This window comes from Vreelandella lionensis, from assembly GCF_044543515.1.
Classification (GTDB): domain Bacteria; phylum Pseudomonadota; class Gammaproteobacteria; order Pseudomonadales; family Halomonadaceae; genus Vreelandella; species Vreelandella lionensis.
Genome location: NZ_JBITWC010000028.1, coordinates 1 through 57671 on the forward strand (window position 1 = coordinate 1; position 57671 = coordinate 57671).

Below are 57671 nucleotides of genomic sequence, written 5' to 3' on the forward strand. Positions count from 1 at the left end.
GATTTTTTCTTCATTGATGTCGTCGATCTTGCCATGGTCCACCTCACTGCAGTGTATTACATTCTTGAGATGTCCATCGTTACTGGGCAAGATCAGACAACTTCGCCGCTGATGCTGTCGAAGGCTCTGCCACCCAAGTGGGCCATGGTGATAATGGTGGTGTTGTCCAGCAGCCAGTCGCGGAGCTTTTCGTAGCTGGAAAGAAACATCCACGACTGCATATTGATCTGGGCGTTGTAGCCCTGCGGTGCCAGTAAGCTGAAGGCGTGCTCCATAAAAATCGCGAACAGATCCGACTTGCTGTTGGGGTAGGCGCTTTTGGCGTAGTCCTTCAGTGCCTTATTCATCCCCTTACTGCCCATATACGGCGGATTGGCCACTACTGCTTCATAGCGCTTCGCCAGTACCCAAGCCTGCTGCACGATAGGCACCAACCGCTGAGCAGCGGCCTTTTGCATCATATCGCCGCTGTTGGTGAGTTCGCTTAGTTCTTCCAACAGTGCTTTCAGCGGCACTTCCCATTCATTGGGCACTTCAATCAGCGAGCCGAAGGTTTTGGTATCTTGAAAGCGCTCAATCAAGTCGGCCATCAGTTTGTAAGTGGTGTCGTTGCTGGAAAGATCTTGCTGTTCGCTATCAAACAGGCTTTGGGATTGGCCCTGGTGCCAGTCTCCGGTCAGGTTCAGGTCGCGCCATAGGGTATTGGCATCCAGGTGCTGGCTGCTTTGCATCGCCAGCACGTTTAGGCGCACGTTGCGGGTGAGAATGCGGCGGTCGTCTTCACGGGCCTTCATCAACAGCGCAAAACCGGCGAGCTGGGCGGCGCGGTCGTCGATATCTAGGCCGAACAGGTTGTTTTCCAGAATCAGCTTAGGGATATCGCGGGTGCGGTAGCCACGCTCCTCGTAGATCGCCTTCAGCACGTTGTAGGCCTCGACCAGGATATGGCCGGAGCCACAGGCAGGGTCGAGTACCTTGATGGTCTCGGGGTCAATGCTGGCCGGAGTGATGGCGTCCAGCTGGGCCTGTACTTCTGGCTCCTGCTCGGCGGGCTCGATGTAGTAGGGCATCTGGCCTTTGAGTGGCGAGCCTGGGTAGGTTTGCAGCCACTGGCGGCCTACCGAGTTCTGCACCAGGTATTGCACGATCCAGTTGGGGGTGAACAGCTGAGTGGCGGCGGGGATGTCTTCGCTTTTCACCACCTTACCGATCACCTGGTCTTTTTTCTCGCTGATGTAGAACTGGTAGAGCCAGCCGATCACTTCTACATCCTGCCAATCCTCTTCGGGAATCGCCTCGACCAGCTCGCGAATCAGCGAATCGGTTTTGGTCAGGTTGTTGGGCAGCAGCAGTTCGCTAGCGTCGTCCAGCGGTTCGAACAGGAACGGCATGGCCTCATGCAGGGCATGGCACTGGGCCAGCAGCAGCTCGCGGTAGAGGGTTTCATCCTGGGTGCCGTCGAGCTTAAGTTCGCGCACGCGGGCGGTGTCTAGCCCTGGCAGGTCTACCTCTAAGCATTCCTCCAGAATCTGGAACTGCCCGGCTTCGCCCCCTGCCCCACTCAGCACGCGGCGACCGTGGTCTAGGTAGCCGTGAATCTCCATATAGCGAATGGCGCACAGACGGTTGAACCAGCTGTAGGCGGCCTGCTCTATCGCTTGGGTAAACCCATCGCGCTGCACCCACACGGCCAGCGCTTCCCGTGCGCGCTTTAGGTGGGCGGGCACGGTGTGGGTTTGGCCATCCTGGGCGGTCATCACCAACACATCGCCCTTTAGCTCCAGGGGGGCAATCACAGCGCCACCTTTGCCATCCGGGCTAATGCCCACCCGGGCCGCCTGGCGCGTCATGGTGTCGATAAAGCGGGCGCGGGCCTTGGGGGCGTATTTTTTGATGTTGGCGGTGTTCATGTTAGATCCTTGAAAGTGTCTTGCAAAAAGCGCTGGCCTTTAGGCGTTAAACGGTATTGTTGAAGGCGGCTATTGGGCTTTTCGGGCAGCGTCATTTCGATTAATTCATCCTGAAGCGCAGGCGTTAGGTAGTGTTGGCGAAAATGAGCACGATGCTTGAGCTGCAAGTGTTGACGTAGCTCGCCTGATGATAGCGGGCCATCGCTTAATATTTTCAGCAGCGGGCGCAGTGGTTCTATATTCTCAGACTGGGTCACTGACTGGGTCACTGACTGGGTCACTGATATTGGATTTTCGATAGGAACCGGCGCTGCCAGCCGGATACTCAACCGCACGCGGTTGGCAATTTCTTCAATATGCGGCTCTGGCAGCCCCTGGGCGGCGGCCTCGGCAAAAATACGCTTTACGCCACTGCCCCACTGCTCAATCAGGCCAAGCTCACGAAATACGCGGGCAATCACTGGGTTGCGAATCATCGAAACGCCGCGTTTCATGTCTTCTATCGTCATGCCGGGCATCAATAGCCCAGGGCTTTCAATCTCGATACGGTCGTCATAAAACGCAATGCGTATGGGGCTGCCGCGTTGGGAGTAGTCGCTGTGTACCAAGGCGTTAATAATCGCTTCACGCAGGATGGTCAGCGGGATACTCCACACATCGCGGCGACGCATGGCGCCAAACTCTGCCTGCTTGAAAGCATGTTTTTTGAGAAACAGCTCGATGTCATCAACCGCTTGGGGTAACGGCGCGTGAATATCTGTCTGGTCGAAAATCTCGACCTTATCGTTACCGCGAAAACGCCCGCACTGAATCCAGGCATCTTCAAAGTGCCATTGGCGCTCACGGCCAAACAGCAAAATTCCGCCCACGCTGGGTACTAGGCGACCTTGATACGAGACGAGTAGCCGTAATGTTCTTAACTTGATGTCATCAAGCAGTTGTTCGCTGTTGAAGGCATGCTGCATGGCAGTGTGGTCAAGGTCGTCACGGCTCAGCTCAGGCATGGGCTGAACGTCAAAGGTGGTGCCGCTTGCCTGGCGCTGCATTTCTTGAATGAGGGCCAGCCCGGCCTGCCGATTGCTGGAACCAAGTCGCACCAGCACACCGTTTTCTTCGCCAAGCGCTTTGAAAAAGTGTGGGCGTGCGCTACTCAAAAACACCTCAATACACACCAGGGTATGCTCGCCCACGCTCACCAGTTCAATATTGGGTAATAGCCGAGGGTGAATGGCATCCGCGATCATGCTGGTCAGGCGCTCTTCCATATCCAGCGGATCATCCACGCCTAGCACGGTGCCATCATCGTCAACACCAATGATCAACTGGCCACCGGCCGTATTGGCAAAGGCGACCAGGGTTTTCATCAGCGGCTTGGGCGATGATAGGTCGCGCTTGAACTCAAGCTGCTTGCCTTCTGGCTCGCTTAGGCGCTGTTCAATGGTCGCGGTGGTCATAGGTGCCTCGTTGACTTTTCATGTTTCTTTCCGCTTCGCTGTCCCGCGTCCTAGGACACGGGACGGCAGTGAGCAATGCGCTCTGGCTGGCAAAAAATCATTCATCCATTCCCTCTTGCCGCTGAAGCAAATCTTGCTCAATTTCCTCTACGGTGGGCAGCGAGCCTTTGAGGTTGTCTGGCAAGGTCCCGACCAAGTTGTATTCACTGACGCCCATGGGCTTATTTAGGTCGCGTAGAGCGAACTCAACTTCGATGTTATTTTTATCCCGGCACAGCAGCAAACCAATGGTGGGTTGGTCATCGTCGCGTTTGAGCAGGCTGTCCACCGCCGACAGGTAAAAGTTTAACTTGCCCGCGTATTCCGGGATAAAACGCCGGTTCTTGAGTTCGATGACCACGTAGCACTTGAGAGTGACGTGATAGAACAGCAGGTCGAGATAGTAGCCGTTGCCAGCCACTTCGAGGGGGTACTGGCGACCGATAAACGCAAAGCCCTTGCCCAATTCCAGTAGAAACTGGGTGATATGCTGGGTGAGCTGACGCTCGACGTCACGCTCGTTATAAGGCGCGGTCAGGGACATAAAGTCGAAGGTATAGGGGTCTTTTAGCGTTTGCTGAGCGAGATCCGACTGGGGAGCCGGCAACGTGCGAGAAAAGTTGCTCACCGCGTTGCCGGTACGCTCATGCAGCCGCGACTTGAGGTGCAGGGCTAGCACGTCACGGCTCCAGCCATGTTCCAGGGTTTGGGTGAGGTAGAAGTCGGCTTCGTTTAGGTCAGCGCATTTGCTGAAAATCAGGATGTTATGCCCCCAGGGCGTTTGGGCCAGTAAGCCAGCGCGATCGGCATCTATACCGGCCCAGGGCGTGTCGGCTAATTTGGCAACAGCCTGTTGCCAAATTGCAGGGTCACAGTAAAAACGGAAGAAAGCTCGGCAGTAGCGCAGGTTTTTGGGAGAAAACCCACCGACCTCTGGAAACGCGTGACGTAGGTCGTTGCTGAAAGCGTTAATAAAGCCACTGCCCCACTGTGCCTGGGTTTCCCGTTCGACAATCTGAGCACCCAGCTCGTAGTAGAGTGCGATCAGTTCGCTGTTAGCCGCTAGTGCTGCCCGCATGCGAGCAGACTGCACACGCTGCTTAATGCTGCTCAGCCAAGCCTGATAGTCGGCGCGGGTAGAAAGGCGATGAGTCATACGGCACTCCTTTTGGTAACGCTGCTTTTTTGCCAACCAGCCTATCCAGTTGCTACCGCACCTGTACCCGTTTGCCTGCTGAAAGTGACCCTTCCAGCTCTTTTCTCAGCTCGTCCATAAATGCATCGACTTCCGCTTGGCTTTCCAGGTACACCCCGCTATGCACGCGGCTGAGTACGTCGCTTACACGCACTCTTGCCACGGGTTTGGGGGCATTTACCGCCGCCGGTGCTGTTTCGGTGTGCGGATCGTACGTTTTATCCCTGGGTGCCGTGTGTCCTGCGGGCGGTTGGCTGCCTGGGGTAGCCGCTGGCGCGTTGGCGCCGCCTCCAGCAGGCGTAGGCGCGGGCGTCTGCCGCTTGGCCGCCTCAGCCTGGGCGTTGTGAAGCGCATCCAGGCTGGCTTCTTCTAATTCAACGGCGGTTTCGGTTTGCAGCTGGTAGATTTGCGCGACGCTGACCGATTGATTGACCGAGGCTTTGAGCTGCTGTAGCGGGTGCAGCAAGCGGTTGCTAAGCTCGGCGGTGCCAATGCCGCTTTTGGCTATTTCAGCGCTCAGCTTGGCAATGCGCGTGTCGATACGGGCAATGGCGTGCTGGCGCTTTTCCTCTACCAGGCGGTTGTTCACCTCATCCAGCGTGCGTACCAAGCCATCCACCTGGTTCAGCATGGCGTAAGGTGCTTCGGCGCGGTAAATGCGCTCACACTCGGCCAGCGCTTGCTGGGCCTGAGTGTTTTTCTCAAGCTCTAGGCGGTTCACCGCAAACCGGTTGAGCGCTTGCTCCAGCTGTTGCCACGTGGTGAGCTGCTTAGTAAAGAAGTCGTTGAGATCGCGGTAGTCCTCTTCGACATCGAGCAGCGTGTCTTGCTGGCTGGCGACGGTTTTGAAGAAATCAAAGCTGTCGTCCAGGCGCAGCAGGCGCTCCACTTCGCGCAGTGAGTTGTCAATGGCGTTGCGACCGGGGAAGTTGCCCACGTCGGTTTTGCTTTTATACGCTTCTAGCTCCCGCCGCCAGTGGGATAAGCGGTCTACGTAATAGGTAAACAGCTCTTTTTCACTGGTGGGGCCTAGCTGGCCAAACAGCTCTTTGGTGAGGTTACGGGCTTTGTTGAGCACCGCATCTTCGGTTTGGCGTTTTTTCTGGAGGCGGACTTCACTGCGGCGGCGGGCGTTGTTGAGTAGCTCAAAGGCTTCTTTACCGCTGAGCGCGGGGCCAGCGGTGTGGAAGGTTAAGCGCCCTGCGGCATGCAGGCGGCCTAGTATCAGTAGCGTTTCACCTTCCGGCCAGCCAAAAGGCCGGTTGCTAAAGCGCTCAATCAGCGGGGTCAGTGGCACCGGCTCGCCACCGTGCAGGGTGATGTACTGCTCCACCTCTTTCACGGCCTGGGGGTTGCCCTCCTCGCCGTCTAAGTTCAGATTCTGGATGCCCAGGTCATCGGCGGTTAATACGGCCTGCAGCTCGCGCATCGGCTCGGGGCTAAGCGCCGTGAGCTGGCTCAGCTTGTTGTAGGTGTTTTCCAGCAGGTAGCGGCAGGCCTCATCCAAACGGGTGTTGAGCTGGCCGCGGTTGAGATCAAGCTTTTGGCCGAGTGCGTACACGTCCGCCTCCAGCAGCATCTCTTCTAAGCGCACCCGCAGGCGTTTTTTGCGCTCCTGGTTTTCACGGCCACGGTCGGCCAGAATGCGCTCCACGCTGTGGTCGTTGGCCGATAGGTTCAGGCGGATAAACTTATCGGTTTTCAGCAGGGTGCGTAGTTCATCGGTAAAGCGCTTGTCGTCGGGCAGCTTAATCAGCACCTGCCCACCGTTATCGCCACTTTTGTGAATGCAGCCCGCTTCGCTTAGCTGCACGTACTCCACGTCGAGCGGTGAGACCACCTCCACCCTTAGCTGGCTCTGGTAGCGGCCATCCAGGGTGTGGCCATCCAGGTAGCGGCCAATGCTGTAGTCGGTTTTGTTGACCGGGTAGCGGTACTTGGCGCGATCGCGCAGCAGGTCTTTGAAGATCAGGCTGGAGAGCTCTTTGTTCTCGTCGCTGCTGGTGACTTCGGTAGCTTTGATCTTGCGGGTGATGTCGCGCTCTTCATTGGTGAGGAACTGGTACTCATCGCCGTTGCGGGTAATCAGGCTCTCTTTTTCCAGTCGTGCCAGGGTCGCTTCCAGCTGCTCACGAATGGCAATACGGTCATCGTCGATTTGGGTCAGCGAGAGTGTCACCAGGTTATCGACCGTACCCTTCACCAAGTCCACGTAGCGGATCATAAACAGCGTGCGTAGGGTTTCGACATCAAACGCCTCTAACACGGGGTTTTCGCTGGCCTGATCAATGGTGCGCTTCACCGCCGTATCAAGAAAGCCCTCTACCGCTGTGTAGAAACAGTGCATCGGTACCAGCGCACCAATCGCTTTCTCTTGAACGGCCTTGGCGGCCATGTGGAACGCATCGAGCATGGAGCGCTCGCCGTAGGCCAAGTGGGCGCCCGTTGCCCCTACCTTGCGGATCTCTTCAAAGACTTTTTGCACCAGTTGGAAGTGGTACGGCACAAAGGGGTAATTGGCGATAAAGCTCTCGACGCCTTCGATGTTTTTCAGCGTGGGGCCGGAGCGGTCAAAGGTCAGCTGGTTACGCAGAATGGAGCCTTTGGCCTCAAACACGCCTTCCAGCTCCGCGCGTGCCGGGTCGGTTTTCACCAGCAGGCGCTTGCGGATCACTTCGTCGGAGTTGGAGCTTGAGAGCGATAAGCGGGTTTTAAAGCGTCCGGCAATCTTGGAGAAATCGTTGGCCTTCGAGGCGGTCATTTCCCCTAGCACGGCGTCCATATCCGCTTGGGAGGTGACCACGATCCAGGCGCGGCCCCCGCAAATCGTGCCCAGGTTTTCGGTGAGCGTTTGTAGGGTCAGCATCAAACGCGTGTCGCTGCCAATGAACTGGCCCACTTCATCGACCATGAACACCATGCGCTGGGTAGCTGACTGCGACTCCAAAAACTCTTTCACCCAGTGGCAGAAGTTCTCTACCGAAACGCTGAAGTTGGTTTCAGATTCCTCAAACCATTTATGCGCCGCTTCAGGAGAGAGATCGAGCGCCGCCCCAATCGCCTGCTCGATATCATCCTGGTAAAACTGATAGCCGTCTCGCTCGTCTTCCCACACCACGCCACTGGCCTCGTGAAAGGCCTGTTTAAAGCGCTCATACACACCGCGCTTTTCTAGGTGGCGCTCCATATGGGCAATATGCGGGTAATCGGAGCTAAAGCCTTGGTGCTCGTTAAATACGCGTAGGAAGACGTTCAGGATGGGGTTGCCATCGTCGTTAGAACTGGCCTTGCTGTCGATATTAAACAGCACCACATGGGCCGGTTCACGGACAGCCTTGGCGATGTCTGCCCGGATAGAGCTGTCTACCAGCTTCTGCTCATCAAAAAAGTCGGCGGCCCGCTTGGCATTACCGTTGGCATCAAACGCTTCCTTATTTTCCAGCAGGTAAGAGAGCGTTTTCAAAAAGTGAGATTTACCCGACCCAAAGAAGCCACTGATCCAAACACCCACGCGGTTGGCGATAGAGGGGTCATCCAAAGGGGTGGTGTAGGATTCAAAAAAAGCGCGAAAGTGCTTTTCTAACTCGTTGGTGACGACATACTCATCCAGCTCTTGGTAGATGGTTTCCTGGTCACGCTGGTCGGCCTTGACCACGCCGTTGATTGACCGGCTAAGCGGTTTGAGGAAGAGCTCTTGAATGTGCATATCAGTCCTATAAATATGTAAACCCTGGGTGTTTCAAGCTGAGAGGTACCGCGCTATCAAAGACCACGACTCACCAAGCGAACGTAGTACACGGAATGACGTCATTCGGTGCGCTAGGGCACAAGCGCAAACGCACGATAGTAGTTATTGCTTTCTATCCGCTTAAACAACGACATCGTCTGCCCGTCGTAACGGCCTGGATAGAACAACACCAGCGGCTTATGACCGAGTGGCCCTTGTAGCGCATTTAACAAGCTGTGCGCTCGCACCATGGGCCATAGGCTGCCCACACCGGTGAGCAGTACGATATCGGGGTCATGCGACAAGGAGTGTCGGAGCAGATAGGGAGCAAACTTATCCATGTGCAGCGGCCCACGCAGCGCCTTGAGCAGTGCCGCATCGCCTTTGCTTTTTTGCATGGCAATGGCTTTGTCTAGGAAGCCGCGCTCGGTCAGGTAATCCTTTAGCACTTCCAGCAGATTGACCTGCGCTATTTTAATGTCGGGGTGCTGGCGTGCCATTAACGAGGGGAGGAAATTCAGGTAGGCACGCACCTGGAGTTCATGTTCAGGGGCGTAATCAAAAATCCAAAAGCCGATTTCGTTACCCAGCCCCTGGCCCGCTAAAAAATCGGGCCGAGTGATTTTTTCAGCCACTTGATTCAATCGTGCCCGAAGTTGATCATCCTCGCGACTGCTTATACCGCTGGGGGATGGGTAGTGATTGCTCTGTGACATGCGGATGCGTCCCTGTGTCTAGCATGTTTGATGCAAGGCATTGTTAATGCAAAAGGCTTATTTTTGTTAAGACTATGCCGCTTGCCACCTGCGTTGCAAGGTCTACTTAGTCGCGTTTTGACGTCAGCAATGAGAGTAGAGGGGATAAAATTACCGCAACCGGCGACAACAGGCACTCAAGCGGACGTGCTGGTAGGTTTCAAGCAAGCTTTTTACTTCTGGACGCAGCAGCAAGGGCTGTAACTTGCGCGAGCGACTGGACGCCAATACGCCGACTTCCGTCAACATATGATACACCACCTGCCCCATTTTACGTTTGGAGCTTTCCGCCCACCCTGCTATTGCTTCATCGCGGTGGGCACGCTCGGCTAAAAACTCATCCCATTGGTAGGCCTGAAGCGCCTCCGCCTGCGTTAAAAACGCATCGGCGACGACACTTTCAAGAAACTCCACCAATAGCAGGTTACGTGCCATGGCCGCACAGAAAGACACCTGCGTGGCGAGCTGGTCGTCGCCATCGCGCAGCGCTTGCCAAAACGGTGGCTCCAACTTCTCTAAGCGCTTGCGAATCGCTTGCCCTGCACGCTTGGCCGTCGCTGGTCGGTTCTTCTGCAAGCGGTTATCAACGATGATTGCTTGGTGCCACTGCTCTTCATCGGCATCAGACAGCAGCAAATCGGCAACGGCACGGCTTTCGCGCACCATCAACCCACCGCCAATCAGGTCAGAATTGTAGCTGAAAGAAGTCAAAAGGTGCTCATCAAGGTCAATTACGTTGGAGTTGCAGGCGATTTATCAGCAATGAGATCAGCTTTCACTAGGTGCTCTGCCCTTCCTAAGCTGTTCCAGTAAGCTTTGGCGTTCCGCAGGATCTAGCTTATCCAGCTCAAGGATCAGCTCTGCCACGGTATCGTCTTCGCAGAAAAAATAGGGAATGGGCACCTCTAGTGCCTCTGAAAGCCTCTTCAGCAACTGGTAATTGGGCGCATGCTGCCCCTTTTCATACTGCGTCATACGCGCACTCGCCAAATTCGGCTCCATGCCGAGGTATTCACCCAACTGCCTTTGTGTCATACCCGCTGCTTGCCTGGCGGCTTTCAAGCGATCTGGAAGCGGACTGTCCATGAAAACACCATCGCTACTTGGAAAGCCGCTAGGCTAGCGCAAGATGACACAAAAATATGCTAAGAAATTCTTAGCAAAAATGCAATGGTGTTGTTTTGGAAGCGCCCTTATTGTTATTTACCGAAATGAGATATCTGAATAATTGCTTAATTCTTTGAAAATAATTCACGGGTTGAGATTTTACGAGTGAACTGTGTCGCAATAAATGTTTCAGATTCCACCGTTGAATAACGGTTATATGAAGAGTATTTCGAAACTTCACTAATCGGAACATCTTCTAACTCAAGCTCAAAAGGGTTATCCGATCCTAAAAAAAATTTATCGCATGCCTCTAAAAAGTGTTGCTTACGAACAGTGCTCTCATTTTTTGACAATGCCACACAAAGCGCGGCCTCTAATACTCTTTTCACTTGCCTTGTCTCGCCTCGTGTAACAGAAAACAAAGGAAACAAGATTTCATCAACATGAATACTAGGGGCTTTTTCAAAACCCATTTTGCACGCTAAGCCCTTAATAAAACGAGTAAACTCAATTCTATCTTCTAAATTTAAGAACTTAAAATAAGGCAATTCTATTGTGCACATCAAGCGTGAAGCCCACTGAGGCTCATTTGATATTTCAGCAGCCCAAGGCATACCGACAAGGACTATAGGAATACCTGCTTTTTCGTTTACCAACTTCAAAATATTAGCTATTCTTTGTTTTTCTTCAACGGACTTGAACTCTATTAACTCCTGAAATTCGTTAATTATTATCATCTCAGATTTGCATTTTTTTAACATCTTAACTAACGCTTCAGCAAGACCCGCCTCACGCCTCCTCTCTCGCCTAGCATCAGCCCCAAATTGCCCTAAATCCATCATGAGCTGTATCAACATACTTTCAACATCTGGCTTACTTGGAATTCTTGAAACAAGCACAGGCTTAATAACGGTGTCATTTTCAACATACTCTGGATATTGAGATTGGAACTCTTTAACCAATCTACTCTTTCCTGAACCAGGGTCTCCTATTATTAACATACACTGTTGCTCACCCCCTAGAGCATGATTAGCTTTCAGCATTTCTAAAGAACTTATGGCTCTTGCAACAGACGAATGCTTGATATAGCAATTCTTGAAATAAATTTGCTGCTCTAATTTTTCGTTACTCATTAACATATTCATGAGTACGGCTCCAAATCATCAGAAATTCTTTTCCATTCTTCGTCATTTGGATTTACACCACTGTATGGCTTACTTTCTTCCTCAATATCACTTATTTCCTTACTAGTAAAGCCATCTATAATAGAGCTAGGGTTTTCACTTGATATTCCAAAATAAGCCGCCGCCTTTTTAGTTCCTTTAATTTTTTTCTTTGAAGCGGACACTTCCTCTGCAATTTCACTAACTCTATCGTCAATCAATTTTTCAGCTTCCGCAATACCTACATAATCAGTTTTTGAGTTTATAAAATTACGACGTAATTTACGTCTTACTTTTAGCTGAAAAATACTCAGCCCATCATATAAGCGATCTGGGTCAACAGCAGGAACTCTGATATATTCTTTTCTTTCTACCAAATAAACATATATGTAAGAGACATCCTCTGGATCTCTCTTAACAACAACCTTCACTACTTTGCTACCAGATGGCGGTGGGGTACTCTTGCGATACTCCACCAATTCTTCATTAGTATAATCAATCCTATCAATGCTTATTCCTCCTCTTCGCAGAGTACACAACTCAGTAGGGAAGGCTTCAATTTTAAAAATTTCTTCTTCAAAACCACTATACAAAGGAGGAGGATATTTTTTACAACCAATTTCCCAAGATAATGCAGGTATTCTTGTCATTCTACTATCTGGCGACTGGTTATAAATATCAATTATCCAAATATGCATTAGCTCAATAAAATAGGAAAAAGGAAGGATTGCATCTTTCTCAGGTTTATAACCAGCTAACTGTTGAGCATTAGAAAAAGTAGTGCCAGGTATTTCTTTTACAAACCTAGAATTATAAATTGCAAACAACCTTTCAACTAAAGGTTTTTTCCAAGGCTTACCCACAGGATTAAACTCAATGTTTATACCGACTGAAGCGCAGAAAAATTCTAAATTTTTTGACCAGAACTCAGCTCCATTATCGACAACTAGCGTTTCAATTTTACCTTGACATGGCCAATCTTTTTTAATCATTGGATATTTTTTAGCAACACCTTCTTTACTTAAACATGCGCTCATTATGGCGCTTCTTACTGAGTTATAACTTGGCTCCTGAAAGCTAAGATAAAAACCAATTATACACCTACTAAGGCAATCTATTAAGATTGTTAAATATGGCCTTCCAATAGGAATTAGCAATGTATCGTCTAATAAAATCAAGTCGAGGGGTGTATGATCAATCTCAACGCGCTCCATCACACGTTCTGCCGCGGAAAACTTATTCACAACACGGTAATTTTTATCGGCCTCTGCTTTACCAAAACGTCCCACCTCTACTTCGTAGGGAGACATTTTCTTTACACGTTTGTAAAATGCAGATTTTGTTATAGGTTCAATAGCATTATTAGGGTGCGCCCTGTTATATAGTAGTATATTGTTAAAATAATGATAATAAGCAGTAGATACATGCGGCCTCTCTCTTTTGAGAAACTTTTCTTCCACAGCTCTTTTATAAAAATCCGCATCATCTCTTTTTGAGTTTCCAGGGTTTTTCACTAACCCTTTCGCAGAAACCAATGATTTTGGCCCAATGTCTTGATCGTAATTTTTATGCCATCTTGCAACACTTCTCCATGATGGCTTTTTTTCAATATGGCCTTGCTCAAACAACGAGTCTAAAATTGGATCAATATTCTTCTTCGTCCATCCACCCTGAAGATGCTCCTTAACTAGAACGATAACTTTATACTTATAATACGCCTCCTTTTGTACGCTTTTGCTTAAGGAATCAAATGAAATATAAGAAAGGCGCTCAGGCACATTTATATATTTTCCATCTACAACTGCGGATGCCTCCCCACTTTGGAAGCCTGGGAATTCATCAATAAAAAATTCGATACTCATTGCCCACTTCCAACCCAAATTAGAGATTCATATCCAAACGTTTCATCAATATTTATGAGAACTTTTCCCGAAGCAACTAACCACATAACGTCAACTAAGACTTCAGCTGAATCAGCACCACACAGTCCAGAAATATCAGCAATAGTTAAACCTTGAGACTTCTTTATCAGTTCGTAAATTTTTTCACGAGATACCACCTCAGTATAAAGCCCTGCATATCGGTTAATTAGTTTCAGATTTTTCAGTTTTGGCATTAAACTGATTTGATGATCAGTGACTAGAATTAGCTCTTTGCCAAGCATTTCAACCGCCTTTTTTTTAGCGGTAAAACGCTGGATAAAATCATGTTTCAAAGCTTCTGGAGGTGGCTTTATTTCAACAAACACCTTCTTGCCTGAGTGACAGAAAAGCTCAAAGTCGGGTGTGTAAGAGCAAGTCCTGTCTTCAAATTGATAATAAAAGCCTTCTGGCTGCGCAACGAAGGACTTTACTTCGTTGGCATATTCAAAATGAAAGCAGGCATTAAATTCGAGGGAGGACTCAACAGTCTGGACGTTGCCATTCTTGTGACTGGCAAATTTATAGATGTGCTTGACGGGAGAAGGACGCAAGGTACGGGTATACATGGCAGTACACCTATTTTTGTTTTATTACTACAAAAGTAGGTTATGCCACGAGAAAAGGCAAAAAATGACAGCAGCGGGACAATTTGTGCCACTTTGAAGGAGAAACGACAGAAATGGAGGCGGCCCCAAAAGCCACATCCCGGCACACGCAGCCACCACTACCGTTGCTCCCTTCCGGGCCTGGCGGGGTTCGCAGTTTAGCGTTGCGGGAGGACCTAAGGGGCCACCATAGTCGTATGCTTATGAACTACATACTTGCGCTGATTGGTGGCTACGCCCTGATTTGAACAGGGGACCCCATCATTATGAGTGATGTGCTCTAACCAGCTGAGCTACGTAGCCTTTTCGACATCAGCGGGTGCAGAGTATGCCTATATTAGCGCCAAAAGGCAAGCCGAAACGGCCTGCCTTTTTTCATCGTGCGACTCACTAAGCGCAAACGGGCTTACAGCGCTGCTTTGACAACAGGCAGTGCTTCTTCGCCTTCACGCGTGGTCACGCCTTCTAGCCAAGCCTCGAGTACTTCCGGGTGATCATTGAGATACGTACGCGCCGCTTCGCGAGGTTCGACACCCTCGTCCATGATGGCGCTCATCAGCTGGTTTTCCATTTCCAGCGTAAACGTCATATTGCTCAGCAACTCACCGACGTTCGGGCAGGACTCCACAAACCCTGCGCGGGTATTGGTGTAAACCGTCGCCCCACCTAAGTTAGGACCGAAATAATCATCCGCGTCAAAGAGATACGCCATCTCGAAGTTGCTGTTCATCGGGTGCGGCTCCCACCCCAGAAATACCATCCACTTCTCGTTGGGTACTCGTGCGTTTAACTCAGCCAGCATACCCGCCTCGCTGGAATCGACCACTTGCCAGTCACCCAACCCATAGGCGTCATCGTCGATCATTTGCTCAATGAGTTCGTTACCGTCGTTACCTGCTTCAATGCCGTGAATGCGCTGCTCAAACCGCTCTGCGTGCTCGGCTAAATCATTAACGGAGGTCACGCCAGCGTCATACACATACTGCGGCACGGCGAGAGTGTACTTAGCACCTTCAAGGTTGGCGGTCAGACGCTCAACCTCCCCTCGCTCAATGTACGGGTCGCTAATCGAAGCCATGGAAGGCATCCAGTTACCCAGGAACACATCAAAATCGTTATTACGCATACCTGCATAAGCGATAGGAACCGAGACAGTATCCACACGGGGCTCGTAGCCAAGCGCTTCGAGCACCTCGCTGGCCAGCGCCGTGGTTGCCGTTATGTCTGTCCAACCCACCTCAGCAAAACGAACGCTACTGCATTCATTGGCAAACGCCGTGACTGGTAAAAAAGCGGTGATGAATAAAGTGCCCAAACGACGCGTTGTTACTTGTTTCATAAAGCTCTTCCCTCATGATCTGTTTTATTGACACACGCTCTGCAAACAACAGATGCAGAGGTGAGAAGCGATCAGGCATACTTTTATTGATTGAACGTTCAATAAAAAAATGCCATCATACTCAGGTAACCATGCCTACTCCTGCTTTTCAAGGTTAGGAGCCAATGGGCATTCAACGTCATTAGGAGATAGCTGTGCCTAAGGTGGGAATGGAACCAATACGCCGCCAGCAGTTAATCAAGGCCACCATGGCGGCCATTGATGAGGTTGGCCTTGCCGAAGCGACGGTGATGCGCATCGCCCGTCACGCGGGGGTTTCCGCAGGCATTATTAGCCACTACTTTGGCGGTAAAGATGGCCTGCTTGAGGCCACTATGCGGCAAATTTTGACGGATCTAAGCGATGCCGTCGCCGCGCGGCGCCATGCTTTAGAAGACGATTCACCGCGTGCGCACATTGGCGCCATTATTGAAGGCAACTTTGATCGTACCCAGGTCACCGGCCCTGCGGCCAAAACCTGGTTAGCCTTCTGGGCCAGCAGCATGCATAAGCCAGTTTTACAGCGCTTGCAATATGTCAACGACCGCCGCCTATACGCCAACCTTTGCCACCAGTTCCATCGGGTCATGCCGAGAACCGATGCTCGCAACGCTGCTCGTGGCCTAGCCGCCATGATCGATGGTTTATGGCTTCGTGGTGCATTAACCCCCGAAGGCCTGGATGCCGAAGAAGCACGGCACCTAGCGCACACCTATCTCGACCAGTTACTGACTCATTACGGATGTTACCAAGACGCATCCACTGCCGACTTTTACTAAGGAGCTCAACATGGCCGTTCAAAACGTACAACCCCTCTATATTGGTGGTCGCCCGGTTGATGCCACCTCCGGCGAAACATTTACCGTTACCAATCCTTATGATGGCAGCCTGCTGGCCACGATTGGTCAGGCAAGCCAAGCCGATGTCGACAGCGCCGTTCAGGCAGCACAGCGTGGCCAGCGTGAATGGGCCGCCATGACTGGTATGGAGCGCTCACGTATCCTGCTGCGTGCCGTAGCACTTCTTCGCGAGCGTAATGACGAGCTTGCTGAGCTAGAAACCCGCAATACCGGCAAGCCGATCAGCGAAACCGCCAGCGTCGATATCGTGACCGGTGCCGATGCTCTGGAGTACTACGCAGGCCTTGCCCCCGCGATTGAGGGCAGCCAAATCCCCCTGCGCGATAGCTCGTTTGTTTACACCCGCCGCGAGCCGCTGGGTGTCATTGGTGCGATTGGTGCCTGGAACTACCCGATTCAAATCGCCTGCTGGAAAGCGGCTCCGGCGCTGGCAGCGGGTAACGCAATTGTGTTCAAGCCCAGTGAAGTCACACCGCTAACGGCGCTCAAGCTTGCCGAAATTTTCACCGAAGCAGGCCTGCCAGACGGTGTTTTTAACGTGGTACAGGGCGATGGCCGCGTAGGCGCCATGCTGACCGAACACGAGGGCATTGCCAAAGTCTCGTTCACCGGTGAAGTGGGCACAGGCAAAAAAGTCATGGCCGCTGCCGGTGGTTCCACGCTGAAAGACGTAACGATGGAGCTGGGCGGCAAGTCACCGCTAATCGTGTTTGCGGATGCCGACCTCGACCGCGCAGCCGATGCCGCCATGATGGCGAACTTCTACTCCAGCGGCCAAATCTGTACTAACGGCACTCGCGTGTTCGTTGAGCGCAGCGTCAAAGAGGCGTTCGAAGCCAAGCTAGTAGAGCGCGTGGCACGCATCAAAGCTGGCGACCCGATGGACCCAAGCGTCAACTTTGGCCCGCTGGTGAGCTTTGAGCATCAGGAAAAAGTGCTCTCCTACATCGCGCTTGGCAAAGAGCAAGGAGCACGAGTACTGGCCGGTGGCGACGCGTGGAACAGCGGCGAATGGACCAAAGGCGCCTGGGCAGCCCCCACCGTATTCACCGACTGCACCGATGAGATGCGCGTTGTTAAAGAAGAGATCTTTGGCCCGGTGATGTCAGTACTCGCCTTTGATGACGAAGAGGAAGTGATCCGCCGCGCCAACGACACCAAGTACGGCCTAGCTGCTGGCGTCTTCAGCGAGAGCCTGAACCGCGCGCACCGCGTGATTCACCAGTTGGAAGCAGGCATCTGCTGGATTAACACCTGGGGCGAATCTCCCTCTGAAATGCCGGTCGGCGGCTATAAAGAGTCCGGCATTGGTCGTGAAAACGGTGTGGAAACGCTAAATCACTACACCCAGACCAAGTCCGTACAGATCGAGATGGGCCCGTTTGAGTCAGTGTTTTAACGACTGAATCAACACTCTCAAACACGGCGGCACAGATAGGCATCTGTACATCTTGCCTACCTGTGCCCGCTGACTACCCTCTTGATGAGAGAAACATTGATGTCTCAACCACGTGAATTTGATTACATTATTATCGGCGCTGGCTCTGCGGGTAACGTACTCGCCACTCGCTTGACCGAAGATAGCGATGTCAGCGTGCTGCTGTTGGAAGCCGGTGGCCCTGACTTCCGTTTCGATTTTCGTACCCAAATGCCCGCAGCCCTGGCCTACCCACTGCAAGGCAAGCGCTATAACTGGGCGTTTGAAACCGACCCCGAACCGTACATGGACAACCGTCGCATGGAGTGTGGCCGTGGCAAGGGACTCGGCGGCTCATCGCTGATCAACGGCATGTGCTATATCCGCGGCAATGCCCTGGATTACGACAACTGGGCCAAACAGCCCGGTTTGGAAGAGTGGGACTACCAAAGCTGCCTGCCCTACTTCAAAAAGTGTGAAACCCGCGATATCGGCCCGAACGACTACCACGGCGGCGATGGCCCGGTCAGCGTGACGACGCCCAAAGCAGGCAACAACCCGCTTTACCGCGTCTTTATAGAAGCGGGCAAACAGGCTGGCTACCCGGAAACCGACGACGTCAACGGCTACCAGCAGGAAGGCTTCGGCCCCATGGACCGCTTTGTGACGCCGAAGGGCCGCCGCGCCTCCACCGCCCGTGGTTACCTGGACACTGCCAAACAGCGCAGCAACCTGACCATCGAAACTCACGCCGTCACAGATGTCATTGAGTTCGATGGTAAGCGCGCTGTTGGCGTACGCTACGAGCAGAAAGGCCAGCCCCAGCAGGCACGCGCACGCCGTGAAGTACTGCTGTGTGGCGGCGCAATTGCCTCACCGCAGATTCTCCAGCGCTCAGGCGTCGGTAATTCGGAGTGGCTGAAAGAGCTGGGCATTCCCGTGGTGCACGACCTACCCGGCGTCGGCGAAAACCTGCAAGACCATCTGGAAATGTACATTCAGTACGAGTGCAAAGAGCCTATTTCGCTCTACCCGGCGCTGAAGTGGTACAACCAACCGAAAATTGGTGCCGAATGGCTGTTTAACGGCACCGGTGTGGGTGCCAGCAACCAGTTTGAGTCCTGTGGCTTTATTCGCAGCCGTGATGAAGAGGAGTGGCCGAACCTGCAGTACCACTTCCTGCCTATCGCCATTAGCTATAACGGCAAGAGTGCCGTTCAAGCGCATGGCTTCCAGGCACACGTCGGTTCCATGCGCTCAGAAAGCCGCGGCCGTATTCGTCTGACATCTAAAGACCCCCACGCGGCACCGAGCATTCTGTTCAATTACATGGCCAAAGAGAAAGATTGGGAAGAGTTTCGCGATGCGATTCGTTTGACCCGCGAGATCATCGCCCAACCTGCGTTTGATCAATACCGAGGCAGGGAAATCGCCCCCGGCCCAGACGTGCAGAGCGACGAAGAGCTTGATAGCTTCGTCAAGCAGCACGCCGAAACCGCCTACCACCCCTGCGGTAGCTGCCGCATGGGCGAAGGCGAGATGGCCGTCACCGACGCCCAAGGCCGCGTGCATGGGCTTGAAGGGCTGCGCGTGGTGGATGCCTCACTGTTCCCGGTCATTCCTACCGGCAACCTGAACGCGCCAACCATCATGCTGGCAGAAAAAATCGCCGACCGTATTCGGGGTCGCGAGCCGCTGCCCCGCGCTAACGTTGAGTACTACGTTGCTAACGGAGCACCGGCAAAGCAGGCGTAAGTGACACACTCGCCTTTGATAAAACGCCATGACCTAGCGCCATGGCGTTTTTTTATGCCTCAACTGCGCTACAGTAAAGCGTATATAGCGAACGTATAACGGTGAAATGCTTGCACTTAGACAGGCGTCTCTGCGAATATTCAAACATACGTTTAAATACGTTCATTAATAACCATCCACGGAGATCCCCCCATGCTCACCTTACTACTCATCGTGCTGGCCGTTGCGGGCTTGCTCGTGGTGATGCGCCGCGAGGCAGGTGCTACCACTGCCCTTGCCCTACTAGGCGTACTGGGCTTAATTGGCGTTGTGTTAGGCGCACCGATCATAGGCACGTTGCTACTCATTGCCGCCGCCGCAGTAGCCGTGGCGGGCCTTCCTGCACTGCGCAGCAAATGGCTAACCCCGCGTATTTTTGCCACCTTCAAAAAGGTAGCGCCGAAAGTATCGGCTACCGAGCGCACCGCGCTGGAAGCGGGCAGCGTTTCCTGGGATGGCGAGCTTTTCTCAGGTAAGCCCCAGTGGCAATCGCTGCTCGACTTCAAAGACGACGGCCTAAGTGACGAAGAGCAGGCGTTTTTAGACAACCAGTGCTCAAAAGCCGCTGGCATGTGCAACGCCTGGGATATCGCCCGTGAGCGCGCCGACCTGCCCCAAGAGCTGTGGGACTACCTGAAAAAAGAAGGCTTCTTCGGCATGATTATTCCGAAGGAGTACGGAGGTTTGGGATTTTCTGCCAAGGCGCAATCCATGGTGCTGCAGAAGCTCTCCGCCAACGAAACCCTGATGGTGACCGTAGGCGTACCCAACTCTCTCGGCCCAGGAGAACTGCTGCTGAAGTACGGCACCCAAGAGCAGAAAGACCACTACCTGCCACGCTTGGCAGATGGCCGCGAAATTCCCTGCTTCGGCCTCACCGGCCCCCGCGCGGGTTCTGACGCGACCTCACTGCCGGATACCGGTGTGGTATGCAAACAAGTCATTGACGGTGAAGAAGTGGTGGGCGTGCGACTCAACTTTGAGAAGCGCTGGATTACCCTTTCCCCCATCGCTACGGTTGTTGGCCTAGCATTCCGCCTTTTCGACCCGGAAAAGCTGCTGGGCGATGAAGAAGATCGCGGCATTACCCTGGCGCTGATCCCCCGGGATACTCAGGGTATGGATATTGGCCGTCGCCACCACCCGATTGGTAGCCCGTTTATGAACGGCCCGATTAAGGGTAAAGACGTGTTCGTACCGCTGGATACCATTATCGGTGGCCCGGGTATGATCGGCCAAGGCTGGCGTATGCTGGTGGAGTGTCTCTCGATTGGCCGCTGCATCACGCTGCCTTCTGGCGCCACCGGTACCGCGCGTTACGCGCTGGGCTGGAGCGGCGGTTTTACCCGCGTGCGTCGTCAGTTCAACGTACCGGTCGCAGAGATGGAAGGCGTGCAAGAGCCTCTGGCTCGCATGGCGTCACTGGCCTACATTTCGGCGGCCACGGTGTACCAAACCGCTAACCTGATCGACCATGGCGAAAAGCCAGCGGTACCCTCTGCCATCCTGAAAAGCCAGCTGACCGAATTCCAGCGCGTGCTGCTTAGCGATGCAATGGACGTGCACGGCGGTAAAGCAGTAACGCTTGGCCCGCGAAACTATCTGGGCATTGGCTATAGCGCTAACCCGGTGGCCATTACCGTTGAAGGCGCGAACATCATGACCCGCAACCTGATGATCTTTGGTCAGGGCGCGATTCGTTGCCATCCTTACGTGCTGGAAGAGCTGGCTGCCAAAGATGCCAACGATGTGAAAGCCTTCGATAAGGCCTTCTTCGGCCATGCAGGCTTAATCTTTGGCAACGCGGCGCGCGCCTTTACGCTAGGGTTAGGCATGGGTAAGCCGAGCGTTCCGTTTAGCGGCCCCGCTGCTAGCTACGCGCAGGATATCGCTCGCCTCTCGGCTGGTTTCGGCCTGTGCGCTGATGCCGCCATGGCTAGCTTGGGCTCTACGCTGAAAAAACGCGAAATGCTCTCGGCGCGTCTGGGCGATGTACTTTCTAACCTCTACCTCGCCTCCATGGTGCTCAAGCAGTGGCATAACGGCAATAAAGTAGAAGGCGAGGAAGCGCTGCTTCACTACAGCCTGCAGTTCCTACTCAATCGTGCTGAGCAGGCGTTTGTGGAGATTTTCGACAACCTGCCAAACCGCGCGCTAGGTAACGTATTGAAAGTTGTGGTGATGCCCACCGGCCGCCGCTGGAACAAACCCCACGATGACTTGGCCCGCGACATTGCCCAGCGGGTGTCTACCCATAGCGCGCTGCGTAGCAAGCTGCTTGCCAACACCTGGGACAAAGATGACGGCACCGTTAGCAATCCGCTGGCCCGCTATAACGCTCTGCTAGGGGATTATGAACGCGCGGAAGTGATTTACCGCACGGTGAACAAGGCCTATGCCAAAGGGGAACTGCCGCAAACGGCACTCCACCCCGAAGCACGGGTAGAGGCAGCGCTTGAAAAAGGCTTGATCAATGAAGAAGACGCCGCCTTTATGCGCACGTTTGAAGCCGAAGTGCTGGAAATGCTGACCGTCGATGACTTTGCCTACGACGCCTTTGCCAACGATAAGTCGACGCTGATTGACCATAACGCGGCACCGGCCAAGGCCGCTTCGCCAACAGAAACCAGCATCAAATAACGTATCCCTCTAATCAGATCACTAACCGGCCCTCCCAGGGCCGGTTTTTTTTGGCCTGATGTCATGTTCCAAAACGAATCAAACGAACATGGCTGCTATCCACTCTTAATACAGAAGATGCAGTGTCGTTTCCTCAAACACCTTAACAACGCATTTTTGGCTTTTTATACGCCTAAAAGCGAATACAAACGGCCATCAAAAGCGTTGCAAGTTCGTAAGTGATCAACTAGCCTTTCGTTAATGAAAATATCGCATGGGTTGGTTGCCACACAATAATCGGCAAATAAGTACGGCCAACCACCCTCCCTCGCGATCAGCGCATTACACATTTATCGATACCACCTATCAATAACAACGACGCTAGCGAGATCGGCATGTCCTTACATTTGCAAAATATCGACCACGTCGTCGGGGGTCAGACCCATATCAGTGGGGTTGATCTCGAACTGGAACCCGGTTCCTTTAACGTATTGCTCGGGCGCACGTTGGCGGGCAAAACCACGCTCATGCGTCTAATGGCAGGCTTAGAGGAGCCCACCCGCGGACGTATCTTCATGGACGGCAAAGATGTCACCGGCGTTTCGGTTCGCAAACGCAACGTTTCCATGGTGTACCAGCAGTTCATCAACTACCCAAGCATGACGGTTCGCGACAATATCGCCTCTCCTTTAAAGCTGGCCAACACGCCTCAACAGGAAATTGATCGGCGTGTAGGCAGTATTGCTGAAATGCTGCATATCGAACATCTGCTCGACCGCTACCCCCAAGAGCTCTCAGGGGGGCAGCAGCAGCGCACCGCCATGGGCCGGGCGCTAGTCAAAGATGCCGACCTGATTCTGTTCGACGAACCGCTAGTGAACCTGGATTACAAACTGCGCGAAGAGCTACGCGATGAGCTACGCGAACTGTTTAAAGCGCGCAACTGTATTGCCGTTTACGCCACCACCGAGCCCAACGAAGCGCTGGCCCTAGGCGGCAATACGGCAGTACTGCATGAAGGCAAGCTACTGCAGTACGGCCCCACCGAACAGGTGTACCGTGAACCCAATGGTCGTCACAGCGCCGAAATGTTCTCCGAACCGCCGATTAATATCGTGCCAGGCAAGCTGACCGCGACGGAAATCACTTTTGACCAATCGCTACACTTCCCCTGCGACCCCGGCCTCCAGCGGCTCGCCCCTGGCGATTACGACTTTGGCGTCCGCGCCTCGCATATCACCCTTAAACCTCAGTCTGCCGATGATCTAGAACTGCCGGTACTGGTCGATGTTGCTGAAATCAGCGGTTCCGAAACGTTTTTGCACGTGCGTCATGAACGCTTCCCGCTGGTGCTTCACTTGGCAGGTATCCATGAGTTTCACGTGAACGACGCGATTAACGTCTACTTCCCTTCGCATCAGCTGTACGCCTTTGATAAACAGGGCAGCACCGTGCATATCCCCTCTTCTGCTCAAGGGAGCGTTGCCCATGGCTGAGATTACCTTAAAAGGCTTGGCACACAGCTACAGCAAAACCCCTAGCAGCCATAGCGATTACGCGATTCGTCAGATGGACCACGTGTGGCACCAGGGCGGCGCTTATGCACTGCTCGGCCCGTCGGGCTGCGGTAAATCAACTCTGTTGAACATCATTTCCGGTCTGCTGGAGCCTTCAGAAGGCGACGTGCTGTTCGATGGCCACCGCGTGAACGAGCTGCCGCCGGAAGAGCGTAATATTGCCCAGGTGTTCCAGTTCCCGGTGATCTACGACACCATGACGGTGTACGACAACCTCGCTTTCCCGCTGCGTAATATGAACACCCCAGAGTACAAGGTCGACCCTAAAGTTCGGGAAATTGCCGATATCCTCGATCTCACGCCGCTCCTCTCTCGGAAAGCCAAAAACCTCACTGCCGATGAGAAGCAGAAGGTCTCCATGGGCCGCGGGCTAGTCCGCGATGATGTCTCCGCCATCCTGTTTGACGAACCCCTGACGGTGATTGACCCACAGCTCAAGTGGAAGCTGCGCCGTAAGCTCAAAGAGATCCATGAGCGTTTCAATATCACCATGATCTACGTCACCCACGACCAGCTCGAAGCCTCTACCTTCGCTGACAAAATCGCGGTGATGTATGACGGTCAGGTGGTGCAGTTCGGCACGCCACGGGAGCTTTTTGAAAAACCGGCGCATACCTTCGTGGGTTACTTTATTGGCAGCCCGGGCATGAACTTTATGAGCGTGTCTCACCAAGCGGGCAAAGTGATGTTTGGCGAGCTGCCGCTACCGGTGAATGAGGCCGTTAGCCGCAGCGTGGCCGCCGCAGGCTCCAGCAATATCAAGCTTGGCATTCGTCCGGAGTTCATTACGGTCAGCAACTCGCCGGAGCCAAACAGCGTACCGATTGAAGTGGTCAACCTGCAGGACTTGGGGACCTACTCGCTGCTGAGCTTTACCTTGAACGGCCAGTTGTTCAAAGCGCGCCTGCCTGAAGGTCACGCGCCGGTAGGTGACGCTGCCCATGCATTGTTTTCCGATCAGCACATCGCGCTCTACGTCGATGAATACCTAGTGGAGATCGGCCATGAATAATAAAGTACTCAATAACCGCGCATGGCTGCTGGTACTTCCCATGCTGGTACTGGTGGCTTTTTCGGCCATCATCCCCTTGATGACCGTGGTCAACTACTCGGTTCAGGACGTGCTGGGCCCTAATGCCCGCTTCTTCACCGGCACCGAGTGGTTCCACAGCATTCTGAACGACTCTGCACTACGTGACGCGTTCGTGCGCCAGATTCTGTTTTCCCTGACCATTCTCGCCATCCAAGTGCCTTTGGGCATTGGCATTGCGCTGATTATGCCTAAACGCGGCTGGCAGGCCTCTGCTGTACTGATCTTGATTACCCTGCCGCTTCTGATCCCATGGAACGTGGTAGGCAGTATTTGGCAAATCTTCACCCGTGGCGATATCGGCCTCATGGGCTACGGTCTGCGGGAGCTAGGGATCAACTACAACATTACCCGTAATTCGGGCGATGCCTGGGCAACCATTATCTTGATGGACGTTTGGCACTGGACGCCGCTAGTGGCCATGCTCTGCTACAGCGGCCTGCGTTCTATCCCCGAAGCTTACTACCAAGCGGCGCGTATTGATCGTGCCTCTAAGTGGGCGATCTTCCGCTATATCCAACTGCCCAAACTCACTAACGTACTGGTGATTGCGGTGCTGCTGCGCTTTATGCACTCGTTCATGATTTACGCCGAGCCCTTTGTACTGACCGGCGGCGGCCCGGGTAGCTCCACCACCTTCCTGAGCCAGTCACTCGCAACTATGGCGATCGGCCAGCAGGATCTGGGGCCTTCTGCCGCGTTCTCGATCATTTACTTCCTGGTTATTTTGCTCGTGAGCTGGGTGTTCTACACCACCATCATGCACATGCAAAAAGATAAGAACCCGAACGGGGGAGCATGATATGTACCGCTTAGATAACGCCCAGCAGGGCGAGAAGTACAACACCATATTTAGCCGGACAACGCCTGCACAGCGGCGCAAACGTAACGCGCGCAGCCGCTTTCGCTCGCGGTTTCTGCTGGGGCTGTACCTGTTCCTTATGATCCTGCCGATTTACTGGCTGATCAATATGTCGCTGCAGACCAACAGCGAGATTTTGGGCTCCATGACGCTATGGCCCAAAAACATGACGTTTGATAACTACATCGGCATTTTCACTAACTCCAGCTGGTACATGGGCTATGTGAATTCAATGCTGTATGTGGCGCTCAACATGCTGATCACGATTTGCGTGGCGCTGCCTGCCGCCTATGCGTTCAGCCGCTACCGTTTCATTGGCGATAAGCACCTGTTCTTCTGGCTGCTCACCAACTTGATGGCACCGCCTGCGGTGTTTCTGCTGCCCTACTTCCAGCTCTACTACTCGGTAGGTTTGTTCGATACCCATATCGCCGTGGCCCTGGCCCACTGTCTGTTCAATATTCCGCTGGCGATCTGGATTCTGGAAGGCTTTATGAGCAGCGTGCCAAAAGAAATTGATGAGACTGCGTATATCGACGGTTACAGCTTTCCGCGCTTCTTTATCAAGATTTTCATTCCTATGATCCGCTCCGGTATCGGCGTCACGCTGTTCTTCCTGTTTATGTTCTCTTGGGTAGAGCTGCTGCTGGCACGCACGCTGACCGCCACCGACGCTCAACCGATCGGCATGATCATGACACGGACCTCCACCGCTTCGGGCATTGATTGGGGCACGCTTGCTGCCGCTGGTGTACTCACCATCGTGCCAGGCATTTTGGTGGTCTACTTCGTTCGTAACCATATCGCCAAGGGCTTCGCCCTGGGCCGCACCTAAGGAGCACCGCCATGACTTGGATGGTATGGACTACCCCGACTGCCATTTTCTTTTCATCCATTGCAGCGATGCTAGCAGGGATGACGCTGTGGGAAATTCTCTCGCCCACCATCGAACGTAAAGGCTTTTTACCGATTAGCACCACCCGCGGCGACCGGCTGTTTATCGGCCTGCTTTCCGCCGCGTTTATTCACCTGGGTGTTATTGGCTTCACTACGCTATCCATCTGGATAGCACTGGCACTATCAGCGGTATGGCTGCTGGTGTTGATGCGCTGGGGTTAGGCCAACGGCCCACTCAGCGGATGTACGGCGGTATCAAGGACGCTCACGTTATCAAGGAAGAGCACAACAAAACGAGGTCAACATGCGTAATAATAAGTTCAAACTCACTACCCTCGCCGCTAGCCTTATGCTCGCATCGGGGAGCCTAATGGCAGACGACCACGACGCACGGGCAATCGCTGAGCGCTTGGTGGATGAACACTTCCAGGACTCGACGCTCAGCCGTGAAGAGCAGATCGAAGAGCTTCTTTGGTTTGCCAAGGCTGCCGAACCCTTCCGCGGAATGGATATTCAGACCGTGGCCGAGGGCTTGACCACCCACGTGTACGAAAGCGAAGTGCTCGCCCCTGCGTTTAGCGAGCTGACCGGCATCAACCTGACCCACAACATCATTGGCGAAGGCGATGTGGTTGATACCATGCAGAACCAGATGCAGTCCGGCAACAGCATCTACGACGGTTTTGTAAACGACACCGACTCCATCGGCACCCATATTCGCTACGGCACCACCATCAACCTAAGCCAAGCGATGGAAAACGAGTGGGCGGATTACACCCTACCCACTCTGGACCTAGACGACTTCATCGGCCTGCAGTACGGCACCGGCCCGGATGGCAGCCTCTATCAACTGCCTACCCAGCAGTTCGCCAACCTGTACTGGTTCCGCTATGACTGGTTCCAACGTGAAGACCTGCAAGAGCAGTTCCGTGAAATTTACGGCTATGACCTAGGCGTGCCCACCAACTGGACCGCCTATGAAGATATCGCCGAGTTCTTTACCGAGCATGTCGGTGAAATCGACGGTACCAAGATATACGGACACATGGACTACGGCCGTCGCGACCCATCGTTGGGTTGGCGCTTCCATGACTCCTGGCTCTCCATGGCAGGTATGGGCAGCCCCGGCGTACCTTCCGGTAACCCGGTGGATGACTGGGGTATTCGTGTCAACGAGGATAGCCAGCCGGTTGGCGCAAGCGTAAGCCGCGGTGGTGCGACCAACTCCCCCGCCTCGGTGTTTGCGATGCAGAAAGCCGTGGATTGGCTGCGTGACTTCGCACCGCCTGAAGCTCAAGGCATGACCTTTGGTGAAGCTGGCCCCGTACCCGCCCAGGGCCATATCGCTCAGCAAATCTTCTGGTACACCGCCTTTACCGCTGACATGACAGACCCGTCTGTTGCGGTGACCGACGATGAAGGCAACCCGCTTTGGCGCATGGCACCTTCTCCCACCGGCCCGTACTGGGAAGAAGGCATGAAAGTAGGTTATCAGGACGTAGGCGCTTGGACGTTCTTCGACTCCACTCCTGAAGACCGCCGCACCGCTGCTTGGCTATTTGCCCAGTTCACCGTAGCGAAAACCACCTCGTTGGAAAAACTCATGCACGGTTTAACGCCGATTCGTGAATCTGACATCTTCTCAGATCAGATGACCGAAATGGCACCCAAGCTAGGCGGTTTGGTGGAGTTCTACCGCAGCCCGAACGAGTCTAACTGGACGCCTACCGGTACCAACGTACCTGACTACCCCCGGATGGCCCCGCTGTGGTGGCAGAACTTGGCACCGGTTATGAGTGGCGAAGTAACTCCCCAGGAGGGCCTGGATAAGCTGGCGGCCGATTTGGATAACACCATGAACCGTTTGGCCCGCGCCAACGTCTTCGACAGCTACGCCCCGGTGCTGAACGAAGAGCGCGACCCGCAGTACTGGCTTGACCAGGAAGGCGCACCGAAGCCGAAGCTTGACGATGAAATGCCGCAGGGAACCACCGTTCCTTACGATGAAATGATGGAAGCATGGATGGCGGCCGGTACCCGCTAATACCTGCTGGGCGGGCGCAAGCCCGCCCTTTATCAGTGGTGTTACCAGCGGCAGGCAGCATGCCTTAACCACAGGTTGATACCGCATACCAACACGGGGCTTTTTCTTTATTAATTGGAACCGCTATGAAACTGCGTAACCGTAATGTCGAGAAATTGCACACTGATGACTTTGACGCACTGATTATCGGTGGCGGCATCAATGGTGCAGCAACCGCCGCCGCCTTAGCAGGCAAAGGTGCCAAAGTGGCCCTGATCGACCGTGGCGACTTTGCTGGCAGTACCAGCATGCACTCCTCAAATCTGGTTTGGGGCGGCATCAAATATATGGAAAGCAAAGACTTTGCACTGGTACGCAAGCTGTGCAAAAGCCGCAACCACTTAATTAAAAGCTACCCGTCGACGGTTCAAGAGATTCGCTTCCTCACCACGATTACTAAAGGTTTCCGCCACTCTCCTCGCTACTTATGGGCGGGCACCTGGCTCTACTGGCTAATGGGCAATGGCTTTACCAAACTGCCACGCTTGCTCTCGCCTAAAAAAATTAAGCAAGAAGAACCCATTATTGATATCAACGGCGCCGTAGGCGGGTTCGAGTATTCCGATGCCTACCTCCACGATAACGACGCCCGTTTTGTGTTTAATTTTGTACGTCATGCGCTGAACTACGGCGCGGTGGCCACTAATTACGTTGAGTCAATGGGTGCTGAGCGCGAGGGTGACACCTGGATCACCAAAGCGCGTAATGTGATGGATGGCAGCACGTTTAATATCCGCTCTAAAGTGCTGATCAACGCTGCAGGCCCCTGGGTCGACCAACACAATGCGCTCACCGGGCAAAAAACCACCCACCAGCATCTTTACTCCAAAGGCATTCACCTCATCGTGCCGCAACTGACCGATACCAAGCGGGTGCTGGCTTTTTTTGCGGATGATGGGCGGCTATTCTTTGTGATTCCAATGGGCAACCGTACCTGTATCGGTACTACAGATACCCATATGGAGCATCCAGAAGTCGACGTAACGGCCGACGATATCGCGTTCGTTTTGGAAAACATCAACAAACGCCTAACGCTCGACAAACCGCTGACCCAAGACGATATTATCTCTACACGCTGCGGCGTACGCCCCTTGGCCATTAAAGCCGATCAGGGCAGCGACCGGGATTTCTTGCAGCTATCGCGCAAACACGTGATCGATACCAACCCAGAGAGCGCGCATATCAGCATCTTTGGCGGCAAACTGACGGATTGCCTCAACGTAGGTGATGAAATTGCAGAAGACGTCAAACGGCTTGGCGTGCCGTTAAGCGATCCTAACTTCCACTGGTACGGCGAACCACCCGAGCCGGTAAAGCAGCAGTTTATGGATCAAGCGAAACGCATGAACCTGGATGCCATGACGGCGGCGACATCTTCAGAGCCACTCTCTTCGCGGTTGTGGCGGCGCTATGCGGAACAGGCGATGCCCATGCTCGAAAAAATCCGCCAAGATCCTTCTGAAGCCGACATTTTGATCGAAGGCACCGAGTATATTCGCTGTGAGTTAGAGCATGCGCGGGACCATGAGATGATCACCCAGCTGGAAGACTTCCTACGCCGCCGCGCTAAGGTGTCTCTGGTGGTGCACCATGAACAGCTGCGCCAGTCGCCTGGGCTTAAAGAGGCCTGTCGGGTGCTATTTGGCGAAGAGGCCGAAGAGCGGTTCACCACTTACTTTAAAGAGAACCGCGATACCTCTCGCCCACCGGTAGAAACACTCTCTTAAACCTGAATTCAGGAAACAAGGACGTTAACCGGCATCCGTTATAAATGGCATAAAAAATCCCCCTGCTAACTCAATAGCAGGGGGTATTAAAATTGTGAGTAAGCTAGTTAAGAAATTACTCTTCGTGTTCAACGAGCAATTGAGAATCGCCCGCTAACACCTCATCCCATGCTTCTTCCAGTGTGCAGCCTGCACGACTATCGATGGTGTCGATAACTTCAACAGCATGTTGGAGCGACTCACGGTTGCCTTTCAGCGCCAGTACTAGCTTGGCTAAATCTTGCTTGCTGAAAGAGCTAGCGATACGGTCGGCTTGTTGGCTCAGTTCGATGCAGTTCATGTTAAGTTCCTCATGGTATGGTCAGCCGCTGCTTGTTATTGCTTGAAGTTCATTTATTAAATAATCAAGCAGCCATCTTAATTAACGACGAATGGTGACATTGCTACTCATGCTGGGCCGGGTAAGTGCCCAGTTCGGTAACTGCGAAACGGTCACAAGCGTTACAAGACCTTCGCCTTAAGCGCCCTGGTAATGCGGCAGCGCCTCGGTGTGTAGCAAGGAGCGGTTCGGTGTATCGGGATAACAAAACACCGCCCTGATCCATGACTTCACTATGGTTCACGCAAGCAATGCTCACAATGCATCATTGGCAGCAGGCGGGGTTGTAGCTTGACTACATACGCACCATAACACCATGTTTGGTGATGGTTACTTTCAGGAAGGGAGTTAAACGACTGTTTTAACAGACAAGGCGGAAAAGAAGCGAGTCAGCTAACGATCCTTAAAAACAAGAAACTCGCGAATAAATTAAAAAGCGAGTGAAGTTTACACTTAAATAACGACACATCTATACGACCAAGGGCGATAGCGACGCTAGAAAACAACCATAAAAAAACGCCGCTGAAAGCTTAGCGGCGTTATATCACTTATTTCCAAGCAGTGTGTTTAGCTGGAGCGCACCCGAGAAACCGCATCTAGCCAGCCTTGATAGAGCTTTTCACGGGTTGCCTCTTCCATGGTGGGTGTAAAGCTACGCTCGCAGCGCCAGAGCTGCTCAATCTCTTCTAAGGTGTCATACCAGCCCAAGCGTAACCCCGCTAGGTAAGCTGCCCCCAGTGCCGTAGTTTCTAGAATCGTCGGGCGATCTACCTGAACATTGAGCATATCGGCCAAGAACTGCATGACCCAGCTGTTTTTCACCATGCCACCATCGACACGCAGGTTGCCCGGTGCGGCTTCCATGTCATCGTTCATACAGTGCTGCAGGTCGCGGGTTTGATAACACACCGCCTGAAGCCCCGCTGCAACGATTTCGGCAATGCCGGTATCGCGGGTGAGACCGAAAATAGCGCCACGGGCTTTGGGGTCCCAGTGGGGCGCACCTAGCCCGGTAAAGGCTGGCACCAAATAAACGCTGTGGCCGCTGCGGGTTTTCTGGGCCAGCGCTTCGGTTTCCGAGGCATCGGCAAACAGGTTCAACCCATCCCGGAGCCATTGCACTGTTGCCCCTGCGACAAAGATGCTGCCCTCCATGGCATAGGTGGGCTTGCCGTTAATGCGGTAGCCAATGGTCGTTAACAGGCGATTACGCGATACCGAGGCCGTTTCCCCGGTATTCACAATCATAAAACAGCCTGTACCGTAAGTGCTTTTGCCCATGCCGGGTTTAAAGCACGCCTGCCCTACCAGCGCCGCCTGCTGGTCGCCTGCAACACCCGCAATCGGCAATGGCGCACCCAGCCAGTGGGCTTCTACGGTGCCAAAATCGTCGCTTGAATCTTTCACCTCGGGGAGCATATTGGCGGGCACATTAAACAGTGCCAGCAGTTCGTCATCCCAAGTTTGGTGATGAATATTAAACAACGCCGTGCGCGAAGCGTTGGTGGCATCGGTCACGTGTCTTTTACCGTCGGTTAAACGCCACATCAGAAAGCTATCGACGGTACCGAAAGCCAGTTCACCGCGGGCAGCGCGCTCGCGGGCACCCTCGACATTATCGAGAATCCAGGCGAGTTTGGTGGCGGAAAAATAAGGGTCGATCAACAAGCCGGTTTTCGCCTGCACGACCTCGGTGTGGCCTTCGTCACGTAGTGCCTGACAGCGCTCGGAGGTGCGCCGATCTTGCCACACAATGGCGTTGTAAAGCGGCTTACCGGTGGCACGGTCCCACACCACGGTGGTTTCACGTTGGTTGGTAATGCCTACGCCATCCACTTGTTCTGGCGTTATTTTGGCTTTGCCTAACACCTCGCGGCAGGTGGCAATCACTGAATCCCAAATGTCTTCAGGATCGTGCTCGATCCACCCATCTTGCGGAAAGTGTTGAGGAAACTCTTGCTGGGCAACTGCCGCTATTTGGCCTTGGCGGTCAAACAGAATCGCGCGGGAGCTGGTCGTACCTTGATCGATGGCGAGAATAAAGGTGGACATATCGCGTTCACTTTGTTGTAGGATCTTTCGATTTTGTCTGTTTTGTTTCGTTTTATTATCATTCAAGGCTACTCCAGGCGTCTGGAATGCTCAAGTATGAAACTCTCCCACCTTAGCCAAAGCACACCTAAGCGCTGTTGTAGCAGGCGCTAAGCAATGTGCAGCGCTACATCGTGTTGGGTGAGCAGCCGTTGAATCGCCTCGGGGGGCTTACGGTCGGTAAACAGCGCATCCAACTGGGAGATATTGCCCTGACGCACCACCGGGTTACGGTGGAATTTCGAGTAGTCGGCGGCTAGATACACCCGGCGGGAGTTGGCAATGATCGCCTGGGCAACGCGCACCTCTTGGTAGTCGAACTCCAGCAGCGAGCCATCCTCGTCGATGCCGCTGATCCCGATGATGCCGTAGTCCACTTTGAACTGATTGATGAAGTCGATGGTGGCCTCACCAATGATTCCTCCATCTCGAGAGCGTACCTGCCCCCCCGCGATGATCACGGTGAAGTCCTCTTTATGCTGCAGAATCGCCGCCACGTTCAAGTTATTGGTAATGATCTCCAGCCCTTGATGCTCTAAAAGCGCCTGGGCGATCATCTCGTTACTGGTACCGATATTAATGAACAGCGATGCGTGGTGAGGAATGTGTTGCGCTAAGCACCGGGCAATGCGCTCTTTCTCTTCGAGATGCAGGGTTTTACGGGTGCTATAAGCAGTATTCACCGTGCTGGACTCTACCCCAACGCCGCCGTGAACCCGACGCACGCGGCCGTCGTTGGCCAACGTGTTCAAGTCCCGACGAATGGTTTGGGGCGTGACCGCGAAGTGTTCGGTGAGCTGTTCGATGCTCATATAGCCGTGCTGGCGAACCAGTTCGACGATGGCATCCTGGCGGTACTGTTGGTTCATAAGCCCGGCCTGTTCGATATTTGTTGGTCTATGTGCGTTATAGATTAGCAAAATTTTCGGAATCTAATAGCGCGAACATTCGAACAGGCCGATGTTTGGCGTGGCCTTACAGCTAGGTTATAGCGGCCACACCCACAGAATGGCGGGAATGGCCGCCGCCATGACCACCAGCGATAGCGGCAACCCCAGCTTCCAATAATCACCAAACCGGTAGCCACCGGGGCCTAACACCAGGGTATTCGACTGATGCCCAATCGGGGTTAAAAACGCACAGGAAGCACTCACGGCCACCACCATCAAGAACGGGTCCAACGAAGCATCGAAGCCGTTGGCGAGGCTGGCCGCAATGGGCGCCATCAGCAAAGCGGCGGCTGCGTTGTTTACCACGTTGGAGAGCAGCATGGAGAGCAGAAACAGTCCCACCAAGGAGACGATAATCGGCCACTCCACGCCAAAGCGCAGCAGCGCGTCGGCTATGATATCCGCACCGCCGCTGGTTTCCAGCGCTTCGCCCACGGGCAGCATGGCGGCAAGCAAGACGATCACCGGGCCATCGATGGCTTGATAGCCATCCCTCAACGGCAGTACGCCAATCAGCAGCGACACCAGCGCGGCGGTGCTCATGGCGACGGCAGCGGGCAGCAGATCGAACAGCATCGCGACGATCGCCAAGGCGAAAATACCCACCGACACGGCCAATTTTCGCGGCTGCCCCAGATGCAGCTCACGGTTGGCCAGCGGCAGGCAGCCGAGGGTCGATAGGCTATCGGCGATTTCGTTCTCACTGCCCTGAAGCAGCAACACGTCACCGGTTTGAAAACGAATGTCTCGCAGTCGCTGCTTCAAGCGGCCACCGTCACGGGCCACGGCCACTAAATGCAAGCCAAACTGATGGTTGAGGCGCAGCTGCCGCACGCTACGATTGATCATCATCGAATCGTTACGCACGACGGCTTCGATGAGCTGTAACCCTTCGGTATCGACCGGCTGACGTTCATCGCCCTTCTCCGCGTCCTCGCGCTGCTCCTGTCCATCCTCTGGCTCTTCGGGTTCGGCAATGGCGCTAAGACCCACTTTGTCCTCCAGCAGCTTCAGCTCGTCGGGGCCGGCTTCCAGCAGCAGGATGTCGCCCTCACGAAGCACGCCATGAAACTGGTAGCCCGCTCGACGGTTGTCTTCACGAACCACCGCCAAAACGGGAATGGTTTCCTCGAGCTCATCGCGCAACTGCTGCAGGGTCAACCCGTTGGCCTTGGAGTCCTCGGTCACTTTCAACTCGACCAGGTAGTTAGCCGTATCGAACATGTCATCCGCTGCCGCTTGGCTACTGCGCTTGGGCGTCAATCGCCAGCCCACCAGCACGATAAATGCCAAGCCAACGAGTGCCACCACTATGCCTACTGGTGAGAAACTAAACATGCCAAAGTTGTCGCCGGTAATATTGCCCCGGTAAGTGGAAATAATGATGTTAGGCGGCGTCCCGATCAGCGTGGTCAATCCACCCAGGAGCGACCCAAACGCTAGCGGCATCAACAGCAGCGAAGGAGAGGTATTGTGTTCACGGGCAAGCCGCATGGCCACCGGCAGCAGCAGCGCCAGCGCCCCTACGTTATTCATCACGCCAGACAGCACAACGACCGTACCCACCAGTACGAGCAGTTGCAGCATTAAGCGCTCACCCACTTTGAGCACCTGATTGGCGATGACATCCACCAAGCCAGAGCGCTCAAAGCCACGGCTTAACACTAGCACCGCTGCCACGGTAATCACCGCCGGATGGCCAAAGCCTGCAAAGGCTTCATCCGCTGGCACCAGCCCGAGCATTACGGAACCTAGCAGGGCCGCCAAAGCAACCAAATCATAACGAAACCGGCCCCAGATAAAGGCCACTAGCGTAAGCCCCAGCACGATAAACACCAGCGTGCTGGGGGTCAGCCCTAAACTTTCCAGAGTCATTCGCGTGTCATCTCCCTATGTTGTCGCTCCTCTTCCCTAACACGGAAAGTTCGGAGTGTTCAGCATCACATTAGGCGATGACTATACAGCCGTACAAGCACTGAAAAATAGGAAAAAATAGCGCGCGGGTTAGCGTTTCATTCGTGCCAGTAACCGCTCAACGGCTTCTAGATGTTCCGGTTCGTTGTGGCACATGCCTTGGAACACGGCGCACACATCCAGAAACGGTTTCAGCTCCATATCCGGGGCCATTTTCATGAGCCGCTTGGTGAGGCGCGTTGCTCTCGGCGGCTGGGCCGCCATGCGGTTAGCATGGGCCAGAGCGGCTTCCATCAGTTGCTCCGGCTCCACGACTTCCAGCACTACACCATAGGCAAGCGCTTCATCAGCGCTGATCACTCGGCCTGAAAGGGTTAGCTCAAAGGCACGCTGGTAGCCAATTTGGCGCTGCATAAACCACGCCCCGCCATCGCCGGGGATGATGCCTAAATTAAGAAACGTCTCACCAAAACTCGCCTTGCGGGATGCAATACGCAAGTCGGCCATATTGGCCAAATCAAACCCGGCACCAATCGCTGCCCCGTTCACGGCGGCGATGATGGGCACTTCTACTTGATTGAGTGCCAGCGGCATTCGCTGAATCCCTTGCCGATAGCGCTCAGCGACTTCGGCTACGTCCCCCGCAAAGTCGCCGCCGCGTTCGGCCATGTCTTTTACATTACCCCCGGCACAGAAAGCGCTCCCCGCCCCTGTGATCACCAGCACCGAGACGTCCTGGCAACGGTTCACCCATGCGGCAGTGGCGACGATATCATCCACCAGCGCCGTGCCGGTAAGCGCATTGCGCACGTCGTGGCGGTTAAGAGTGAGCGTTGCCACACGGTTTTCCAGCGTTAGGGTAGCGTCGGTTAATTCAGGTAGTGTTCGGCTCATAAGTGGCGCTCCACAATAATTCGGGCATCGACGATGGCATAGTTAGCGGCAGAATGACCTTTCGGATAGGCAATCACCGGGTTCAAGTCTAGCTCGCAAATCTCCGGGTAGGCGTCCACCAATTGGGATACCTGCATCAGCAGTGACACCAGCGCCTGCTTATCGACACCCGCCGCCCCGCGCACCCCAGCCAGCACTTTTTGCGCTTTAAGTTGATCGACCATGGACTGCGCGTCGCGCAGGGTCAGCGGCAGCGAGCGGAAGGCCACGTCCTCTAGCACCTCCACAAAGATACCGCCCAAGCCAAACATCAGCACCGGGCCGAAAATCGGGTCGCGGAGCATGCCGATAATCACCTCAACGCCCTTCTCCGCCATTGGCGTGACCAGCACACCTTCTATCTGGGCGTTCGGGTCGTAAGCCTGGGCGTTTGAGTGAATGGCCTGAAAGGCATCGCGCAGTGCGGTGTCACCCACCAGGTTGAGCTTGACGCCGCCCGCGTCGGATTTATGCAGAATATCTTTCGAAACCACCTTCATCGCCAGCGGCCTGCTCTGCGTGCGCTGGGGTATCTCGGCGAGTTCGTCCTCACGACGCACCAGCCACTCCTCGGGCACCGCGATACCATGCTCCGCCAGCAGTGCCTTCGCTTCAAACTCCAGTAAATCGCGCCCTTCTGCCTTGGCCGCTTTTAGCATGGCCTTGCCTGTTTCCGATGGCGCGGCGGGCGCTATCGTCTCCTGCACTTGTTGGTTGGCTAGGTACTCTCCTCGCTCACCTAAAGCAGCAAGCACGCACACCGCATGCTCAATCGAGGAATACACCGGCAAACCGGCTTCGTGTAAACGGCGCAGCGCAGGCGGTTTGATGGGTGCGTAGAGGCTGTAAATCACCAGCGGCTTCTCGGAGGCTTGAGCAAGCTCTACCATGCGCTCCGCGCCACGCATCTCGTCGCCCATCAGTGACTCCGCAAAGCGCAGGCTATACCCGCCGAACATGCCGACCAGGAAGACGCTATCGACGCCTTCATCCGCCATCACCAGCTCAATGCAGCTTGCCAGCAGCGAGGGGTTCGCATCCGAGGAGCCCGCCACGTCCACCGGGTTAAGGGTAGACGCCTGAGGCAGTAACACCTCGCGCAGTGCAGAACGAGTGGCGTCGGAAAGCTCAGCCAGCGTCAGGCCCGCTTCAGCTAAACGATCGGCGGCAATGGTGGCTTGGCCGCCGCCGTCAGAAATCACCGCCACGCGCTTACCGGGGGCTTTTTGCAGCCTTCCCAAACCTTCCGCCACGGGCAGAATTTCATCGGAATACTGCACCACGCTAACGCCTGCCTGACGCAACAAATCGACGGTCATTTGATAACTACCGGCCAACGCACCGGTATGGGAGCTGGCAGCCTTTTGGCCCTGCTCGGTGGCACCGGATTTATACACCACCACCGGCTTCATGGCGGTCACGTCACGGGCAACTTTCAGAAACTGCTGCCCGTCACGGAAGCCTTCCACGTAGAGCGTCGCCACACGGGTATGCTCGTCTTCGCCTAGGTAGCGCAGGTAATCGTTAAAGCCGATATCACTCTGGTTGCCCGGGCCAACGTAGGTGCTAAACCCCACCTGCCCGTTGTGCTGGGCCTCCAGCGCCAAGGAGAGCAGCATATTGCCGGATTGAGAAACAATACCGATATCGCCCGGTTTGACGTTCTCCAGCGCCAGTAAGTTGATCTGATGGTGCAGGTTAAACATGCCGGAGGTATTCGGGCCGATAATACGCACACCGTGGGCACGGGCGGCCTCCATCATTTGCGCCTCCAATGCCGCCCCCGCTTCACCGATTTCGCCAAACCCGCTGGCAAGAATCACCGCCCCCTTCACGCCACGGCGGCCACACTCGGCAATCAGCGCAGGCACGGTGGCGGCAGGCGTACACAGCAGCGCAAGCTCGGGGCTGCCCGGCATCTCGGCAATAGAGGGCCACGCCTTCACACCTAGAATATGATCGGCTTTTGGGTTGATCGGGTAGATGCTCCCCCGGTAGCCGCCGTTGATCAGCCCTACCATGGCTTTATAGCCCCGCTTGGTCGGGTCCGCAGAGGCTCCAACGATGGCAATCCCGGTGGGGGCTAAGATGTCATGCAGCGGACTGCGGACTGGAAGATGACCTTCAATAGTGTTCATGGCGTAACCTGTTTGACAAAGAAGTGCGCGACGGCTTGATTCAGAACTCGTTTTTAAGGGTTAAGCCCATACTCATTGGCCCTGAAAATTAGGCGGGCGCCGCTCGGCAAAGGCATCGACCCCCTCTTGCCAGTCCTCGGTGGTGGAGCAGGTAAACACCGCATCCAGCTCCTGCTGCAGCTGGCTCTCCATGCTGGTATGGGCGCTGCGATTGACCAGCGGCTTGAGCATCGCCATAGAAACCGGTGCCTGCTTGGCAAGCCGCTCGGCGAGTGTTTGCGCTTCGGCCATCAGCTGCGCTTGGGGGTAGCTGGCCAGCGCCAAGCTGATCTTGGCGGCTTCTTGCCCATGAATTTTGTCGCCTAAATAGAGCAAGCGCCGGGCTTGGGTGAGCCCCACCAGTTGAGGCAGCAATTTTGAAACACCGCCGCCCACGCAAGTGCCAATACTGGTTTCTGGAAAACCAATCTGCGCCTCGTCAGCCATCACGATAAAATCGCAGGAGACCGCCATCTCCGCGCCAGCCCCCAGCGCATAGCCGTTCACAGCTGCTACCACCGGCTTACTGAGTTTGGCGATGGCTTCGCATACGTCGTTGCCCAGCTGCAAATACGCCCGGCGCTGAAACAGCGTGCGCTTAGCGCTGCCGTGGGCCTTCATATCGGCACCGACACAAAACGCGCGCCCTTCACCGGTCAGCACCACCGCCCTGACCTGAGGCGACTGCTGTGCCATTCGCAGCACATCCAGCAGTTCTTGGTAGAGCATTTCAACGACCGCGTTGAGGCGCTGCGGGCGATTCAGTCGTACGGTCAATACGCGAGCATTCAAACTCACCAGCAGCGTTTCATAATTGGGCAGCGCAGTAGCGTCAGCAGGCATGGTGCTTTTTCTAACCTCCTCGGATTAGTCGTCAAAACTTAACGAAACGTTTGTTTCTTTATTTTAAGTAAAAAGAAACGTATGTGTTTTTTTCGAACGATAGAGTAGTCGCTGGGACGACGTCAATACATCTGTAGCAAAAACATTTATCATTGGCACAAATGTTTTATTTTCATAAAAGAGGGTGCCATGCCAGACAACGCCACTCACGCCACCAGCCTGGACAGCATTCACCAGCAGCTAGCCGAGAGCTACGCGGCGCTTAGCCCACAGCTCAAGCGCGCTGCCAGCTATGTGCTGGAACATCCTGCAGAGATGGCGTTTCAGTCGATCCGCAAAACGGCTCAGGCAGCATCCGTCACTCCCTCCACCCTGGTCAGGCTAGCCAAGCGGCTTGGGTTCGAGAGCTACGAGCCGTTTCGGGAAGTGTTTCAATCGGCGGTACAGGCAGCGCCGGTGGAGCTATCCGGCCGCGCCAGCCAGTTGAAGCAGCAGCACAGAAACCCAGAAGCGGCGCTGTTTGCGGAGGTAGGCGACGCTGCTTTCGATAATATTGGCAGGCTGTTTACGGCGGATAACCAAACGCGAGTCAAAGAGGCCGCCGAGCGAATCTTGGCCGCGCGGCGAGTCGCCGTGGTCGGGTTTCGCGACACCTTCGCCTGCGCGTACCACTTTGCCTACGTGGGGCGCATTGCGATGCCGGAAGTGACGCTCATTCGCGGACAGGAGGGAGGCTTGCTCACCGAGTTGGCCCCGTTCAACGAGCAGGATGTGGTGGTGGCGTTTGGCTTTGAACCCTACTGCGCCGAGACGGTGAAGGCGCTGGAGATTACTCGCGCCAACGGCGTGCAGGCGATTGTAATTACCGACACGCTGCGCTCACCGTTAGTGCCGGGGGCCAGCGTAACGTTTACCGTTGCCAACGCTACGCCGCACTTTTTCCCGTCGATATTAGCGGCAATTACGCTCAGCGAAGCGATTCTGGCGGAGTGCGTGGCATTCGGCCCCGACCAACTGGTCGATAACGTGACCCGCTTTGAGAGCCGAATGCGTCAGTTGGGAGCGTATATAGAAATTGCCTAAACAGTCGCTTAGTAATGTCATCAGACCGGAACAACCCTAGGCGGGGGCGCTGTGAATCCCTCCATGGACGCTACTTTCGCCATCCATGGCCAAAGACCCCCGCTACGGGATGGTTCCGATCATCTCTAGTACCATTATCACGGCAATAAAATAGTAGAACCGGTGGTTTTACGGCTCTGTAGCGCATCCTGAGCCTTACCAGCGTCTTGCAGCGGGTAGCGGTTGGCCACGTCAATTTTGATTTTGCCGCTCTCGATCATGGCGAAAAACTCGTCGCACATCATCTCCAGGCGCTCACGGGTGTCGGCGTAGCCGTTCAGGCTTGGGCGAGTCACAAAAAGCGCGCCTTTTTGATTCAAAATACCAATATTCACGCCATCCACAGGGCCAGAAGAGTTGCCGAAACTCACCATCAGCGAGCGGGGCTTCAAGCAGTCCAGCGACATTTCCCAGGTGTCTTTACCCACCGAGTCATACACCACGTCACACATCTCGCCGTTGGTCAGCTCGCGCACCCGCTCTACCACGTTCTCTTCGGTGTAGTTGATGGTCGCCCATGCACCGTTGGCCATGGCTAGGTCAGCTTTTTCCTGAGAGCTCACCGTACCAATCAGCTTCACTCCTAGCGCTTTAGCCCACTGGCAGGCAATAGAGCCAACGCCCCCGGCCGCCGCGTGGAACAGAATGGTCTCACCGCCTTTAAGCTCATAGGTTTGACGCAGCAGATACTGCACCGTTAAACCTTTCAGCATGCTGGCGGCAGCGGTGTCGAAATCGATAAAATCCGGCAGTTTGACGACTTTGGACGCAGGCAGCGTGTGCAGTTCGGCGTATGCGCCCAGCGGGCCTTGGGCGTAAGCCACCCGGTCACCCACTTTGACATGCGTGACGCCCTCACCGACCGCATCCACAATGCCCGCGCCTTCGGTGCCTAGCCCTGTTGGCATGGCGGGCGCAGGGTAAAGTCCCGTACGGAAGTAGATATCGATAAAATTCAGCCCCACCGCTTTGTTAGCGATGCGCACTTCACCGGCAGCGGGAGCGGCAGGTTCGACATCGACCCACTCCAATACCTCTGACCCACCAGTGTTAGCAAGTTGTATACGCTTAGACATCAATGACACTCCTGTTGTTAATTATTGGACATACCCTGCGCGCTATCCAACCGCGTTGAGCGTCATTAATCAAGCCATTAGCTCACTAGGCCGACACGTCGTCGTCATGCACCCATGCTAAACTTGGCAACATTGTGCTTCATGACGCTCAATTGGCGACCACTACACGGAGTGGCTATGACCCATCCCGCAATTTCTGTCCCCACGCTCATCGCCCACCGCGGCTACTCCGCTGCCGCGCCCGAAAACACCCTCGCAGCCGTACGCGCCGCCCACCAAGCAGGCGCAACCTGGGTGGAATTGGATGTACAGCTACTGAAGGATGATACACCGGTCATCTGGCACGATGGCGACGTTCGCCGCTGCTCGGATGGCCGTGGCGAGCTCGCCAACCTGACATGGCAACAGGCACAGCAGTTAAATGTGGGCAGTTGGTTTGGTGATCGGTTTGCGGGGGAAAAGATGGCCAGCCTGGAGGCTATGCTCGCCCTGCTCAACGAGCTGGAGATGGGCGTTAACTTAGAAATCAAGGTCAACAAAGGGCGTGACCCCATCCGCTTGGTGGACGTGGTACTGCCTGCTGTTCTCACTGCCCTCCCCCCTGAGCGCCTAGTGATCTCGTCGTTTGACCCCGTCGCCTTAGCCCACTGTCGCCATCATGCCCCCAAAGAGGCCCTGGCGTTAGGCGCGCTGTTTGGCAGTGTGCCCAAAAATTGGCGCGAACAGTGCGAAGCGGTCGAGGCGTTTAGTATTCACCCTCATTGGCCGCGGCTCAAACAGACCCAGGCCGCCGCCATGTGCCGCGACGGTTACCAAATTCTTTGCTACACCGCCAACGACCCCAGCGCGTTTGATAGCCGCTGGGCCTGGGGCATTGCCAGCGCCATTACCGATGAACCTGCTGCCTTTAAACGCTACCTAGACAACCGACAGCGCGCAGGCCAGCCCGCTTAACCTGTTTAACCTGTTTACATTCAGGCAATGAGACTGGGGCAACGTCACTGGGACAACGTAATAAGGAGAACGATGAACTATCTTGGTGCGCACGTTAGCGCGGCGGGCGGCGCGGATCAGGCCGTCCTTCGTGCTGTTGACATTGGTGCAACGGCGTTTGCGCTGTTCACCAAAAACCAGCGTCAGTGGAAGGGGAAACCGCTAACGGACGAGGCCATCGCGGCCTTCAAGCAGGCCTGCAAAACCTACGGCTTTGGCCCTGAGCAGATTCTGCCCCACGACAGCTATCTGATTAACCTGGGCCACCCAGAAGCCGAGGGGCTGACCAAGTCCCGCGCGGCGTTTTTGGATGAGATGCAGCGCTGCGAGCAGCTAGGGCTGACGCTGCTCAACTTTCATCCCGGCAGCCACCTGAACAAGATCAGCGAAGCCGAGTGCCTGGCGCGTATTGCCGACTCGATCAATGAAGCGCTGGCTGACACCCAGGGCGTGACCGCCGTGATCGAAAACACCGCGGGCCAAGGCACCAACCTCGGCTGGCGTTTTGAGCACTTGGCCGAGATTATCGATCAGGTGGAGGATAAATCCCGGGTGGGTGTGTGTATCGATACCTGCCACGCTTTCGCTGCCGGGTACGATCTCCGCACCCGCGACGCGACACAGGCCACCCTGGATGAGCTTGGCAAGGTCGTAGGTTTTGAGTACTTGCGCGGCATGCATTTGAACGATGCCAAAAGCGCCTTTGCCAGCCGCGTTGACCGCCACCACAGCCTGGGTAAGGGCAATATTGGGTTCGATGCCTTTAGCACCATTATGCAAGACGAGCGCATCCACGGCATTCCGATGATTTTAGAGACCATCGAACCCGAGATCTGGGCCGACGAGCTCAACTGGCTGCGCGCTCAAGTGCCAGAGGCCGCGCCGGGTAAGTAGTGAATCACGTCGTGAAAGCGTAATCGCGTCGCGGTGTTATTGCGCATGGCGTGGGGCCGGTCAGCAAAAAAGCGCAGCCCCTCGCCTGCCCGCAGCGTTTGCCAGCGCTCGTCAATGCGTAGCTCCATCTCTCCTTCCACCACCACGATGTGCTCCACCACCCCGCTAGCGTGCGCCGACGATTCACTGAGCGCCCCAGGGGCGAGCTCGATCATGAACATCTCGAAACCCAGCAGCGGGTCGTAAGAAAACAGCAGCCGCGCCTGCATACCGGCGCTGTCGTCGCCCCATACCGATTCCCAACCATCCCGGTGCAGTTCTCCTAATGCGGGCTTGTCGCTATCGAACAGCGTCGAAAACGACACCCGAAAGCCGCTGGCAATCTTCCAGAGCGTCGAGACCGTCGGACTGGACTCGCCCCGCTCGATCTGGCCGAGCATGGCTTTGCTCACCCCGGTTTCACCGGCAGCACGATCCAGGCTCCAGCCACGCTCTTTGCGCAGTTGCCGCACCGTTCCCGCAATATGTTCCGCAATGGTGTGTGGCTCACTGGCCATTGGCTTCTCCTGACTACCGCTTTGAACATTGTGACGCAGCCTGCTGCCACTATTGTGCGCTATAACGCACAGTGGTAACGTGAAAGACGTGCGCTATAACGCACATCTTGCCATCACCGCTTGGGAGAGGCCACCCATGGAAGCACCATGCACCTGCCACGACTCCGCTGCGCCCAGTCTTTGGCGCGATATTAGTTTGTCTACGGTCATTGCGGGCTTCGTCGCCGTGGTGATTGGCTATACCAGCTCAGCGGCGATTATTTTCCAAGCGGCGGCGGCCGCAGGGGCCAGCACGGCGCAAATCAGCTCATGGCTGTGGGCTCTAGGCATTGGGATGGGCTTGACCTCTCTAGGGCTGTCGCTGCGCTACCGGATGCCGCTATTAACGGCGTGGTCGACACCGGGAGCGGCGTTTCTGGCGACGAGTCTTCCCGGCATTCCTATCGAAGAAGCTATCGGCGCGTTTCTGTTCTCAGCGCTACTGATCACCTTATGCGGGGTCACGGGGCTGTTCGAGCGCTTGATGCGCCACATTCCCAGCACCATTGCCTCCGCCATGCTGGCCGGTATTCTGCTGCGCTTTGGACTTGAGCTTTTTAACGTGATGGAGCGTCAGTGGCTGCTGCCGCTAGCCATGCTGGCCGCCTGGGTCGCAGGCAGGCGTTTATGGCCCACGCTGGCAGTGCCGGGGGTGCTACTCACCGGCGTGGCGATTGCACTGTTACAAGGCCAAATAAGCACGCAAGGTATTCCGCTCACGCCCACGCTCCCAGTTTTTACCGCCCCCGCGTTCAACCCAATGACACTGCTGAGTATTGGCGTACCGCTATTCGTGATTACCATGGCGACTCAAAATCTGCCCGGCGTGGCGGTACTGCGGGCGGCAGGCTACCACCCCAACAGCTCGCCGCTGATCGCCTGGACAGGCGGCGCTACGCTACTGCTCGCACCGTTTGGTGGTTACGCGCTGAACATGGCTGCCATTAGCGCCGCCGTGTGCATGGGGCCGGATGCTCATCCCAACCCCAAACGGCGCTATACCGCAGGTGTTGCCGCAGGCGTTTTCTATATAACCATGGGTATTTTTGGGGCAACGGTGACCGGCATTTTTAACGCCCTGCCCAGCGCTCTCGTCTTGGCACTGGCAGGTATTGCGCTGCTGGGTACTCTAAGCGGCGGTTTATCAGGCGCATTTGAAAAAAGCGAACAGCGCGATGCGGCCATCGTGACGTTTTTGCTGACCGGTTCGGGCATTACGTTGCTGGGGATCGGAGGAGCCTTTTGGGGCTTGGTGGCTGGCTTAGCGGTATTGAAAATCACCACAGCGAAAGCAGCATCCTAAAAAGCTGTGCGGCAATACATAAACGCCCCTGGCAGGTTAACCTACCAGGGGCGTTTAAGACATCCGTTCAGATAAAGACGCCAACCCTCTACATCGTGGCCAGCCGCTCTTCATCCAGCACGCCCGACATCCGAACCATGGCTAGCGCTTCATCCAAGCTGCCCATCTCTTCAATCACCAGCAGCTCGTTCTCCAAGCTAACCGGCTGGCCCGCTTTATCTGACAGCAGCTTCTCTAATGAAGCCATATCCATAGCGTCGTCTAAATGGTGAATATCCACCGATGCGCTACTCGCGCTGGGCAGGTAGATAGTGCCATTAGAGAAATCCACGGCATAGGCAATCACCCCTGGAACGATGAAAAACAGCAAACCCACGCCATTGGCAATCGCCACCACCGGGTCAACATCACCGCTCAACTGCCCCTTACGTTCAGGGTAAAACATGGTACCGCAACCGCTTAATGTCACAATGGAGACACCTACAACGGCCCCCGTTAACCAACGGCGAACTGCTTGCTGCATGGAGGTTCCCTCGAAATCTTAACGTACCGATAGCCAATATCGTCGCGCTTATTATGTTCAAATCAAGGGCTATCGCATCAAAAGCAGCTTGATTCTAGCACACTTCAAGATCAGCACACGCTTGGCAGCCTAGTAAGGATTTTGCCGCCTTACCCGCTTAGCCGTACAATGCCGAATTCAACGCTCAATTAAGCGCTACGTTCGACACAACGATTCAGCATCACCGCTACCAACCAAGGAATGCTCACGCCCATGCGCGCCAGCCAATTATTGATTGCGACATTAAAAGAAACCCCGGCCGACGCTGAAGTTATCAGCCACCAGTTAATGCTGCGCGCCGGGATGATCCGCCGTCTCACCTCGGGCCTGTACACCTGGCTGCCCCTGGGGCTGCGCACCCTGCGCAAAGTAGAAGCCATTGTGCGTGAAGAGATGAACCGCGCCGGTGCCCAAGAAGTATTGATGCCCGCCGTTCAACCCGCCGACCTGTGGCAGGAGTCTGGCCGCTGGGAACAGTACGGCCCTGAGCTGCTGCGTTTAAAAGATCGCCATGACCGCGATTACTGCGTGGGCCCGACTCATGAAGAAGTCATCACTGACCTGGTGCGCAAAGAGATCGCCAGCTACAAGCAGCTGCCGGTGAACTTCTACCAGATTCAAACCAAATTCCGTGATGAGATTCGCCCGCGCTTTGGCGTGATGCGCTCGCGTGAGTTCATCATGAAAGATGCCTACTCCTTCCACCTGGACGAAGCCTCGCTCAAAGAGACTTACCAAGGCATGTACGACGCCTATTCGCGTATTTTCACGCGCCTGGGCCTCGACTTCCGCCCGGTAATTGCTGACAACGGCTCCATTGGCGGCACGGGCTCTCACGAATTCCACGTGCTGGCCGACTCCGGCGAAGACGATATCGTGTTCTCCAACGCATCTGATTACGCTGCTAACATCGAAAAAGCCGAAGCGCTGCCCGCACCGTTGGGCAGCAACGTTGAGCGCGCGGCCCCCAGCGAAGAGATGCGTTTGGTTGATACACCGGATGCCAAAACCATCGCCACGCTGGTAGAGCAGTTCAAGCTGCCCATTGAGAAAACCGTCAAAACGCTGATGGTTCACGCGGCGGAAGGTGGTCTCATTGCGCTGCTGGTACGCGGCGACCACGAACTCAACGAAGTCAAAGCGGAAAACCTGCCTCAGGTAAAAGCCCCGCTGACCATGGCCAGCGAAGAAGAAATTCGTGCCGCTGTGGGTGCAGGACCGGGCTCTTTAGGCCCAGTCGGTTTAGAAATGCCAATCATCATCGACCGCAGCGTTGCCTTAATGAGCGACTTCGGCGCGGGTGCCAACGTCGATGGCAAGCACTACTTCGGCATCAACTGGGAGCGTGATGCGGCCCTGCCTCAAGTCGCTGACCTACGTAACGTCGTAGAAGGCGACCCGTCACCCGATGGTCAAGGCACGCTCTCAATCAAGCGCGGCATCGAAGTCGGCCACGTGTTCCAGCTTGGACAGAAGTACTCCGAAGCGATGAATGCCAGCGTGCTGGGCGACAACGGCAAAACCAGCCACCCGTGGATGGGCTGCTACGGCGTTGGCGTGACCCGCGTGGTCGCGGCAGCCATTGAACAGAACCACGATGAGTCTGGCATTATCTGGCCCAATGCGATTGCGCCGTTCCAGGTCGCGCTAGTACCGATGAACGCGCATAAGTCACAGCGCGTGCGTGAAGAGTCCGAGCGCCTCTACCAAACGCTGACCGCCGCTGGTTTAGACGTACTGCTGGACGACCGCGATACGCGCCCTGGCGTGAAGTTTGCCGACCTGGAACTGATGGGCGTCCCACACCGTTTGGTGATTGGCGACCGTGGCCTGGACAACAGCGAGCTGGAGTACAAAGGCCGTCGCGATAGTGAAGCCACCATGATTCCTGCCGACAAGATTGTCGACTTCCTGCGTGAACAAGCGGGCCTTGTTAGCGCAGAGTAATCGGCAGGTATGTCACTGAGCACTCCTTGGCGGCGTTTGTCGCCTCGGTACGTGAAGTGGGTGCTGATGGGCAGCCTGATGGTGGCTGCCCACCCCGCGCCAAGCGTAGCGGAGCCTGCGCTACGCCCCACGCTGGAAGCAGCCGACCCACAAACGCCCTACGTTCAGTGGCAGTTACAACAGTGGCGCAGCCGTATGGATGCGCCGCTTTCCCGCTTTGTCGCCTCGCCCGAACAACGCCACACCTTACTCACTCGACTCTACCAAGAGGCCCGGCTGGCCGGGTTACCGCCTGAGCTGGTGCTGGCGTTAATCCAGGTAGAAAGCGCCTTTAATGCCGATGCGGTCTCCTCGGCGGGCGCGGTAGGTCTCATGCAGATCATGCCTTTTTGGGTCGATGAGCTTGGCCTGCCCATGGACGACCTTACCGAACCCAACCGCAACCTACGCTATGGGTGCACGATTTTAGCCCACTACCTTGCCATCGAACGGGGTGACTTTACCCGCGCTCTCGCTCGCTACAACGGCAGCCTGGGGAAGACGTGGTACCCGGAGCGAGTACTCAAAGCATGGCGAGATCACTGGCGCTAAGCGTTAACGTCTTTAATTAATCCAGCGTGATAGAACTGCGCGAGTAGCTGCGCCACGTCTTGGCGTACCTGCTCAAATTTTGCGCCTGCAAAAAAGCCTGTGAGCGTGTCACTCACGGAGTCAAGATCCAGCGGTTCGTGATTCAACAGCGCCCACACAGCCCGGCTGGTGGTGTTCAGCCGATGAATCGCGCCGCCCTCCTCGGCAATCACAAATAGCTCGTCGCCTAGCGGAAACTCAAACGCTGCCTCACTGGCCTGCCACTGGCGCGCATCCGTTGGCTCAAGGGCAGGTATCACGTCAGGAGTATCGCAACGGGGCTGGCTGGTCAATGCCAAGCTCTCTAGGGTGTCACTACCCCAGCGTTTCGTGAGCCACTGGGCTGCATCAAAGGCATCACGGTAGCGCAGCAGAAAACAGGGTAAGCCCTGAAGCAGTGGCAAGAAGCGCTCGATCAGCGCCTGGTCAGATTCGTGCTCGGCAAAATTTTGCTGTAACAGCTGCCATAACCCATCGCCTGGCTGAAGGCGGGTAAGCTGGGGCTCGTTTAGCGATTCATCGCGGTCAATCAGTAATATCGCCCCCAGCGGGCAGCGCTGGCCGTTGCTAGCTAACTGCGTATTGTCCAAACGAAGATAACCATAGCGGGCATCCTGAGGGCCAAGGTGCGTTTGTACAAACTGACGAAACTCCAGAGACATCGCGTCAGGAAGCGGTAGCCGCAAGCGAGGTGCCACGCCCAGCGCAATCCCTTCCCCTTGCTTGTTGAGCGCCAGCACATCATCACCAAACACACGCTGCCCAGCCGCTGCAAAGGCGGCGGTTAAGGTGCTTTTGCCCGCCCGGTATGTATCGGGAAAAATCACTAGCTGGCCATTGATTTCCACTGATCCGCAGTGCAAACCCACTAACTCCGGGTGACGATAAAAATACGCGCCGGCCGCATCCGCGATAACGCTACAAGCGGTTCCTACCGCGCTGTCCAGCAGCGCCCCTTCAGGAAGCGCGGGCGCCTCTTGCCAATACCCCTGCGGGTGCCGCCATACGCAGATCTCCGGCGATTGGGTTTGCGCGGCGCAAGGCGTCAAGGGCCAGCCTGGCATGGCGGCTGTTAGGACGGGCAGCAACTCGTCGGCATTCACTAACCGAAGGCAAGGCCCAACGCCTTCTAGCGTATAATCTTGATGATGGCTCGGCATAGCCGTACCCCTACCAGCGCGGCAGTACCCGGCTTAGGCGAATTTCAATGACGCCGTCACGCTCCCAACGTGAGCGCTGGGGCCGAGAATAGTAACGCTCAGGATAGCCATGGCCATGGCGTGAATGATGCTGATGAGAATGGCGCGCTCTGGAATAATCAGGGCGGGAGTAACGGGGGCGCGAATAGTGCGGTCGAGAATAATGAGGGCGAGAGTAGCTAGGACGCGAATAGCTAGGCCGTGAGCGACTTGGGCGCGAATGGCGATGCTCGCGGGCTTCGGCCTGCCCCATTGATAACAAGGTAGGCGCAACGTAAAGGGCAGCTGCACCTAAACCCAGACTAGCCAGTACCTGACGGCGCGAATGGCGCTTATTTAACAAGTCTTTGGTGTTATCGGTATCTTTACTCATCACACGTCTCCTGGTCGATAAGGCAAACAGGTTAACGAACACTGTTTCTGAAATTACCCTAGCCTTGCCAACCAAGCGACACCATAGTTTGCGCTTGTCTTCCCTATTGTTTACTCTTTTTTACTTTCTGTGAGTATATCGTTAGTGCGAAAGCATGACTTTTCAACACAATAGTTACATGATTAGCCACTTCGATTGCCCTTATTTAGGTACCTCCCCATGCTCTTATCGCGTAATGGCTCATGCTTTTCTCCATCTGCCTGGCCATTAGGCTGTTTGGCCGCATTATTCAGCTTACACGCTCATGCGGCAAACGTTAGCGTAACGGATGTGGAGGGAACGCCTTTAGAAAACGCTGTCGTTGAAGTTTATTTTGAAAAAGCGATGCCCTCTGAAGTGCAAACTAACAATATTATCCAACGGGATGCCACGTTTAACCCCCACGTAACAACGGTACCCACCGGTAGCTATGTGGCATTTCCAAATGAAGACACTACTCGCCATCATGTTTTCTCTTTCTCGCCTGCAAAAACATTTGATCTTGAGCTATTTCTGAGCGAAACACCGCCGCCTGTTCATTTTGAACAAGCAGGTGTCGTGGTGCTCGGCTGCAATATCCACGACCAAATGCAAGCGTTTATTGTAGTAAGCGATGCCCCCTACGCGGCCCTCACCAATAGCACAGGCACGCTCGAACTACCTGAACTTCCCGAAGGTCGCCACCGTATGCGGATATGGCATAGCCGTGTGGATGATAGCCAAAACGTCTGGTGGGAAGGCGAGATTAGCGACACCGATAACATTACCGTGGCACTAGAGCTAAACGCCCTCCCGCCGCAACCTCCTAAGCTCTCACCCTTGCAGCAACGTTTCCGTGATGCGACGCACAACCATTGATGACAGGCGCTGACAACTGCGCCTTTTAATTTCAGAGGTGACTATGCGCTTTCGCACGCGCTTGACACTAGTGCTACTGACGGTAGTAATCATTTCGCAGCTCGCCACAGGTGTGGCGTTTTTGCGTGCCACCCAAAACGATGCGCTAGCTAAGGGTAACCAGCGCCTAGAGGTAGGAGCACGTGTATTTCAACAGCTGCTCGATATTCGAGGCGAGCAGTTGCGCAATAACGTAGCGATTTTGGCTGACGATTTTGGTTTTAAAAGCGCCGTCGCCACCGAGGATACAGCCACTCTCTTTTCAGTGCTGGCGAATCATGGGGATCGTGCAAGCGCTGATATGGTAATGCTCAGTGATTTAAGCGGCAATGTGCTAGCCAGCAGCCATCACCCGGAAGACAGCCGGATGCCTTTCCCCGAGCTGTTTGAGCGCGCCCAGCAAACGGGCAGCGGCGTGGGTGTGGTCATTGCCGCAGGCGAACCCTACGAATTTGTGCTCATGCCTGTACGTGCGCCTAATCTGATTGGCTGGGTCGGTATGGGCTTTCTGATTGACGAAGGGGTAACCGAAGAGATCAATGCACTAACCGGCCTGGAAATCAGCATTGTTACCTATGATGCCAGCGGCAATATCAGCTATCTCGCCAGTTCGCACCAGGCGCAACTGGCGATGGGCCTAATGAGCGGCCATAGCGATAAACTGATGGAAGGCGCCTACACAGCCCGCAGCCAAATGTCGGAAGATGACAATTACCTGTCTTATGCTTCCACACTGCTAGCAGACCAACAGCATCAATCCTTTGCCTTAATTCAGCTATCCCGTGAAGAGCTACTAGGTGCCTATAGCCATTTACAGTGGCAGCTATTAAGTATTGTCGCTTTGATGCTACTGCTGACCCTGGCAGCGGCCATGTGGAGCGCCCGCAGCATTAGTCAACCGCTGATTGCCCTGGCACAGGCCGCGAAGCGCATTGGCCAAGGCGAGCGTATTGAACACATTTCAAGCGGCAGCTCGGTCACAGAAACTAACCAGTTGGCCACTACCCTGCTCTCCATGCAGGAAGATATCGCCAAGCGCGAAGCCACGCTGTTGCACCAATCGCGCCATGATCTTTTGACCAACCTGCCTAACCGAGTCAGCGCTTTTGAAGATATTCAGCGGTTAACTCAGCGGGGGCAACCTTTCACACTGCTGCGCTTTTCGATCAACGATTTTCGCAGCATTAACGACACCTTCGGCTACGAATTGGGCGACCATCTGCTAGTGACGCTCGCCAAGCGCATGCAAGACCTGCCTTCTCCGGTCATGAAGTCTTACCGCCTAGACGGTGACGAGCTGATGCTGGTGCTTGAGCAGGCAGATGTTAACCGGCACAAACGCGAAGAGATCATGGAGTTGATCAGCGAACCCATCAGCCTGGATAAATCGCTGATTATGCCTTCGCTCTCCGCCGGGGAAGTCAACTATCCCGCACATGGCGACAACGCCCAGCTGCTGCTGCGCCGCTCGGATATTGCGCTCGACAAAGCCCGGCGTCATCGCCATAGCCACGAGCGCTATGAAGAAGGCCAGGATGAGCAGCATCTACGTCAGCTGATGCTCATCCGCGACCTTCAGGAGGCCGTCGATAATGGCGAGCTGTGGATGGCCTACCAGCCGAAGGTGGATACCACCACGGGCCGTGTTTGCCAATTTGAAGCGCTGATGCGCTGGCGTCACCCCACCCTCGGGTTTGTGCCCCCGGATGAGTTTATCGGCTTGGCCGAGCGTTCGGGCAATATTGGGCTACTGTCAGACTGGATGTTAGCCCACGTCTGCGAACAACTTCATCACTGGAAACGCCAAGGCCACCACCTCTCTGTGGCGATCAACCTTTCCGCCAGCGATGTCATTGACCCTGGCCTACCCATGCATATCACCGAGCTTTTTGAGAGCTACGATTTAACGCCTGACCAGTTGGCGCTGGAAGTCACCGAAAGTGCCGTGATGCAGGATGTAGAAGCTGCTACAGAAACGCTGATGGCGCTCAGCCAGATGGGCCTAAAGATCGCCATAGATGATTACGGCACCGGTTACTCATCACTTGCACAAATTAAGCGCCTACCGGTGGATGAGCTGAAAATCGATAAATCTTTTGTCTTGAAAATCGACACTCAGCAAGAAGACCTCACCATCGTCCGTTCGACGATCGAGATGGGCCATCACTTGGGGCTAAAAATTGTTGCGGAGGGGGTAGAGAACAGCGCCAGTGCGGAGATTTTGAGCCAGCTGCGCTGCGACTACCTGCAGGGCTACTGGATTTCCAAACCCATGCCTGCCGATGCCATTACCGGCTGGCTAGATGAGTTTAAGCCATTGCACCTCTCGACCGCGGCAATAAATTAACGAAAAAAGGGAATACTATGCGCAAAAATGGCTCATCAAAGCAGCGCACCATCGTAGCGGCAGCAGCGCTCAGCGCTCTGTTAGCAGCAACGCCCAGCGTGGCGGGTAGCCGCATTTTAGGTACAGGCGCGGTAAGTGCCATTGAAGGAGCGGCAGGGGGTGGCCTTTCTCCCTGGGCGGTACTTTCCAGCACTGCAAGCGACGATGAGATAGGTGTCACTGCTGCCGCCACTCGGGCGTGGGTCGATGATTATCAGCTCACCGTCACCGGCGCCAGCGTCAATCTCCACGACCGCATGGAATTTTCGATTGCCCGCCAAACCTTCGAGCTTTCCACCCTCGGTGGCGAGCTAGAGCAGGATATTTATGGCGCGAAAGTGCGCCTGTTTGGCGATGTGCTTTATCACCCGCTGGGCGTGTGGAGCGCGGGCGTCATGCACAAACGTTTGGTGGATGGCACCGTGCCCACGGCCCTAGGCGCAGATGATGTGAACGGCACCGATGCCTACCTGAGCGCCAGCAAGCTGCTGTTTAACGCCTTTTTAGGCCGTAATGTTCTACTTAACGCCACGTTACGCAACACATCCGCTAACCAGGGCGGGCTTTTAGGGTTTGGGGGCGATCAGGGCGGCCGCGCCTGGATGGCGGAAGGCAGCGTTGGCGTCTTCGTTACGCCTAATTGGGTAGTGGGCACCGAGTACCGCCAAAAGCCGGATAACCTCAGCGCCGCCGATGAAGAGGATTGGCAAAGCGTATACAGCGCCTACTTCTTTAATAAGCATGTTTCGCTCACCGGCGCTTGGCTAGATCTTGGCGATATTGCAGGTCTGCCCTCCCAGCGTGGCGGCTACCTCTCATTACAGGCGGCGTTTTAAACCGCTCTTGCCACTTCACCGAGCTGCGTAAAAGACTACAAGGGCTATGTAAAAGGAACCGCCATGGGACTGTTAAACACGACGTTGAAAAGCACTTCGCGCAGCCTGCTAATGGCCAGTGCGTTCATCGGTACGCTGCTGCTAACCGGTTGTGCTCAGCATCACCAACACGCCACGCTGTATGAGCGTATCGGCGGCCAGCCCACCATTGAAGCCGTGGTCGAAAACCTGCTTTACCGCATTGCCGACGACGAAGAGATCGTCAGCTACTTTGCCAATAGCAATATTGACCTGTTTGCGGCATCACTGGCCTCTCAGCTGTGTGATGTAAGCGACGGCCCCTGCCAGTACGAAGGCCCACCCATGGACCGCGCCCACCAAACCATGGGCATTACCGATGCGCATTTTAATCGAGTAGTGGAGTACCTGGATGCGGCCATGGTAGAGGAAGGGGTGCCGCTGGCGGCCCGCAACGATATGCTAGGCCGCCTGGCACCGATGTACAAAGATGTTATGCGCTTGCAGTAACCTGCCAGCCATCACGCCCCGCTGTTTTCACCTGATAGAGCGCTTTGTCGGCCGCCTCATAGGCCATCGCAAACGAGTTTGCATCGGCCACAAAGTGCGTTCCCCCAATACTTAAGGTGACATCTTTGTTATCGGGATGGGCAGGGTGCGAGAACTGCGCCGCCTCAAGCTTTACTTGTAACGCCTCACAATACTGGGTCAGCGCTTGATCAGTGGGACACGGCAGCAACGCGGCAAACTCATCGCCCCCAAGGCGATATAGCGTGGCCTCGGCACCGAGCGCATCCCCTAGTAAATTCGCCAGCAGGCGCAGCAGGCGGTCCCCCTCAGGGTGGCCCAAGGCATCGTTATACTGCTTAAAGAAATCGATATCGACCAGAATCAGCCCCATGGAGCGGCCTGAGTAAGCGGCGACATCCTGATGGAGCGCACTGCGGTTACCGATACCGGTGAGTGGGTCGCGCATTGCGCGGGCCATCCAGGAGAACTTCTCGGCAGTTGCCCGTTCGGTGCGCCGCAATTGGCGCTCGTGCATCGCCCAAAAGAGCAAGCCTAAGACAAAAATCAGCAGACTGGAGTAGATCAATACCTGATTATGACGGCGCGTGCTGGAGGAGAAATCATTGATGGCCATACCACGGCGATCCAGCTGATCCATCTCAATACGAGTTAAGCACTCCACTGGAATAAACAGCGCATGGGCCGCATCGAAAGGATCGATCTGTTGGGCGTCAATGAGCTCAGCCAACTCATCTATCAACGCTAGGCTGGATGCAGTGCAGGCGTAATACTGGTGGTAGATATGCACATCAAACAGGCCATAGGCCAGGTCCAATGAAAGGCGCGCTTCGCTTAGCTCAACGGGCGACGAGGCTATCAGCAGCTTTTCCTGGGCGCGCTGCACGTAACCACGTGCACGAGTCGCCAACTGTTGGCCAGTTAAGCTGCCCGTCTGGCTGAAATAAGCCTGTATTTCTGGGTAAACCCAGCGCGCCTCGTACACAATCAGTACCATCAGCCCAACAAAGCTCATAAGGCTTAGTGTCAACCATGTGACGTAACGCCGCCCTCCACGCCGTAAGCGTGACGAGACCGGCGATTTATTAGGCGGCGTGGCACTCACCATTGCGCCTCAATACTGCGAATCATCCAGACCCAATCGTTGAAATCACGCAGGTTAGCCACATCGCGGCCCGAATATTCGCGCTCAACTAACCGAATAGGCCCCCGTGAGCGTAGCGTCAGCGGCTCGCCATCTTCAAACGTCACCAAGTACCAGGTTGGGTCATCCCAGCCCCCCAGGCTCACTTCGTAGTCATCCCAGGCCGTAAAGTGCAATGCTGGCGGTATCTCACCAAAGTGTTCGATTAAAAAATCACGAAACGCAACGCCGCGCATTTCAACGTCGCGGCCCTGATAAGGGTCGAACACTGTAAACGTGACATCCGATTGGTGGCGTAGCTCGCCGAGCGCAATCTTTTGCGTTGACTCACCATTAATCAGGCTTAATGCCTGAGCATTTGCCGAGACAGGTGCCCCCCCAACAGTGGTAAAGACGAGTACTAATCCTGCTTTTATTAGCGCCCCACAGCGCCAATGCATCGGCAAGCGTGAAAAGACAGCATTCATAGCAGTGAATTTCCTAATGTGGTTGAGTACTTTAGGCTTAAATCAGGCACTTTACCAAAGCATAACTGCCAATGCGCTTCAACGGTTATTAATACAACTTAAAAAAAAGACGCAAAAAAGCCGGCCCCTTGGGCCGGCAACAGGAAGCTTACACATTAACGTAAGCCCCCTCCCCTGACGACTGACACAGCCTGCTGAATTAAGGCTTCTTACGTTCATCCTTACGCAAATGGTCACGTACCACAAAGCCTACCCAACCGACCATAAAGGTGATCATTAGCGCGACAGTAACTAGGCCGAAAATTACCGCATCATCCCAGTACATGGTGCTCCCCTCCCGCCGTGATGTATGGGGCCATCGTACTGCGTTCAGAGAAGGGGAAACTGACCTGGGTCAAGCTTTTAAAATGGTGGCCGCAAGGGTAAACGGGAACTTGATACAGGTCAGTTTTTAACGCGCTTCACCCGATAAAAACGGCTTTTTTAGAGCACTTTACGGTCTTCTACTTTGCTGTGCTCGGTGCCCGGTGGCAGCGGATGGCCTTTAGCAAGCTCTGCACGGGTGGCATCGCGAACGTCTAGAATCTTCACCTGATAGCGCAGCGTATGGCCCGCCAAGGGGTGGTTGGTATCCACCGTGACGGTATCGCCGTCGATGTTCAGCACGGTGACGATCTGCGGGCCAGCCTCGCCTTCGGTTTGAAAACGGCTGCCTGGCTCAATTTCCGCACCGCCAAACGACGCGCGACTCACCTCTTGCACCAACTCTTCGTTACGCAGGCCGTAAGCATCAGCGGGAGCCAGCGTGACGCTTAGTTCATCACCTGCGGCTTTGCCGGTTAAATCTCGCTCCAAGCCCGGCAAAATATTATCGTGGCCGTGAAGATACTCCAGGGGTTTTTGACGTGCATTGGAGTCATCCAGCACGCGAGGGCTGCCATCGCTGAGCACATCGCTAAGCACGTAGTGCAGGGTCACTACCTGATGGGCGGTAATCGACATGGAAAACTCCTCTCCGGTAAGCTGTCGGCTTTGTCATGGAACTCAGTCCATCAACCTCAGGGCTAGTCTAACACCGACCGGTTTTTGAGCGGGCCTAGACACCGATGTTTTCTTTTTGGAGTACACCCCCACATGCCCACCCCGACTCCCCAGCGTAGTTGGCTGGCAGCGCTTGCTATCTACTGTCGAGC

Annotated in this window: 49 protein-coding genes, 1 tRNA gene and 1 other RNA gene (1 of these 51 running past the window's edge); 22 read left to right on the plus strand and 29 right to left on the minus strand. The window is 54.9% G+C overall.

The genetic code is table 11. The annotated features are described in order from the left end of the window. Nucleotides 1-92: 92 nt before the first annotated feature. The 13 genes from pglX to ACIGG6_RS15745 all read right to left on the minus strand — a co-directional run bounded on the left by pglX (nucleotide 93) and on the right by ACIGG6_RS15745 (nucleotide 15216). A complete protein-coding gene (gene pglX, locus ACIGG6_RS15685; RefSeq protein ID WP_399845661.1) occupies nucleotides 93-1910 on the minus strand; it encodes a BREX-1 system adenine-specific DNA-methyltransferase PglX in 1818 nt (605 codons plus the stop codon). Further along, the gene (locus ACIGG6_RS15690) at nucleotides 1907-3364 is read right to left on the minus strand and encodes an ATP-binding protein (RefSeq protein ID WP_399845664.1); all 1458 of its coding nucleotides are present in this window, start codon (nucleotides 3362-3364) and stop codon (nucleotides 1907-1909) included. The genes pglX and ACIGG6_RS15690 overlap by 4 nt, the downstream gene beginning before the upstream one ends. A 97-nt stretch (nucleotides 3365-3461) precedes the next feature. After that, nucleotides 3462-4559, minus strand: coding sequence for a YhcG family protein (locus tag ACIGG6_RS15695; protein ID WP_399845667.1), 1098 nt, complete (start codon nucleotides 4557-4559; stop codon nucleotides 3462-3464). 52 nt (nucleotides 4560-4611) lie between these two features. Beyond that, on the minus strand, nucleotides 4612-8304 hold the full coding sequence (brxC, locus tag ACIGG6_RS15700; protein WP_399845669.1) for a BREX system P-loop protein BrxC: 3693 nt from the start codon (nucleotides 8302-8304) through the stop codon (nucleotides 4612-4614). A gap of 113 nt (nucleotides 8305-8417) precedes the next feature. Then, a complete protein-coding gene (locus ACIGG6_RS15705; RefSeq protein ID WP_399845672.1) occupies nucleotides 8418-9041 on the minus strand; it encodes a DUF1788 domain-containing protein in 624 nt (207 codons plus the stop codon). Nucleotides 9042-9191: 150 nt separating this feature from the next. Then, nucleotides 9192-9791, minus strand: coding sequence for a DUF1819 family protein (locus ACIGG6_RS15710; protein ID WP_399845675.1), 600 nt, complete (start codon nucleotides 9789-9791; stop codon nucleotides 9192-9194). 57 nt (nucleotides 9792-9848) lie between these two features. Next, complete coding sequence (locus tag ACIGG6_RS15715; RefSeq protein ID WP_399845677.1) at nucleotides 9849-10166, minus strand: helix-turn-helix domain-containing protein; 318 nt, start codon at nucleotides 10164-10166, stop codon at nucleotides 9849-9851. A gap of 146 nt (nucleotides 10167-10312) precedes the next feature. Further along, on the minus strand, nucleotides 10313-11332 hold the full coding sequence (locus ACIGG6_RS15720) for a TniB family NTP-binding protein (RefSeq protein ID WP_399845680.1): 1020 nt from the start codon (nucleotides 11330-11332) through the stop codon (nucleotides 10313-10315). Then, nucleotides 11329-13212: a Mu transposase C-terminal domain-containing protein gene (locus ACIGG6_RS15725; protein WP_399845683.1), complete on the minus strand. Its 1884-nt coding sequence runs from the start codon at nucleotides 13210-13212 to the stop codon at nucleotides 11329-11331. The genes ACIGG6_RS15720 and ACIGG6_RS15725 overlap by 4 nt, the downstream gene beginning before the upstream one ends. Next, nucleotides 13209-13838 (minus strand): Tn7 transposase TnsA N-terminal domain-containing protein, encoded by a 630-nt coding sequence (locus ACIGG6_RS15730; RefSeq protein ID WP_399845685.1) that lies wholly within the window; start codon nucleotides 13836-13838, stop codon nucleotides 13209-13211. Before ACIGG6_RS15730 ends, ACIGG6_RS15725 begins: the two co-directional genes overlap by 4 nt. Before the next feature lie 123 nt (nucleotides 13839-13961). Beyond that, nucleotides 13962-14058, minus strand: an RNA gene (gene ffs, locus ACIGG6_RS15735) — signal recognition particle sRNA small type. A 45-nt stretch (nucleotides 14059-14103) separates the two neighbouring features. Next, nucleotides 14104-14180 (minus strand) — tRNA-Met (locus ACIGG6_RS15740). Between the two features lie 103 nt (nucleotides 14181-14283). Then, nucleotides 14284-15216: a choline ABC transporter substrate-binding protein gene (locus ACIGG6_RS15745; protein ID WP_399845688.1), complete on the minus strand. Its 933-nt coding sequence runs from the start codon at nucleotides 15214-15216 to the stop codon at nucleotides 14284-14286. A gap of 209 nt (nucleotides 15217-15425) precedes the next feature. Between ACIGG6_RS15745 and betI the strand changes: the two genes are divergently transcribed. From betI to ACIGG6_RS15800, 11 genes are all read left to right on the plus strand, one after another. Continuing rightward, nucleotides 15426-16034, plus strand: coding sequence for a transcriptional regulator BetI (gene betI / locus ACIGG6_RS15750; protein WP_399845689.1), 609 nt, complete (start codon nucleotides 15426-15428; stop codon nucleotides 16032-16034). Between the two features lie 10 nt (nucleotides 16035-16044). Continuing rightward, nucleotides 16045-17514 carry a betaine-aldehyde dehydrogenase gene (gene betB / locus ACIGG6_RS15755; RefSeq protein ID WP_399845692.1) on the plus strand — a complete coding sequence of 490 codons (1470 nt, stop codon included), beginning with the start codon at nucleotides 16045-16047 and terminating at the stop codon, nucleotides 17512-17514. Between the two features lie 99 nt (nucleotides 17515-17613). Next, a complete protein-coding gene (gene betA / locus ACIGG6_RS15760) occupies nucleotides 17614-19287 on the plus strand; it encodes a choline dehydrogenase (protein WP_399845695.1) in 1674 nt (557 codons plus the stop codon). A 192-nt stretch (nucleotides 19288-19479) separates the two neighbouring features. After that, nucleotides 19480-21966: an acyl-CoA dehydrogenase gene (locus tag ACIGG6_RS15765; protein ID WP_399845697.1), complete on the plus strand. Its 2487-nt coding sequence runs from the start codon at nucleotides 19480-19482 to the stop codon at nucleotides 21964-21966. 374 nt (nucleotides 21967-22340) lie between these two features. Further along, nucleotides 22341-23441: an ABC transporter ATP-binding protein gene (locus ACIGG6_RS15770; protein ID WP_399845700.1), complete on the plus strand. Its 1101-nt coding sequence runs from the start codon at nucleotides 22341-22343 to the stop codon at nucleotides 23439-23441. Then, the gene (locus ACIGG6_RS15775; protein ID WP_399845703.1) at nucleotides 23434-24534 is read left to right on the plus strand and encodes an ABC transporter ATP-binding protein; all 1101 of its coding nucleotides are present in this window, start codon (nucleotides 23434-23436) and stop codon (nucleotides 24532-24534) included. The genes ACIGG6_RS15770 and ACIGG6_RS15775 overlap by 8 nt, the downstream gene beginning before the upstream one ends. Further along, complete coding sequence (locus tag ACIGG6_RS15780) at nucleotides 24527-25414, plus strand: carbohydrate ABC transporter permease (RefSeq protein WP_399845706.1); 888 nt, start codon at nucleotides 24527-24529, stop codon at nucleotides 25412-25414. The genes ACIGG6_RS15775 and ACIGG6_RS15780 overlap by 8 nt, the downstream gene beginning before the upstream one ends. 1 nt (nucleotide 25415) lies before the next feature. Continuing rightward, complete coding sequence (locus tag ACIGG6_RS15785) at nucleotides 25416-26309, plus strand: carbohydrate ABC transporter permease (RefSeq protein WP_399845709.1); 894 nt, start codon at nucleotides 25416-25418, stop codon at nucleotides 26307-26309. A gap of 11 nt (nucleotides 26310-26320) precedes the next feature. Further along, complete coding sequence (locus ACIGG6_RS15790; protein ID WP_083023748.1) at nucleotides 26321-26593, plus strand: DUF2160 domain-containing protein; 273 nt, start codon at nucleotides 26321-26323, stop codon at nucleotides 26591-26593. 82 nt (nucleotides 26594-26675) lie between these two features. After that, complete coding sequence (locus tag ACIGG6_RS15795; protein WP_399845712.1) at nucleotides 26676-28415, plus strand: ABC transporter substrate-binding protein; 1740 nt, start codon at nucleotides 26676-26678, stop codon at nucleotides 28413-28415. A 125-nt stretch (nucleotides 28416-28540) separates the two neighbouring features. Beyond that, the gene (locus ACIGG6_RS15800) at nucleotides 28541-30181 is read left to right on the plus strand and encodes a glycerol-3-phosphate dehydrogenase/oxidase (protein WP_399845715.1); all 1641 of its coding nucleotides are present in this window, start codon (nucleotides 28541-28543) and stop codon (nucleotides 30179-30181) included. Nucleotides 30182-30296: 115 nt separating this feature from the next. On the opposite strand, the gene ACIGG6_RS15805 is transcribed toward ACIGG6_RS15800, so the two are convergent. The 7 genes from ACIGG6_RS15805 to ACIGG6_RS15835 all read right to left on the minus strand — a co-directional run bounded on the left by ACIGG6_RS15805 (nucleotide 30297) and on the right by ACIGG6_RS15835 (nucleotide 39468). Further along, nucleotides 30297-30521 (minus strand): hypothetical protein, encoded by a 225-nt coding sequence (locus tag ACIGG6_RS15805; protein ID WP_399845717.1) that lies wholly within the window; start codon nucleotides 30519-30521, stop codon nucleotides 30297-30299. A 606-nt stretch (nucleotides 30522-31127) separates the two neighbouring features. Then, nucleotides 31128-32612: a glycerol kinase GlpK gene (gene glpK / locus ACIGG6_RS15810; protein WP_399845720.1), complete on the minus strand. Its 1485-nt coding sequence runs from the start codon at nucleotides 32610-32612 to the stop codon at nucleotides 31128-31130. A gap of 149 nt (nucleotides 32613-32761) precedes the next feature. Further along, a complete protein-coding gene (locus ACIGG6_RS15815; RefSeq protein ID WP_159342413.1) occupies nucleotides 32762-33520 on the minus strand; it encodes a DeoR/GlpR family transcriptional regulator in 759 nt (252 codons plus the stop codon). Nucleotides 33521-33637: 117 nt separating this feature from the next. After that, nucleotides 33638-35476 carry an SLC13 family permease gene (locus ACIGG6_RS15820; RefSeq protein ID WP_399845723.1) on the minus strand — a complete coding sequence of 613 codons (1839 nt, stop codon included), beginning with the start codon at nucleotides 35474-35476 and terminating at the stop codon, nucleotides 33638-33640. A gap of 129 nt (nucleotides 35477-35605) precedes the next feature. Further along, entirely contained in the window at nucleotides 35606-36409 is an 804-nt protein-coding gene (locus ACIGG6_RS15825) for an enoyl-CoA hydratase-related protein (protein WP_399845725.1), read from the minus strand. Beyond that, nucleotides 36406-38586 carry an acetate--CoA ligase family protein gene (locus tag ACIGG6_RS15830; protein ID WP_399845728.1) on the minus strand — a complete coding sequence of 727 codons (2181 nt, stop codon included), beginning with the start codon at nucleotides 38584-38586 and terminating at the stop codon, nucleotides 36406-36408. Before ACIGG6_RS15830 ends, ACIGG6_RS15825 begins: the two co-directional genes overlap by 4 nt. A 72-nt stretch (nucleotides 38587-38658) precedes the next feature. After that, nucleotides 38659-39468 carry an enoyl-CoA hydratase/isomerase family protein gene (locus ACIGG6_RS15835; protein ID WP_399845731.1) on the minus strand — a complete coding sequence of 270 codons (810 nt, stop codon included), beginning with the start codon at nucleotides 39466-39468 and terminating at the stop codon, nucleotides 38659-38661. Between the two features lie 189 nt (nucleotides 39469-39657). On the opposite strand from ACIGG6_RS15835, the gene ACIGG6_RS15840 reads away from it, so the two are divergent. Next, complete coding sequence (locus ACIGG6_RS15840; protein ID WP_083024107.1) at nucleotides 39658-40551, plus strand: MurR/RpiR family transcriptional regulator; 894 nt, start codon at nucleotides 39658-39660, stop codon at nucleotides 40549-40551. A gap of 137 nt (nucleotides 40552-40688) precedes the next feature. Here the strand turns inward: ACIGG6_RS15840 and ACIGG6_RS15845 are convergent, their stop codons facing one another. Next, a complete protein-coding gene (locus ACIGG6_RS15845) occupies nucleotides 40689-41666 on the minus strand; it encodes an NADPH:quinone reductase (RefSeq protein ID WP_399845735.1) in 978 nt (325 codons plus the stop codon). A 177-nt stretch (nucleotides 41667-41843) separates the two neighbouring features. Here ACIGG6_RS15845 and ACIGG6_RS15850 point away from each other — a divergent pair, with 177 nt between their 5' ends. Together ACIGG6_RS15850 and nfo are read left to right on the plus strand one after the other, a co-directional pair. Then, nucleotides 41844-42620 (plus strand): glycerophosphodiester phosphodiesterase family protein, encoded by a 777-nt coding sequence (locus tag ACIGG6_RS15850; protein WP_399845738.1) that lies wholly within the window; start codon nucleotides 41844-41846, stop codon nucleotides 42618-42620. A 72-nt stretch (nucleotides 42621-42692) separates the two neighbouring features. Continuing rightward, the gene (gene nfo, locus ACIGG6_RS15855; protein ID WP_399845741.1) at nucleotides 42693-43553 is read left to right on the plus strand and encodes a deoxyribonuclease IV; all 861 of its coding nucleotides are present in this window, start codon (nucleotides 42693-42695) and stop codon (nucleotides 43551-43553) included. Here the strand turns inward: nfo and ACIGG6_RS15860 are convergent. Continuing rightward, nucleotides 43523-44110 carry a helix-turn-helix domain-containing protein gene (locus tag ACIGG6_RS15860; protein ID WP_399845744.1) on the minus strand — a complete coding sequence of 196 codons (588 nt, stop codon included), beginning with the start codon at nucleotides 44108-44110 and terminating at the stop codon, nucleotides 43523-43525. The two genes, nfo and ACIGG6_RS15860, sit on opposite strands and share 31 nt — an antisense overlap. 136 nt (nucleotides 44111-44246) lie before the next feature. On the opposite strand from ACIGG6_RS15860, the gene ACIGG6_RS15865 reads away from it, so the two are divergent. Further along, nucleotides 44247-45452 (plus strand): benzoate/H(+) symporter BenE family transporter, encoded by a 1206-nt coding sequence (locus ACIGG6_RS15865; RefSeq protein WP_399845747.1) that lies wholly within the window; start codon nucleotides 44247-44249, stop codon nucleotides 45450-45452. Nucleotides 45453-45540: 88 nt separating this feature from the next. Here the strand turns inward: ACIGG6_RS15865 and ACIGG6_RS15870 are convergent, their stop codons facing one another. Next, complete coding sequence (locus ACIGG6_RS15870; protein WP_399845750.1) at nucleotides 45541-45975, minus strand: hypothetical protein; 435 nt, start codon at nucleotides 45973-45975, stop codon at nucleotides 45541-45543. A 252-nt stretch (nucleotides 45976-46227) separates the two neighbouring features. On the opposite strand from ACIGG6_RS15870, the gene ACIGG6_RS15875 reads away from it, so the two are divergent. Both ACIGG6_RS15875 and ACIGG6_RS15880 read left to right on the plus strand, forming a co-directional pair. Next, entirely contained in the window at nucleotides 46228-47961 is a 1734-nt protein-coding gene (locus ACIGG6_RS15875) for a proline--tRNA ligase (protein ID WP_399845753.1), read from the plus strand. A 66-nt stretch (nucleotides 47962-48027) separates the two neighbouring features. Next, entirely contained in the window at nucleotides 48028-48552 is a 525-nt protein-coding gene (locus ACIGG6_RS15880) for a lytic transglycosylase domain-containing protein (RefSeq protein ID WP_399845785.1), read from the plus strand. Here the strand turns inward: ACIGG6_RS15880 and ACIGG6_RS15885 are convergent. Together ACIGG6_RS15885 and ACIGG6_RS15890 are read right to left on the minus strand one after the other, a co-directional pair. Further along, nucleotides 48549-49751, minus strand: coding sequence for a PqqD family protein (locus tag ACIGG6_RS15885; protein WP_399845755.1), 1203 nt, complete (start codon nucleotides 49749-49751; stop codon nucleotides 48549-48551). The genes ACIGG6_RS15880 and ACIGG6_RS15885 overlap by 4 nt on opposite strands. A gap of 33 nt (nucleotides 49752-49784) precedes the next feature. Next, entirely contained in the window at nucleotides 49785-50081 is a 297-nt protein-coding gene (locus ACIGG6_RS15890) for a hypothetical protein (RefSeq protein WP_399845757.1), read from the minus strand. Nucleotides 50082-50547: 466 nt separating this feature from the next. Here ACIGG6_RS15890 and ACIGG6_RS15895 point away from each other — a divergent pair, with 466 nt between their 5' ends. From ACIGG6_RS15895 to ACIGG6_RS15910, 4 genes are all read left to right on the plus strand, one after another. Continuing rightward, nucleotides 50548-51060, plus strand: a complete 513-nt coding sequence (locus ACIGG6_RS15895) for a Cupredoxin (protein WP_399845760.1) — start codon at nucleotides 50548-50550, stop codon at nucleotides 51058-51060. Between the two features lie 43 nt (nucleotides 51061-51103). Beyond that, the gene (locus tag ACIGG6_RS15900) at nucleotides 51104-53446 is read left to right on the plus strand and encodes an EAL domain-containing protein (protein WP_399845763.1); all 2343 of its coding nucleotides are present in this window, start codon (nucleotides 51104-51106) and stop codon (nucleotides 53444-53446) included. Between the two features lie 17 nt (nucleotides 53447-53463). Continuing rightward, entirely contained in the window at nucleotides 53464-54321 is an 858-nt protein-coding gene (locus tag ACIGG6_RS15905; RefSeq protein ID WP_399845765.1) for a DUF3034 family protein, read from the plus strand. Nucleotides 54322-54384: 63 nt separating this feature from the next. Further along, a complete protein-coding gene (locus ACIGG6_RS15910; RefSeq protein ID WP_253503813.1) occupies nucleotides 54385-54849 on the plus strand; it encodes a group I truncated hemoglobin in 465 nt (154 codons plus the stop codon). Here ACIGG6_RS15910 and ACIGG6_RS15915 read toward each other — a convergent pair. From ACIGG6_RS15915 to ACIGG6_RS15930, 4 genes are all read right to left on the minus strand, one after another. Beyond that, nucleotides 54833-55882 (minus strand): GGDEF domain-containing protein, encoded by a 1050-nt coding sequence (locus tag ACIGG6_RS15915; protein ID WP_399845767.1) that lies wholly within the window; start codon nucleotides 55880-55882, stop codon nucleotides 54833-54835. The two genes, ACIGG6_RS15910 and ACIGG6_RS15915, sit on opposite strands and share 17 nt — an antisense overlap. Before the next feature lie 86 nt (nucleotides 55883-55968). After that, entirely contained in the window at nucleotides 55969-56478 is a 510-nt protein-coding gene (locus ACIGG6_RS15920; RefSeq protein ID WP_253503819.1) for a hypothetical protein, read from the minus strand. A gap of 199 nt (nucleotides 56479-56677) precedes the next feature. Continuing rightward, nucleotides 56678-56803, minus strand: a complete 126-nt coding sequence (ccoM, locus tag ACIGG6_RS15925) for a cytochrome c oxidase subunit CcoM (RefSeq protein WP_279384657.1) — start codon at nucleotides 56801-56803, stop codon at nucleotides 56678-56680. A gap of 158 nt (nucleotides 56804-56961) precedes the next feature. After that, nucleotides 56962-57480: a peptidylprolyl isomerase gene (locus tag ACIGG6_RS15930; protein ID WP_399845771.1), complete on the minus strand. Its 519-nt coding sequence runs from the start codon at nucleotides 57478-57480 to the stop codon at nucleotides 56962-56964. Between the two features lie 132 nt (nucleotides 57481-57612). On the opposite strand from ACIGG6_RS15930, the gene ACIGG6_RS15935 reads away from it, so the two are divergent. Continuing rightward, a protein-coding gene (locus ACIGG6_RS15935; protein WP_399845775.1) for an AmpG family muropeptide MFS transporter crosses the window boundary here: on the plus strand, nucleotides 57613-57671 show its start. 1312 nt of this gene lie beyond the right edge of the window; only the first 59 of its 1371 coding nucleotides appear in the window; the start codon lies at nucleotides 57613-57615; the stop codon falls past the right edge of the window.

Bases quoted from the DNA above. Each gene is read 5' to 3' on its own strand.
- ACIGG6_RS15715 (WP_399845677.1), bottom strand. From the start codon at position 10,166: ATGGACAGTCCGCTTCCAGATCGCTTGAAAGCCGCCAGGCAAGCAGCG.
- ccoM (WP_279384657.1), bottom strand. From the start codon at position 56,803: ATGTACTGGGATGATGCGGTAATTTTCGGCCTAGTTACTGTCGCGCTA.
- ACIGG6_RS15765 (WP_399845697.1), top strand. From the start codon at position 19,480: ATGCTCACCTTACTACTCATCGTGCTGGCCGTTGCGGGCTTGCTCGTG.
- ACIGG6_RS15880 (WP_399845785.1), top strand. From the start codon at position 48,028: ATGGGCAGCCTGATGGTGGCTGCCCACCCCGCGCCAAGCGTAGCGGAG.
- ACIGG6_RS15930 (WP_399845771.1), bottom strand. From the start codon at position 57,480: ATGTCGATTACCGCCCATCAGGTAGTGACCCTGCACTACGTGCTTAGC.
- ACIGG6_RS15745 (WP_399845688.1), bottom strand. From the start codon at position 15,216: ATGAAACAAGTAACAACGCGTCGTTTGGGCACTTTATTCATCACCGCT.
- ACIGG6_RS15785 (WP_399845709.1), top strand. From the start codon at position 25,416: ATGTACCGCTTAGATAACGCCCAGCAGGGCGAGAAGTACAACACCATA.
- ACIGG6_RS15860 (WP_399845744.1), bottom strand. From the start codon at position 44,110: ATGGCCAGTGAGCCACACACCATTGCGGAACATATTGCGGGAACGGTG.
- ACIGG6_RS15900 (WP_399845763.1), top strand. From the start codon at position 51,104: ATGCGCTTTCGCACGCGCTTGACACTAGTGCTACTGACGGTAGTAATC.
- ACIGG6_RS15910 (WP_253503813.1), top strand. From the start codon at position 54,385: ATGGGACTGTTAAACACGACGTTGAAAAGCACTTCGCGCAGCCTGCTA.
- ACIGG6_RS15840 (WP_083024107.1), top strand. From the start codon at position 39,658: ATGCCAGACAACGCCACTCACGCCACCAGCCTGGACAGCATTCACCAG.
- ACIGG6_RS15775 (WP_399845703.1), top strand. From the start codon at position 23,434: ATGGCTGAGATTACCTTAAAAGGCTTGGCACACAGCTACAGCAAAACC.
- ACIGG6_RS15720 (WP_399845680.1), bottom strand. From the start codon at position 11,332: ATGAATATGTTAATGAGTAACGAAAAATTAGAGCAGCAAATTTATTTC.
- ACIGG6_RS15850 (WP_399845738.1), top strand. From the start codon at position 41,844: ATGACCCATCCCGCAATTTCTGTCCCCACGCTCATCGCCCACCGCGGC.
- ACIGG6_RS15845 (WP_399845735.1), bottom strand. From the start codon at position 41,666: ATGTCTAAGCGTATACAACTTGCTAACACTGGTGGGTCAGAGGTATTG.
- betI (WP_399845689.1), top strand. From the start codon at position 15,426: ATGGAACCAATACGCCGCCAGCAGTTAATCAAGGCCACCATGGCGGCC.
- ACIGG6_RS15835 (WP_399845731.1), bottom strand. From the start codon at position 39,468: ATGCCTGCTGACGCTACTGCGCTGCCCAATTATGAAACGCTGCTGGTG.
- ACIGG6_RS15825 (WP_399845725.1), bottom strand. From the start codon at position 36,409: ATGAGCCGAACACTACCTGAATTAACCGACGCTACCCTAACGCTGGAA.
- ACIGG6_RS15830 (WP_399845728.1), bottom strand. From the start codon at position 38,586: ATGAACACTATTGAAGGTCATCTTCCAGTCCGCAGTCCGCTGCATGAC.
- ACIGG6_RS15920 (WP_253503819.1), bottom strand. From the start codon at position 56,478: ATGAATGCTGTCTTTTCACGCTTGCCGATGCATTGGCGCTGTGGGGCG.
- ACIGG6_RS15705 (WP_399845672.1), bottom strand. From the start codon at position 9,041: ATGTCACAGAGCAATCACTACCCATCCCCCAGCGGTATAAGCAGTCGC.
- nfo (WP_399845741.1), top strand. From the start codon at position 42,693: ATGAACTATCTTGGTGCGCACGTTAGCGCGGCGGGCGGCGCGGATCAG.
- ACIGG6_RS15695 (WP_399845667.1), bottom strand. From the start codon at position 4,559: ATGACTCATCGCCTTTCTACCCGCGCCGACTATCAGGCTTGGCTGAGC.
- ACIGG6_RS15905 (WP_399845765.1), top strand. From the start codon at position 53,464: ATGCGCAAAAATGGCTCATCAAAGCAGCGCACCATCGTAGCGGCAGCA.
- ACIGG6_RS15915 (WP_399845767.1), bottom strand. From the start codon at position 55,882: ATGAGCTTTGTTGGGCTGATGGTACTGATTGTGTACGAGGCGCGCTGG.
- ACIGG6_RS15690 (WP_399845664.1), bottom strand. From the start codon at position 3,364: ATGACCACCGCGACCATTGAACAGCGCCTAAGCGAGCCAGAAGGCAAG.
- pglX (WP_399845661.1), bottom strand. From the start codon at position 1,910: ATGAACACCGCCAACATCAAAAAATACGCCCCCAAGGCCCGCGCCCGC.
- ACIGG6_RS15800 (WP_399845715.1), top strand. From the start codon at position 28,541: ATGAAACTGCGTAACCGTAATGTCGAGAAATTGCACACTGATGACTTT.
- ACIGG6_RS15780 (WP_399845706.1), top strand. From the start codon at position 24,527: ATGAATAATAAAGTACTCAATAACCGCGCATGGCTGCTGGTACTTCCC.
- betA (WP_399845695.1), top strand. From the start codon at position 17,614: ATGTCTCAACCACGTGAATTTGATTACATTATTATCGGCGCTGGCTCT.
- ACIGG6_RS15820 (WP_399845723.1), bottom strand. From the start codon at position 35,476: ATGACTCTGGAAAGTTTAGGGCTGACCCCCAGCACGCTGGTGTTTATC.
- betB (WP_399845692.1), top strand. From the start codon at position 16,045: ATGGCCGTTCAAAACGTACAACCCCTCTATATTGGTGGTCGCCCGGTT.
- ACIGG6_RS15770 (WP_399845700.1), top strand. From the start codon at position 22,341: ATGTCCTTACATTTGCAAAATATCGACCACGTCGTCGGGGGTCAGACC.
- ACIGG6_RS15875 (WP_399845753.1), top strand. From the start codon at position 46,228: ATGCGCGCCAGCCAATTATTGATTGCGACATTAAAAGAAACCCCGGCC.
- ACIGG6_RS15805 (WP_399845717.1), bottom strand. From the start codon at position 30,521: ATGAACTGCATCGAACTGAGCCAACAAGCCGACCGTATCGCTAGCTCT.
- ACIGG6_RS15815 (WP_159342413.1), bottom strand. From the start codon at position 33,520: ATGAACCAACAGTACCGCCAGGATGCCATCGTCGAACTGGTTCGCCAG.
- ACIGG6_RS15865 (WP_399845747.1), top strand. From the start codon at position 44,247: ATGGAAGCACCATGCACCTGCCACGACTCCGCTGCGCCCAGTCTTTGG.
- ACIGG6_RS15725 (WP_399845683.1), bottom strand. From the start codon at position 13,212: ATGAGTATCGAATTTTTTATTGATGAATTCCCAGGCTTCCAAAGTGGG.
- ACIGG6_RS15795 (WP_399845712.1), top strand. From the start codon at position 26,676: ATGCGTAATAATAAGTTCAAACTCACTACCCTCGCCGCTAGCCTTATG.
- ACIGG6_RS15730 (WP_399845685.1), bottom strand. From the start codon at position 13,838: ATGTATACCCGTACCTTGCGTCCTTCTCCCGTCAAGCACATCTATAAA.
- glpK (WP_399845720.1), bottom strand. From the start codon at position 32,612: ATGTCCACCTTTATTCTCGCCATCGATCAAGGTACGACCAGCTCCCGC.
- brxC (WP_399845669.1), bottom strand. From the start codon at position 8,304: ATGCACATTCAAGAGCTCTTCCTCAAACCGCTTAGCCGGTCAATCAAC.
- ACIGG6_RS15885 (WP_399845755.1), bottom strand. From the start codon at position 49,751: ATGCCGAGCCATCATCAAGATTATACGCTAGAAGGCGTTGGGCCTTGC.
- ACIGG6_RS15790 (WP_083023748.1), top strand. From the start codon at position 26,321: ATGACTTGGATGGTATGGACTACCCCGACTGCCATTTTCTTTTCATCC.
- ACIGG6_RS15895 (WP_399845760.1), top strand. From the start codon at position 50,548: ATGCCCTCTGAAGTGCAAACTAACAATATTATCCAACGGGATGCCACG.
- ACIGG6_RS15870 (WP_399845750.1), bottom strand. From the start codon at position 45,975: ATGCAGCAAGCAGTTCGCCGTTGGTTAACGGGGGCCGTTGTAGGTGTC.